The organism is Actinoplanes sp. NPDC023801 (genome assembly GCF_040639655.1).
GTDB lineage: Bacteria > Actinomycetota > Actinomycetes > Mycobacteriales > Micromonosporaceae > Actinoplanes.
Window position 1 is genome coordinate 55637 of the sequence record NZ_JBFAAI010000011.1, and the last position, 56236, is coordinate 111872.

Genomic DNA, 56236 nt, shown 5'->3' on the forward strand with positions numbered 1-56236 from the left:
CCGCTGCCCGACGACGCCACACACGCCGTCGACGAGCGCCTGCGGATGCGTGCCGCGCTGGACGGCCTGCCGACGCGGCAGCGCGCGGTGCTGGTGCTGCGGTTCCTGGAGGGGCTCAGTGTCCAGCAGACCGCGGAGGCGCTGCAGTGCCCGGAGGGCACTGTCAAGGTACACACGTCCCGTGGGCTCGACGCGATGCGCCAGATCCTGGGCCCGGAGCTGGAGGCTCATCATGAAGCCGCTGTCTGAGCTGCTGCAGGAGGCGAAGGCGGATGCGCCACCGCCTCGCTACGGCGTCGAGCAGGTGGTGGCGGCCGGGCGCCGGCGGCGGCGCCGCAGAAACACCGGGTGGACGATTGTGGCTGCGGCGGCCGTGGCTGCCGTAATCGGGGTGCCGCAATTCGTCACCCGGGCAGATGGGGGGCCGCCGGTGCTGCCGGCGGTCCCCTCGCCCGCCGTCTCAGGCCCGGCCTTCGCGTTCCGCGGCTACTCGGCGGGCGCCTACGAGGCGGCTGACGCGTCGTGGCTCTACCGCGACTACAGCGGCGCCCACGTATACCGGGCCGGAACCCGTGAGTCGGTGGCCCGGCTGGAGGTCTACCGTCCGGGTGTGGTGCCGGAGGACGGCGCCGAGCTGGGCTACCGGAAGGGCCGGCTCGATCGCGACGTCATGGTCTGGAAGTACACGGATGACGCCTACGCGGTTCTGACACCCGACGAGGGCAGTGGGCTCACCGAGGCGGACCTGCGCGCCCTGGCCGACCGGTTCCACCCGGGTGACGGGCGGGCGGTCCGGGTCGCCTACCGGGTCGGTCACGTACCGGCCGGCTATCGGATCATCGACGTCATCTCCCAGCCCGGCGCCGAAGTGAACGTGTCGAACGTGACCCTGCAGAATCCGGCGGGCGACGGCGTCGCCTTCCGGGTCGGTATGCAGCCCGGCCAGGCGATCGAGCCGGGTTGCGGCGAGAACAGCAACGGACTGGTGACCTACAACGAGGTGCCGGTACAGAACCCGATGTGTGTGATCCCGATGGCCGGCAACCGCTTCCTCCAGATCAACGGCGGCGGTCTGCCGCTGACCGAGGTACGCCGCATCTTCGAGTCCACCGTCGCGGACCGGGACCCGGCCGACGACGCCGCGTGGTACCCGGTGGATGAGGCGTTCCCCACCTCGGCGCGGTTCACCGTCGGCTAGCGGCACACTTGGTGTCATGCGCGAACCGTGGATCGTCGGCGTCTCCGGGGCCTCCGGGACCCCCTATGCCAAGGCGGTGCTGAGCGCCCTTCTGGACGCCGGTGAGTCCGTCGACCTGGTCGTTTCCCGTGCCGCCCGGCTCACGCTGCTGGACGAGACGGGCGCGACGGTACGGGACGCGCATTGGAAGGACGACGTGGCCGCCTGGCTGGGCCGGGATCTGGGCGATCTGGCCTACTGGCCCGCCGGGGACCTGGCCGCCGGCCCGAGCAGTGGCTCCTACCCGGCCCGCGGGATGGCCGTCGTGCCCGCGAGCACCGCGGCGTGCGCGGGGATCGCCATCGGGCTGTCGAAAGATCTCCTCCAGCGTTCGGCGGAGGTCAATCTCAAGGAACGGCGCCGGACAGTCGTCGTGCCCCGCGAGACGCCGGTCACCCGGAGTCACCTGGTGCACCTGATCGCCCTGCATGATGCCGGTGCGGTGGTACTGCCGGCCAGCCCCGGTTTCTATGGCTCCGGGGCCGGCGCGACAGCACAACAACTAGTCGATTTCGTGGCCGGAAAAGTACTGGACGCTTTGGGCGTACCGCACACACTTTTTCGCAGATGGACGGGCGAATTGGGTGAGAGGAACGCTTAACGCAGGCCGTTGGGCGGTCCGTAACCTTGCCCCGGGTTGGTGGGGCCGTTGTTACGGGGCTTGTTGGCGGCGTCGTCCTCGCGCATCTCCTCGATAACGCCATCGCCCTCTAGCAGCGCGCGAACTTCGGACTCACGGAATCGGCGGTGTCCACCGGGAGTACGGATACTGCCGATACGGCCGGCGGCGGCCCAGCGCGTGACCGTCTTAGGGTCGACGCGGAACAACGCGGCCACCTCGCCCGGTGTCAGCAGACGATCTCCAGTGTCCACAACCCCCTCCTCGGTTCGGTTTCTGGAGCGGCCGGTGGTCACGGTGAGTGTCGGCGTGCTCGATCGGGACGTAAAGTCATTAGAGCACCGCCCCTGAACCAAGTCCGTGAAATGCGGAAAAAGCCCCGATTGCGACAGTGGTCATTATCCTGCCCCCCATTCGCCGCTACCGGGCGTGAAGGTGGGAGCGCCACCCGATTAGGGTTTCAACCATGGACTCCATCGACCTCCGGCTGATCGACCTGCTACGGGAGAACGCACGCTCGTCGTACGCCGAACTGGCCCGCAAGGTCGGCCTCTCCGCCCCCGCCGTGCATGAGCGGGTGGGTAAGCTCGAGACCGCCGGAACCATCCGCGGGTACCGCGCCGACATCGACCACGAAGCGATCGGTCTGGGTGTGACGGCCCTGATCGGCATCATCGAGGACTCGGGCGCCGACACCGACGACGTCCTCGCCGCGGTCCGTGCCATGCCCGAGGTGGAGAGCTGCTATTTCATGGCCGGCGTCGAGTCTTATCAGCTCACCGTGCGCGTTGGCACGATCGCCGAACTGGAGCAGTTGATCGTGCGAATAAATCGGACACCGGGGGTCGCCTCGACCCGGACGGCGATCGCGCTCTCCACCAAGTGGGAGAACCGCCCGCAGCCCGGCCTGGGCTGAGGCCGCGGATGGACCTCACCAAGCTCGACCGCTCCGACAGCGTCTCCCGGGACTGGGCCCGCGAAGCGATCGCCCACGTGGAGGCGGACGCCAACCGCTCCGCCGACACCCACCTGCTGCCGTTCCCGCTGCCGGTCCCGTGGGGCATCGATCTGTACCTCAAGGACGAGTCGTCGCACCCCACCGGCTCGCTGAAGCACCGCCTGGCCCGGTCGCTGTTCCTGTACGCACTGTGCAACGGCTGGATCGGCCCGTCCACCACTGTCGTCGAGGCGTCGTCCGGCTCGACCGCGGTGAGCGAGGCCTACTTCGCGCGGATGCTGGGACTGCCGTTCATCGCCGTGATGCCGGCCGCCACCTCCCCGGAGAAGATCTCGCTGATCGAGTTCCAGGGTGGCCGATGTCACCTCGTGTCCGATCCGACCCAGGTGGTGCCGGAGGCCCGGAAACTCGCCGCCGACCTGGACGGGCACTTCATGGACCAGTTCACCTACGCCGAGCGGGCCACCGACTGGCGCGGCAACAACAACATCGCCGAGTCGATCCACAGCCAGCTGGCCCTGGAACGGCATCCGGTTCCGGCCTGGATCGTGATCGGGGCCGGCACCGGCGGCACCAGCGCCACCATCGGCCGCTATGCGCGCTACCGTCGCCTCGACACCAAGGTCTGCGTTGTCGATCCCGAGGGGTCAGCGTTCTGGCAGGCTTACCTCACCGGCGACTGGGCCACGGTCACCGGCCGTGGCTCGCGCATCGAAGGGATCGGCCGGCCACGCGTGGAACCGTCCTTCCTGCCCTCGGTCGTGGACCGCATGATCCAGGTGCCGGACGCGGCGTCGCTGGCGGCCATGCGGGCCGGCTCGGCCGTACTCGGCCGGCGGCTCGGCGGCTCGACCGGGACCAACCTGTGGGGCGCGTTCCGTCTGATCGCGGAGATGCGTGCGGCCGGGCGGACCGGATCGGTGGTGACGCTGATCTGTGACGGCGGCGAACGCTACGCCGACACGTACTACTCCGACGACTGGGTGGCCGCTCAGGGCCTGGAGATCGCCCCGTACGCGGGGGTGATTCGGCGATTCCTGGAAGGCGGGGATTGGCCGGGCTGACACACATCGACGTGCCGTGATTAGATCCGGCGCGTGGAGGAAGATCGACGATGGTCGGAATGGTGGGCGCGAGCGTTCGGCGCCCTCGGCGTCCTCCTGCTGGCACTGACCGCGGGACCGGTGTTCTGGCCGGACTCCGACCGGCCCGCGCCCGCGACCGCCGCCCCGGTCGAGGCGGCCGCCCCGGATCTGCCGACGCAGCTCGAACAGCGGGTCCGCGGCGTGCTCCAGGGTCAGATCGACGCCCTGCTGAACAGTGACGAGAAGGCATGGCTGGCCCCGGTCGACCCGAAGGTGCGCAGCCGTTACCGGGCCATCTACCGCAACCTGCGCGGCCTGGAGATCAGCCGGGCCGACTACGACGTGGAGGTCATGGCCCGCAGCACCGAGGCAACGGTGAGCACCAGAGTCACGCTCGGATACTGCCTCAGCGCCGCCCGGTGCCCCGCCTGGGACAGCCGCAGCGGGGCCGGCGCCCCGAAGGTCCTGTACGACCTGACGTTCACGCTTCGCCGCGGCGCCTACGTCGTCACGGCGATCGCCGACGTGAAGGACCGCAACTACCTGCAGCCGACCCCGTGGGAGAACACCGAGCTGCGTTTCGTCCGGGGCGACCGGGTGATCGTGGCCGGACCGCCCGGACAGGCCAAGAACCTGAACCGGGTGCTCACCGCCGCCGAGAAGGCCGCCACCGTGGTCGACCGGTTCACCACCGAACGGCCCGACCGCTACCGGATCTACCTGGCCGACGACAAGTCATGGAAACGCTGGTACGGCGGAAAGCTCTCGAAATGGGTCGTCGGCTATCACATCGCCCTCAACCAGACCGGCAGCGACATTATCCTGAAGGCCAGCGAGGTCCTCGACTCCAACCGCCAGCTCGGCCTCACCGTCCAGCACGAGATGGCGCACGCCGTCACCCTGGTGCCGTCCACCAACCAGGACCCGCAGAAGGACCTGTGGCTCATCGAGGGCATCGCCGAGTACATCGGGTCCACGGCCGAGCAGCCGCAACGCACCGAGAGCCGGTACGCCCTGCAGAACTGGACCCGCAAACACGGCGAGATCAAGTCGATCGTCCGCCCCGAGCTCACCGGTAAATCCGACGATCTGACGGTCGGCGCTCTTTACGCCACCGGCCACTACGCGGTCGGCTGCATGGCCGACCGGTACGGCCAGGCGCGGCTCCTCGACTTCGTCAAGCGAGTGCTCCAGCGTGGCGAGGAGCTCGACCCCGCCTCCCGCGCCGCCTTTGGCAAACCCTTCACCACCGTCGACAAGACCTGCGTCACCTGGATCAAGCAGCGGATCTGACCCGGCGCGCCAAACCCGGATAGTCCTCCACAAAACCGTCGGAGTCACAGGTCAGGTCCGTACTGAACGTCTCACTCGCGATCCGCACCCGGCTCTCGCCCAGCGGCGTGTAGATCTGATCCGCCTGCAGCACCTCGAGACTCGGCACCAGCACCCGGGCCACGCTCAGCCGGTGCGCGACGCCCGCCTCCGACGCGAGCAACCCCAGCCGCCGGACCGGCAGCGAGTTGAACAACGGAGACCTGCCCAGATCGGCGTCGAACGCCCCGTACAACAGATCAGGGTCGGCGCACCCGGGCAGGCCCGCACGCGCGTGGCCGGCCGCGACCAGAGCAGCATCCAGATCGCCCTGTTCCGAAGCGGTCACGCGCCAACGACCCGCCGCCAGCTCGAGCTGCACACCCCGGGCCCAGCCGGCACCCTCGGCCCGCACATTCAGCCGGGCCGTCACCCCGTCCGGCCCGGTCCCCACCTCGTACCGGCAGGCGAACGGAACCGGCGCGGCGGCCAAAACGGTCCCGCTCGCATACAGGCCGGCACGCTCCTCCAGCAGGACATGCTCGGCGCCGGGAGCGTCGGTACGTTCCCAGAACAGCACCTTGGGCAGCGGCATGTCGGTAACCTACCCGTTTCTGCCCGATCCCGCCGTTCCTGCCGGAAGATCAACCCCGGTGGGTCGGTCACCGCCGGCCTCGCCCGCCGTACCGGAGAAAGATTCCGGAAAGGGCTAAGCCCCGGCGCGCTCGATGCGGCCGGGGCTTCGATCAGTGGCTCAGTAGCTGCGAGCCGGGCGGGGTGTGCCGAAGCGGCCACCCGGACCCTCGCGGCGGTCGCTACGCGGGCCGTCGGCGCGGTGAGCGTCACGGCGAGGGCCGGCCGGCCGGTCGCCGAAACGGTCGCCGGCAGGACGGTCGCCTACCGGGCGGTCGCCTACCGGGCGGTCGCCGAAGGAGCGCTGCGGGCGGTCGCCGAACGAACGCTGCGGGCGGTCACCGCGGTCGCTGCCGTTCCGGTCACCGAACGAACGGTCACCGTACGGACGGTCGGAACGCTGACGGTCACCGGACGGCCGGTCACCGTACGAACGGTCCCCGGACGGCCGGTCGCCGAACGAACGCTGCGGGCGGTCGCCGTAGGAGCGGTCGCCGGACGGGCGGTCGCCGAACGAACGCTGCGGGCGGTCGCCGAATGTGCGCTCGTTGCGGTCACCGAAGGAGCGGTCGCCGGACGGGCGGTCGCCGAACGAACGCTGCGGCCGGTCGCCGTAGGAACGCTGCGGACGGTCACCGCGCGGGCGGTCACCGAAGCGACGGGAACCACCGGAACGCTCGCGACGGGCCTCCGGCTCCTCCACGACCGGGATACCACTGGGCTCGCGGGCACCGGTGATCTCGGCCAGCTTCTCGTCGCCCAGGCGGATGCGGGCCTCAGCCGGGAAGACCCCGGCCTTGGACAACATCGCCTGAGTGGTGCGGCGCTGCTTCGGCAGAACCAGCGTGACGACCGCGCCGGACTCGCCGGCCCGCGCCGTACGGCCGGCCCGGTGCAGGTAGTCCTTCGGGTCCTTCGGCGGGTCCACGTGCATGACCAGCGAGATGCCGTCGACGTGGATGCCACGCGCCGCCACGTCCGTGGCGACGAGGACGTTCGTCCGGCCTTCCTTGAACTCGGCGAGCGTACGGGTACGCACACGCTGAGTCTTGCCGCCGTGCAGGGCACCGGCCCGGACACCGACCGCCGCGAGCTGCTCGACCAGCCGGTCCACGCCCATCTGGGTGCGCGCGAACACGATGGTCTTGCCGTCCCGGTTCGCGATCCACGAGGTGATCGGGAACTTGTCCGGCGGCGGGATCAGCAGCATGTGGTGTTCCATGGTGGACACGCTGGCCTCGGCTGGAGCGGTCGAGTGCGTCACCGGGTCATGCATGAAGCGCTTGACCAGCGCGTCGACGTCACCGTCCAGAGTGGCCGAGAAGAGCAGGCGCTGCGCGTTCTCCGGCGTCTTGGCCAGCAGATCGGTGACCTCGGGCAGGAAGCCCATGTCGGCCATCTGGTCGGCCTCGTCGAGCACGGTGACCTCGACGTCGTCGAGCTTGCAGGCGCCACGCTCGATCAGGTCGGCGAGCCGGCCCGGAGTGGCGACGATCACCTCGACGCCGCGACGGAGCGCGTCCATCTGGCGGTCGTAGGGAACTCCGCCGACGGCGGTCTTCAGGAAGACGCCGACCGCACGGCCCACCGGCATGAGCGCGTCGGCGACCTGCATCGCCAGCTCACGGGTGGGAACCAGGATCAGGGCCTTCGGGTAGTGCGGGCGGGCCCGGCCACCCTGGGCGACGCGGGTGAGCACCGGCAGGCCGAAGGCGAGAGTCTTGCCCGAGCCGGTCTGGCCACGGCCCAGGACGTCCCGGCCGGCCAGCGCGTCCGGCACGGTCGCGGACTGGATCTCGAACGGGGTGTTGATGCCCTCGCGGCTCAGGACGCGGATGATCTCGGCCGGCAGACCGAGGTCGGCGAAGGTCTTCACCGGCGCGGCGGCGATCTCGGCCTCAGCCACGGCCTCCACCTCGACGACGGTGGTCTCGGGAGTTTCGTTTTCCGGGGTGTTGCTGTCGAAGACGGACGGGAACGTGCTGGACTCAGCGAAAGTGGTCAAGAGAACCTCTCTACGGGGGCGCATGCTCGCGAATGGCCCGCCGCGGTCTGTGACAACCGCTCGCTGAAATGCCCGCAAGAACGCCCGTGGCGTGCACCGGGTGGGCACGCCGCGTCAATAACTAACATCAGTGTACGGGTGAACATCGGAACCGCCGACCGCATTCCGGTCGGGTAGTGGGCCGGCTCACCCCAGTGCGCAACCGCGCAAGCTTAAAGGGTCGAGGCCCCGGTCGCCAAAACGCCGGAGCCGTGCCGCACTGTCGGACCTGCGTCAGTACGCCAGATCACACCTTCGACAGGCGTTGCCGAGCGCCCGCCGGTCAGCCCGTCAGGTTGCTCAGGAAGTCCGTGAAAGCGTCACCGGCTGTGAATACAAACACCAAACTCACCGTCACCAGCAGGCCCAGAACGACCAGCATCGCGATGACCACCTTGAGGTTGCTGCTTCGCTGGTCCACCGGGGCGTCATACCAGCCCTGGGCGAGGATGTGGCCGGTCAGCGAACCGGAGTTCTCCACCGGGTCCGAGACCGGCATCGTCATGTCGATCGCCGGATAACCGCCGGTGCTGTACACGGTGCCCTGGCCGCGTTGCTGCGGAACGCCGTCCGCGACCGGGCTGATCGGGGTGGTCGGTGGATTGCCGTACTGGGTCGGCTGCGGTGTTGCGGCAGAGACCGGCTGGGTCATCTCGATGTTCTCCGGCGACGACGGGTAACCCCGGTACGGCGTTCCACGAGGAGCGCTCTGCGGGGCCGGTGGCAGTCCTGCCGAGGCGGCACTGGGCGGCAGGGTGTAGCTGGGCAGACCGTTTCCGATCCTCGGGGACGGCGGAACAGGGCCGGGCGGCATGGGCCCGGGAACCGGACTCGGACTGGGACCTGGTGGAACCGGGCTGGGACCTGGACCCGGCGGTACTGGGCTGGGACCAGGGCCGGGCGGTACCGGGCTCGGCGGAACCGGCGTGGGCGGCACGGGGCCCGGCGGCACCGGAATCGGGCCCGGAGGGGCCGGGCTCGGGCTCGGACCCGGGGGCACGGGGTCCGGGCCGGGACCCGGGGGGACAGGCGTCGGGCCGGGGCCTGGCGGGACGGGGCTGGGGACCGGCTCCGGGGTGGGCGTCGGGATCGGCCTCGGCGGCAGGTCCGGTTCCGGCTCGGCCGGTTTCGGCGGAGTCGGGCGTGTCGGGATCGGCTGAGGCCTGGCCGGTTCGGGACCGTCAGGCGCCGGCGGGTCACCCGGCTCCGGTGCGCCGGGCTTCTTCGGACCGGCGGGCTCGGGCTTCCGAGGCTCCGGGTCGTCCGAGGCTGGCAGGTCCTTCTCGGCGGGCTTCGGTCCGCCGGGGGCCGGCTCGTCCGGCTTGGGTCCGGCGGGCTTCGGCTCGGTGGGCTTCGGGTCGGCGGATTGACCGGCCTTGGCGATGGAGTCGGAGCCACCGGCCTGGTCGGCCTTGGCGAGGGAATCGGGACCACCGGATTGGCCGGCCTCGGCGGCCGAGCCGGAGCTACCCGACTGACCGGCCTTGGCGATGGAGCCGGAGCTACCCGACTGATCGGCCTTGGCGACGGAGCCGGGACCGCCCGACTGCGCCGGGCCACCGTAAACGGTCGGCTGGGCAGCTGCACGGGCCGAGGCAGGTACCTCGTCGGCCGTGGGACGGACAGCACCGGGCACGGAGACTCGTGCAACCCCGGAGCTGGGAGCCGCCGAGACCGGCTTCGACGGTGAGCTGGGAACCTGACCACCAGAAACTTGAGCCGCCGGAACGCCGGACACGGGTGAGATCGCGGAGGAGCCGGACGCCGCGGAATCCGTCGAACTGCCCGAAGCAGACGCCGCAGACGCAGGAACCGCTGAGCCGGCCACCCCAGAGTCCGAAGCCGTGGAAACGGGCGTCGCGGGCGCGGCGGAGACCGGGGTCACCGATGCTGATGCCCGGACCGCAGGCGCGGCGGAGCCGCGGGCGGAAGATGTGGCGGATGCGGGGGCGGTTGATCCGGGCGGCGTCGGGGAGTGCGAGGAGTCTGAGACCGGCGTGGCGGAGATCGGGTTCACCGATGCTGAAGCCCGGACGGCCGGCGCGGCCGAGCTCGGGGCCTGAGATACCGGCGGGGCCGACACGGGGGCTACGGATGCGGCTGCCCGAGCGGTAGGTGCACCGGAATCCGGAGCGGAAGAGGCAGGGGCGGCCGATACCGGAGCCACTGAGGCGGATGCCCGGACCGTCGATGCCGCTGGGGCTGAACCGGATGCGCCGGCCGATGCGGGCACTGACGCCGACGCTTTCACGACAGGAGCATTAGGCGCATCGCTGCCTCGTGCGCCCGCACCGCTGGCAGAGGCCGCATCGGCCTCGGAAGGCGTGGCGGTTGCCGCAGAGTCCGTGTCTGAGGTCGGAGCGGCCGAGAGTTGCGGCTCGGACTGCTTGGCCGGCGAAGCGGCTGAAAGCTGCGGCTCGGAAGGCTCGGAAGGCTCGGAAGGCTCGGACGTCGAGGTGGCCGAGGGCTCCGGCTCAGAAGGTTCGGCCGGTGTGACGGCCGAGAGTTCCGGCTCAGAAGGTTCGGCCGGTGTGACGGCCGAGAGTTCTGGGCCGGAAGGTTCGGCTGGCGTGGTGGCCGGAGGCTCCAAATTGGAACGTTCAGATGGGGTGGTAACCGAAGGCCCGTCCTCCGTGGGCTTGGCGCTACCGGCAGGCGCCGCACCAGAGACAGCGGTGTCGGACGGGTCGACACCGGACGGGAGGGCCGCGGCAGGCTCAGCGTCCGAGGAGGCGTCGGCAGAAGGTGCGGAGGCGGCGGGAATCGCGGCGGTAGCGGGAATCGCAGCGCCAACGGCAGGTGCGGCGTCCGAGGGGCCGTCTGCCCCGGGCGCGGCGTCCAAGGGGCCGTCTGCCCTGGGCACGGCAGCCGAGGGGGTGGAAGCCGGCGACGCGGACACCGGAGCCGCCGAAGAGGTCCCGGAGGCGGGCGTCGTGGTGTCTCCGGAGGCCCACAGGGCGCCAGGGGCGGGCGGTGGCGGCGGAGCGTACCCCTCGGGTTCGTTCGCGGGCGGCCGTGCAGCGGACGGCGTCCCGATCTCGCCGTCCCTGGTCGCCTGCTGCTCGTCCATGGGTCCTCCCGACCACCGCTGCCGACGACGTTTCGGACGCCGGGCGCTGACCTTAACCGTGCCACATCAGCCGGTGTGAACACACCCGGCATCGGCGTCGTCCGCCCGGCTACGGCGGTCCGATGGCCGACCGGCTGTTCCGGTGCGACTCTCCGAGAGGCCTTGGTCTGCCTGCCGGACTATTTGTCACCGGACGAGGCGGACTTCGAAGCCGTTGCCGGCGACGAGGCCTTGCCGGAGGACGAGGCCGTTCCCGTCGAGGTGGTGGTCTCCGACGAGGTGGTTGTTCCCGCCGACTTGGTCGCGGAGGACGAGGTCGTTGTTTCCGCCGGCTTCGTCGCGGAGGACGAGGTGGAGGTCGCCGACTGCGTCTTCGACGTCGTCGTCTCGACGGGGGTGGCCGGGGTCTGCGACTGGCCGGTGGTCGGGTCGGGCGTGACGCTCGGCGCCGTGCTCGCGGACGGTGACGCCGACGTGCTCGGTGAGGACGAACCGGACGGGGACGTCGAGGTCGACGGCGACGTCGCCGGCGAGGAGGACGAGTTGCCCGGATTCGGCGACCCTCCGGCCGGAGGCTTCGTCGTCGTGCTCGGCGACGGGCCGCCCGGCGGCTTGGTCGTGGTCCTGCCCGGCGTCGGCGTCTTCGTGCTGACCGGCTCGTCGGGGTCGGGAGCTCCGAGGTCCGGCGTCTCGGTCTCGCCCTCGATCGACCCGAAGATCCGGGTGGCGGCGAACAGGCGCGTCCACCGGACGGGCGCGAGACGGACGTTGAGCCCGCTGCGCGGGGCCTCGACCATCATGCCCTCACCGGCGTACATGGCGACGTGGTGAATGCCCGTCCAGCTGCTGGAGGAGCTGAAGAACAGCAGGTCGCCGGGGAGCAGTGAGTAGCGGGAGACCTGGCGGTCGCGGGTCTGGTAGTACTGGTCGCGGGAGACCCTGACTAGCGGGTAGCCGACACCGCGGTAGGCCGCGAACATCAGGCCGGAGCAGTCGTACTGATCCGGGCCCTCCTCGGACCACACATACGGGTCGCCGCGCTGGGCCAGTGCGAACTCCACTGCCTTGACGGCCCGAGGGTCAGCGCCGCGCCCGGCGCCGTTGCCGGCCAGGTATTCGGCGCCGAGCTGCTGGTCGGCGGCGGTGGCGCGCGTCTCGGCGGCGGTGATCTCGGCTCGGTTGTCGGCCTCGAGCTTGGCCTGGGCGGCCTGCTTCTTGGTGAGGTTGGTGTTCAGGGTCGTCCACTGGGCAGCGATCGTCGTGTATCGGCTGTCCGCGGCGATGCGGTCGGTGACGGCGGTCCGGGCGGCCTCTTCGGCGGCGAGGAGGCGACGGGCCGCGGCCTCGTAGGAGCTGGCGTCACCGAGCTGCATGCGGGCGAGGGCGTCGAGCTCGGCCAGGCCGGAGTCGATCGCGCCGGGCGGCAGTGCGGCGGCCTGCTGGATGGTGTCGGACGCGGCGTCCTTGGCGGAGGCGCGGGCCTGGACGACCGCCTGCTCGGTGGCCGTGACCCGCTGCGTCGCGTTGGTGAGCTGGGTCTGGGCCAGGTCACGCTCCTGGCCCACGCGGATCAGCTGATCGCCGAGCGCGGCGATCTCGGCGCGGCCCTTCTCCACTTTCTGGATGATCGGGCTGGCGGCGACACCGGGGATGATCAGGGACGGCGTGGTGGGGCTCGGCGTGGAGACCGGCGCGCCGGGCAGGACCAGGGATCCGGTCGAAGTGGGGCGCGAGCCGGTGTCGGGCACCGAGGCGACACTGCCGGTCGTGCTGACCGGGTCCGCCATGGCGGGAACGGGCTGGAAGAGTGCCGCGATCGCTGCAGCGACGGCGGCCGAGAGAGCGAACGGACGGAGGCGCGGATGCACGAATCGCATGCTGTGCGGTCTTCCGTGCCGCGTTGGCTTGCTCATGAGCTCCCCGTCCGCAACGGCCGACCCGTCGCTTGTCGTCCCTAAAGGTTCATACCGCAAGCGCCGTACCGATGTCGATCGAATGAAGATGGGAGGACGCTGAGAATTATTCACCTCAATGGTGCCGCAGGCCAGTCGAGGGGCCCGTCGTACGCTCGTGCACATGGATGCTGGGTTGAAGCGCGAGCTGGAGGCGAAGGTCTACGCGGGTGAACGACTGACCCGGGACGACGGCATCGCACTCTACGCCTCGGACGATCTCGCTTGGCTCGGCCGATTGGCACATCACCGGCGCACGCTCCTGAACGGTGACCGGGTGATGTTCAACGTCAACCGGCACCTCAACCTCACCAACGTCTGCTCGGCCAGTTGCGCGTACTGCTCCTTCCAGCGCAAGCCGGGGGAGGCCGACGCCTACACGATGCGCATCGAGGAGGCCGTCAGCAAGGCCAGGGAGATGGAGGGCGAGCACCTCACCGAGTTGCACATAGTGAACGGTTTGCATCCGAACCTGCCCTGGCGGTACTACCCGAAGGTACTGCGCGAGCTGAAGGCCGCGCTGCCGAACGTGAAGCTCAAGTGCTTCACCGCGACCGAGGTGCAGTGGTTCGAGAAGATCAGCGGCCTGTCGGCGAGCGAGATCCTCGACGAGCTGATGGACGCCGGGCTGGAGTCGCTGACCGGCGGCGGCGCCGAGATCTTCGACTGGGAGGTCCGGCAGCACATCGTCGACCACGACTGCCACTGGGAGGACTGGTCGCGGATCCACCGGCTGGCCCATGAGAAGGGCATGAAAACCCCGTCGACCATGCTGTACGGCCACATCGAGGAGCACCGGCATCGCGTCGACCACGTGCTCCGGCTGCGCGAGCTGCAGGACGAGACGGGCGGTTTCGCGGTCTTCATCCCGCTGCGCTACCAGCACGACTTCCACGACTCGAAGGACGGCAAGGTCCGTAATCGGATTCAGGAACGCACCACGATGGCCGCGCCGGCCGAGTCGCTGAAGACCTTCGCGGTGTCCCGCCTGCTGTTCGACAACGTGCCGCACGTCAAGAATTTCTGGGTGATGCACGGCCTGTCGGTCGCCCAGCTGTCCCTGAACTTCGGTGTCGACGACCTGGACGGCTCGGTCGTGGAGTACAAGATCACCCACGACGCCGACTCGTACGGGACACCGCAGACCATGCACCGCGACGATCTTCTTCACCTGATCTGGGACGCGGGTTTCCAGCCCGTCGAGCGGGACACTCGTTATCAGGTGGTACGCGAGTACGAGAAGGCGCCGTCGCTTGCCGAGCGCCGCAGCGAGCCCCAGAAGATCTGGGCCTGACACGGGAGACGGTGGGCCGATGACCCAGCAGAAAGACGCCGGCGGTCGGCTGGCGACCATCAGCGACCTGCTGGGTTCGGCGTTCGCCGGGCTGGCCGTCGGTGCCGCGGTCCTGCTGGTCTTCGAGACGGTGATGGCACTGACCGGCCTCGGCCGGTTCGGCGAGTCGAACGGCTGGCTGGTGCTGATTCTGCCCGTCTGGCTGTTCGTCGAGGAGTTCCGCGCAGAAGGCTTCGGTGCGCACCGCATCATGGTGGGTGGTCTCGGCGCGGGTTTCGGCGCCGCGGCCGGGATGACGGTGGCCGGCCTGGTGGCCGAGGTCGCTCCGCCCTTGGTCAGCGGCGGCTCCGGCGCGGTCACCGGTACGGTCGTGTACTGCCTGGTCTGGTTCTACGGCCTCCGGTGGCTCAGCCATCGGTACGGCTGAGGGAGAGAACACATGAAGCCCGCCGTCAAGTACGCGCTCGGCCGTCTCAGTCTGTTTCTGATCGTGTTCGCCGTGCTGATCCCGACGACGCCGCTCAACATCCTGGTCAAGGCGATGGTCGCGCTCATCGCCGCGTCCGGTCTGTCGCTGATCCTGCTGCGCCGCTGGCGGGACGAGGCGGCGGAGCAGTTCGGCGAGATCGCCGCTCGCCGGGCGGCGGAGAAATCGCGTCTGCGCTCGGCGCTCGCCGGTGACGACGTCGCGGCGACCGAGGGGGACCGGGTCACCGCTGCGGACATCGTGGAACACGCCAAACGCGACGCCTAACCGACCGGCATCACATCGATGCCGGGCTCTTGACAGCACGTAAGTCGAGTTATGTAGAGTTTCGGCCATGCCGAGAACCCCGCATGCCTCCCCGCAGACCTTGCGGCTCTTCGAGGCGCTGATGAAAGACCCGACGGCCTGGCGTTACGGCTATGACCTGAGCCGGGAGACCGGCCTCGCGTCCGGAACGCTCTACCCCATCCTCATGCGCCTCACCGAGCAGTCGCTGCTGGAGGCCGGCTGGGAGCCCTCCGATCAGCCGGGCCGTCCGCCACGCCACACCTACCGGCTGACCGGTGACGGGGTCGCGCTGGCCAAGGTCCGGCTCGCCGCGGCAGCCGGGCCGGCGGCACGCCGGGCCGCGGGCGTGTCGATCGTGAGGCCGGCATGAAACGGGTGGCCTATCGGGTTCTGCGTTTCGCCGTCCGTGGGCGCCGGGAGCGGGGCGGTCCCTGGGGCGAAGCGGTCCTGGCCGAGTTCGATCACGTGACGAGCACCGGGGCGGCGCTGCGCTGGGCGTTCGGCGGCCTCCGGGTGGCCCTGCGGGAGAGATATTCGTCGCACCCGGCCCGCTATCGCCTGGCAGCCATGGCCCTGGCAACTCTGGCGGCGGTCCCGTTGCTCGTCACGGTCCACTATGTGCCGAGCCACGCGATGGAGCCGACAATCACCGTCACCAGCAGGCACATCGTCGACCAGGTCGCATTCCGGGTGACCGGCATCGATCACGGGGACATCGTGGCGTTCTCGCCGCCGGACGCGCCGTCGTCCTACCGGGCGTTGAGCCGCGTCATCGGCGTTGCCGGTGATCGCGTCGAGTGCCGTGAGGGAAAGGTGCTGCGCGACGGTGCGGCGCTTGACGAGCCATATCTGCCGCTCGACGCCCAGGTGGCCGGGACCGAGTGCACCACGGTGACGGTTCCGGAGGGGGCGATCTACGTCCTCGGTGACAATCGGGATGCCGCGCTGGATTCCCGGCACTGGGGTGTGATCAGGGCGGACGAAGTCACCGGTCGGGTCATCGTCTGAGGCGGCTGCGGCCTCCGGCACCGGCGTGGGTTAGCGTTTCAACGACCGCGCCGCAGCGAATCCGGTGAGAAGCCGGAGCTGTCCCGCAACTGTGATCCCTCCGTCGGAGGTCTAGCCAGGTCGCCTGGACGCGGTCGCGAATCAGCGCTCTCGGGAAGGGGCGCCTCGCGGGCGGCGGCCAGCGTGGTCCCTGTCGGCGAAGCACCACAAGCCCGGCCGACAGGAGGACCCATGAAACGCCTGTTCACCGCTGCGATAGCGGCCACCGCACTGTTCCTCACCGGATGTGGGGGCGAGGAGTCACAGCCCACCGTCACCGGCTCCGCGTCCAGCGCGGCCTCGGCGTACCCGGTGACGGTCGGGGCCGTGACCCTCACCGCACGGCCCGAGAAGATCGTCTCGCTGAGCCCGACCGCCACCGAGATGCTCTTCGCCATCGGGGCCGGACCGCAGGTCACCGCGGTCGACGACCAGTCGAACTTCCCGGCGGAGGCACCGAGGACCGACCTGTCCGGTTTCAAGCCGAACGTCGAGGCGATCGCGGCCAAGGATCCCGACCTGGTGGTGGTCTCGGCCGACACCGACGGCCTGGTCGCGCAGCTGGGCAAGCTGGCGATCCCGGTGTTCGTGTCGCCGGCCGCGCCGACCATCGACGAGACCTACAAGGAGATCACCGATCTCGGCGTGCTCACCGGCCGCCAGGCCGACGCGACGGCGCTGAACACGAGGATGGCGTCCGAGATCGACGCGATCGTCAAGGCGGTCCCGGCCCGGAGCAAGCCGCTGAGCTACTACTACGAGCTCAGCCCGGATCTCTACTCGGCGACGTCGAAGACGTTCATCGGCTCGGTCTTCGATCTCTTCGGCATGACCAACGTGGCGGACTCCGCCGACCCGGACGGCAAGCTCGGCGGTTACCCGCAGCTCTCGCAGGAGGCGCTGGTCAAGGCGAACCCCGACACGATCTTCCTGGCCGACGTGAAGTGCTGCCAGCAGTCCCCGGCGACGGTCAAGGCCCGAGCCGGCTGGTCGTCGGTCACCGCGGTCACGAAGAACCAGATCTACGCCCTCGACGACGACATCGCGTCGCGCTGGGGTCCCCGTACGGTCGATCTGGTGAAGTCCGTGGCCGACGCGGTGGTCAAGGTCCCCGCATGATCCGCCGCACCGGCCGGATGCCGGGGCCGGGAGAGCCCGCCTCCGGGTGCCTGGTGTGAGCCGGGGCCGGCCCGCCGGGCTGCGTCCGGCGTGGCTGGCCGCGGGTGTCGTCACGGTGCTGGCTGCCATGGTTCTCGGCCTTGCCTTCGGCACGGTCTCCCTGCCGCCGGGGGGCGTCGCTCTGGAGATGCTCAACCTTCTTCCCGGGGTACGGGTGGACAGCGGCCTCACCGAACGCGAGATCGCCATCCTCACCCAGCTCAGGCTGCCGCGGGTGGTGCTGGGGCTGCTGGTCGGCGGCATGCTGGCCCTGGCCGGGGCCGCCTACCAGGGCGCGTTCCGCAATCCGCTAGCCGATCCGCATCTGCTCGGGGTCGCCAGCGGCGCCGGGCTGGGCGTGACAGTGGCGATCGTCCTGGGTGCCGGCGCGGGGGACGGCATGACCAGCCTGCCGATCGGGACGCCGGCTGCCGCGTTCGCCGGTGCGGTCGGTGCGGTGGCACTGACCTGGCTGCTCGGGGCGGCCGGCGGCCGGGACCGCTCCCCGGCGACGCTGATCCTGGCCGGGGTGGCGGTGTCGGCGTTCCTGTCGGCGGCGCAGACGTTCCTGCTGCAGCGGCACGTCGAGTCGCTGCGCGAGGTCTATTCGTGGCTGCTGGGCCGGCTCTCCACCGCCGGTTGGCACGACGTGCTGGTGATCCTGCCGTACGCGGTGATCACCAGCGCGATCGTCCTGGCGCAGCGACGGGAGCTGGACGTCCTGACCGTCGGCGACGCCGAGGCGACCAGCCTGGGCCTCCACCCGCAGCGCAGCCGGTACCTGCTGATCATCGCGGCGTCGCTGGGCACGGCGGCAGCGGTCAGCGTCTCGGGGCTGATCGGTTTCGTCGGGATCATCGTGCCGCACACACTGCGTCTGCTTGCGGGACCCGGCAACCGGGCGTTGCTGCCGCTGTCGGTGCTGTTCGGGGCGGCTTTCCTGACCCTGACCGACCTGCTGGCCCGGACCGCCGGCGGAGACGCGGAAATCCCGATCGGGGTGGTCACCGCGTTCCTGGGCGCGCCGTTCTTCGTGCTGATCCTGCGCACCAGCAAGGCGGAGCCGACATGACCGGGCGAGCGGATCCCGCGCACCAGCAAGGCGGAGCCGACATGACCGGGCGAGCGGATCGAGGCGGGCCGGCGGGGTCCGCCGGAGCGGTAGGGGTGGACGGACCCGCTCGGGCGGCCGCGATCGAGGTCGCGGGACTCACCGTGCGGCTGGATCAGGCGCTCATCGTCGACGGTGTGGATCTGAGAGTGGCCGAGGGCGAGTGGGTCACGGTCATCGGGCCGAACGGGGCCGGCAAGTCCACGGCACTGCGGGCCATCGGCGGGCTGCTCCCGTTCGGCGGGACGGTCCGGTGGCACGGGCGAGCCGTCGATGAGCTGCCCCGGCGGGAGCGGGCGAAGGCGGTGGCCACGGTTCTGCAGTCCCCGGTGGTGCCGCCGGCCATGCGCGTCTTCGACTACGTGTTGCTGGGGCGTACCCCGTACATCCCGGCTCTGGGTCGTGAATCCGCCGCTGACCTGGCGGCGGCGGACGAAGCTCTCGCCGCGCTGGACCTCGTGCCGTTCTCCGGACGTCGTCTGGACACTCTCTCCGGAGGTGAGAAGCAGCGGGTCTTTCTTGCCCGGGCGCTCGCTCAGGGGGCGGGGATCGTGCTGCTGGACGAGCCGACCAGCGCCCTGGACATCGGCCACCAGCAGGAGGTGCTGGAACTGATCGACCGGCTGCGCGTCGAACGGGGCCTGACCGTGCTCGCCACCATGCACGACCTGACGACGGCGGGGGAGTACGCCGACCGGATGGTGCTGCTCGCCGGTGGCCGGGTGGTCGCCGCCGGCTCCCCGGCCGAGGTGCTGACCGAGGCCAACCTGGCCGAGCACTATCGGGTCAAGGTCCGGATCATCCCGGGCGATCACGGCCCGCTGGTGGTGGCGGTACGCCAGTGACCTGGGCGGCCCAGCGAGGACGTGCGGCCACGGGCAAGCCGACTTGAGAGAACCCGGGCCGCGAACCGAACGGCAACCGTGCCGCGACCGGTCTGCACTCCGGGGGTCCGCGGACGGCCCGAACTGATGGGCATGACGGACACGCTGGTTGTTGAGATCGCCCTGCAGGCCATGAACGTCGCCGCCAAGATGTCGGCTCCGGTGCTGCTCACCGCCCTCGCGGTCGGCTTCGCCATCTCCCTGTTCCAGTCGGTCACCCAGATCCAGGAGGCCACCCTCTCGTTCGTGCCGAAGGCGATCGCGATCGGCGCGGCGCTGCTGCTCACCGGCAACTGGATGCTCCGCGAGATGATGACCTTCACCACCGAGCTGTTCGAGAAGATCCCGAGCCTGCTCGCCTGACCTGTACGCAGCGCGATCACAAACCGTCGAAAAGGGCCGCCCCACTCGGGGCGGCCTTTTCGTCGTGAAGGGGGCGCCGCTAGCGGTGCTTGTGCAGGATCGAGAACGAGCCGCCCTGCGGATCGGTGAGGACCGCGTAACGGCCGCCGGGGATCGTCGTCGGCGGGTGAACGATCCGCCCACCGATCCGCGTCGCGTGTTCGGCGGCCGCGTCGCAGTTGCCGACCGCGAAATAGATCTGCCAGTGCGGCGGGAGATCGTCCGGCCAGCCGCTGCCGACCATCAGCTGGATGCCGGCGACCGGTACCCCGTCACGTTCGCAGATCGCGTAGGGCAGGCCGCCCACGAACGCCTGCCGGAACGTCCAGCCGAACACCGGTCCGTAGAACGCCATCGCGCCCGAAAGGTCCCGGGTGTTCAGCTCGTTCCAGGTCAGGGCGCCGGGGACGTCGTACACCTCGGCGCCTCGCATCGTGCCGGCCTCCCAGACGCTGAACGGCGCGCCGGCCGGGTCCAGGAACGCCGCCATCCGTCCCTGGTCCGCCACGTCGAACGCCGGCACCAGCACCTTGCCCTGAGCCGCGTCGACCCGGGCGGCGACCGCGTCGGCGTCGGTGGTCGCGATGTAGGTGCTCCACGCGGTCGGCTGGCCCTCGCCGAGGAGTGGCCCGGCCCCGGCCACCGGCAGGCCGTTCAGCTGGAATGTGGTGTAGCCGCCGAAGTCGTCGCCGGAGATCTCGGCGGTCCAGCCGAACAGCGCCGTGTAGAAACGGATCGCGTCATCGAGGTCGGCGGTGGCCAGATCGACCCAGGTGGGCACGCCGGGCGATGGAACGGTCATGCTTCGGATAGTGGCATTTCCATGCCTGCGCCCGTATGAAACTGTCGGTTAGCCGAAACGGCGTCCCTCGTCCCGGCGATACGCCCAGACCGCCAGAATTCCGAACAGGACGGTCCAGCCGAGCAACGCCAGCGTCGCCTTGAGGTCGAACGGGAAGTCGTCGACCGCCGCCCACCACATCAGGCGGGCCGCGCCGCCGGTCGGCAGGTACGGCGCCAGCGTCTCGATGAAGCCGGGCGCGCCACCGGGCGGTGTCAGCAGCCCGCCGCCGAACGCCAGCGGCAGGAACAGGATCTGGGCCACCACCAGCGCGGCCTTCTGCGGCAGGGAGTACCCGATCGACAGCCCCATCAGGATGAACGGCACCGAGATCAGGGCGCACACCGCGACGGCGGTCACGAAGGCGGCCGGGCTCACCGTGGCCTCGGTGAACAGGGCGGCGATCAGCACCACCGGAGTGAGCGAGAACACCATCATCAGCAGGCCGGTCAGGATCCGGCCGAGGAACCGTGGCGTCGCGCCGGCGGGCAGCGTACGGACGTAGGGGTCCCACGGCTGCGCGCGGTCCTCCGAGACGCCGATGCCGTACTGGAAGAGGTTGGTGTTCATCACCGCGAAGGTGATCATCGAGACCGTCGCGAAGGTGGAGGCCACCGGGTCGTCGCCGGCGAACGGGACCACGAACGCGAGCATCGTGGCGGCCGGCCAGAAGGCGCTGCCCACCACCGCGATCGGGATCCGGAAGAGCTCGAGGGTGGAGAACTTCGCGTGGGTCAGCGTGAGGGCCGTCATCACAGATCCTTTCCGGCCGGACCAGTCAGTGCGAGGAACGCCTCTTCCAGGGACGTGGGCCGGACCTCCAGGTCACGGAACGGCACGTCGCGGGCGACCAGCTCGCGAACCATGCGGTCCGCGTCGGGCGTGAGGAGATGCAGGCGGTCACCCGACTGCTCGACCGACACCAGACCTTCGAGATCAAAATCAGCCGGCTGTACGGGTGAAGTGATGCTGACCCGGCTCACCTTGATCAGCCCGCGCACCGCCGCCACGCTGTCGTCCGCCAGCACCCGGCCGTCCGCCAGCACCACCACCCGCTCGGCCAGCGCCTCGATCTCCTCCAGGTAATGGCTGGTCAGCACCACGGTTCCGCCCTCGGCGTGGAACGCGCGCACCGCCTCCCACAGGTCACGCCGCGCCTCCACGTCGAGGCCGGTCGTCGGCTCGTCCAGGAACACGATGCCAGGACGGCCGGCGAACGCGAGTGCCACCGCGAGGCGGCGCTTCTGACCGCCGGAGAGGCCGCCCGTCTGCCGCTGGACGAGGTCACCGAGCCCGAAGCGGTCCAGCAGCTCGGCACGGGACAGTGGGTCCGGGAAGTGGGAGCGTACGAAATCGACGACCTCGCCGACGCGGAGCGAGGCGGGCAGACCCGTCTCCTGCGGCGTGACGCCCAGCGTGCGCCGGTTGCGCGGGTCTCGCGGGTCCCCGCCGCACAGCTCCACCCGGCCCGCGGAGGGCCGGCGACCGCCGGTGAGCAGGGCGACCAGGGTGCTCTTGCCGGCGCCGTTCGGACCGAGCAGACCGACCAGTTCACCGGCCCGCACCTCCAGGTCGACCCGGTCGAGCGCGAGTTTCGAGCCGTACCGTTTCGTGGCGCCCTCGGCGCGTGCGTGGATCACGATGTCTCCTCTCCGGGATCGATCAGGGTGCGCAGCGCGCCGACGTACTCCTCGAAGGCGAATCGGCCGCGACGGGTCAGTTGCACGAGCGTGGCGGGGGTCCGGCCGCGATGGGTCTTGGTGACCTCGACATAGCCGGCCTCCTCGAGTTTCCGGAGGTGCACCGAGAGGTTGCCGGCGGTCATCCGCAGGATCTCCTGCAGTCGCGGGAAGGCGATCCGGTCACCTCCGCCCAGCTGGGAGAGGGCCGCCACCACCCGCAGGCGTGCCTGTGCGTGGATCACCGGGTCGAGTTCCGGCAGCTCGCCGTTCGTCGAAGTCATCGGCGGCGCAGCCAGCCGACGAGCCCGGCGACCAGGAGCCCGCCGCCGCCCGCGACCGCCAGCACCAGCGCGTGCCAGCCCGGTCCCCAGAGGACACCGATCACGTTGACCACGCTGATCCAGGCGCCGAGCACGAACATGTCGCGCTCGTCCCAGATCGCGCTGCCGGCCATGTAGAGGACACCGACCAGCGCGACCATGCCGCCACCCCAGAGCAGCCCGCGCGAGGTCTGCGGCACGAACTCGCTGACCCGTCCGAAGATGACCGCCAGGCTGGTGAAGCCGGCCGACCAGGAGATCCCGTACATCAAGCCCTGCCGGCTCGACGGGCCGGAGATGTCCCGGCCGGACCGTGCCCCGACGATGCCGGTGAAGATGCCGGCCGCGATCATCAGCCCGGTCAGGGCGAGGAGTGGGACCCACGTGGGCATGGCGACCAGGGTCCGGCCGCCGGGGCCGAAGCGCAGGAACGACAGGCCGAAACTGATCAGCCAAGTGAGGCCCCACGGCCAATACATGAGCCGGGGGTCCGGTATGACGTGCCGCATGGTGTTGCCCTGTTCGCGCTCGATCAGCCGCAGCACGGCACCGGGATCGTCGAGCGTCGATTCGTCGTCCTTCGATGTCATGCCTCGACTTTACGGCACAAAGTCAAAGAAGTTTGTGCCACAAAGTTGATGCTCGCCTCCGACCCGATCGCCGGGCCGTCGATACGGCACGTCATGGCCGCCCGAAGGCGGTGTGCGCCACGGCCGGCGGGATTCGGGTTTCTCTAGGGTGTCGCCATGGGCGAACTGATCCTGCGGGCGGCCGCGAGCACCGAACTCCCGGCAGTACTCGCGTTCTGGAAGGTGGCCGCAGAGAACGAGAGCCGTCCGGCGGACACCCCGGACGCCGTCGAGGCGCTGTTCCGGCGGGACCCGGAGGCACTGATCCTGGCCGTCGACGGCGACGACATCGTCGGGACGATCATCGCCGGATGGGACGGGTGGCGCTGTCACCTCTACCGGCTCGCGGTCGCGCCGTGGCGGCGCCGGGAGGGTATCGGCAGTCTCCTGATCGAGGCGGCCGAGGAACGGTTCCGCATTCTCGGCGGCACCCGGGTCGACGCCATGGTCCTGGACGAGAATCCGGCCGCCCACGCCGTCTGGGCCGCGCACGGCTACCGGCGCCAGCCCGACTGGTCCCGCTGGGTGAAGCCGCTCGGCCACGCCGGTGAGGGCACCCGATAGCCGGATAACGGCTTTACCCGCCGGGTTCGTTTCGAGGATCATGCGTCGGCATGGGAGCCCGCGAACTGCTGGAGGCTCTGGCGGCCAATCCGTCGCTTCCGGCCGCACTGCTCGACCGTCTGATCATGGCGGCCGACGACGATCTCGCGAGTGAGCTTGCCGGACGGTCCGATCTGGACAGGAGCCAGATTTCCGAGCTGGCCCGGCGCTCGGAGTGGGCCGCGGCCCGGCTGGTCCGGGACGGCCGGCTCAGCGCGGACCGGATCGACCCGGTCGATCGGCCTGACATCGCACTGGCCCTGCTCGACGAAGGACGCGGTCATGAGGACTGGGCCCCTCTCTTCGCGGCCGACCCCGACCCGGCACGGAGGGCAAAGCTCGCGGCCTGTCCCGGCCTGCCCGCCGAGGTGAACGCGCGGCTCGCCGCCGACCCGGACATGCGGGTGGTCGCCGAACTCGCGATCTTCACGACGGACCGTGACTTGCTCAGCGGCCTGGCACGCCATCCGCATGGCGAGGTGCGGGCCGGAGTGGCGGTGAATCCGGCCACGCCGCCCGAGGTGCTGGCCGCCCTGATCGCGGTCCACTGGCGCGGTACGGGCGGCCCGCTGCCGGAAACGTGCGATGTCTGTGAGCGCGAACCGATCCCGTTCCGGCACGACCCGGAATGCCCACGGCTCGACTGCTACCTTCCGCCCGGCGCCTCCTGCGACGGAACCCACGACTCGGTTATCCACAGCTTGCTCTACCGGGCTGTGGATAACCCCTCGACCCCGGCTTCGGCGGCTGTCGAGCTGGCCGGACATCCGTCCATGATCGTGCGCTGGACCCTCGCGGCCCGGCCCGACCTGCCCGCGGAAGTGGCCTCGGGACTCGCCGACGACCCGATCCCGGGGGTACGCGGAGAGCTGGCCGGCAACCCGTCGCTGCCGGAGCAACTGATCCGCCGGCTCGCCGAGGACCCGAGCCCGGACGTGCGGCGGCGACTCACCCACAATCCGAACGTCCCGCTCGGCCTGCTGACCCGGGCGTCCGGCGCGGCTCTGCTGCCCCGCATCGCCGCGGCGACCCCGGACGAGGTCCGCGAGTTGGCCGCGAGCCCGGAGCCGCAGCTCCGGGCACTGGTGGCGGAACGCCGCGACCTGCCGCCGGAGATCCGCGACCGGTTGGCCCGTGACCCGGACGCCAAGGTGGTCAAGGCCGTCGCGCCGCACCCGGGACTGTCCGAGGACCTGCTGCGGGAGATGGTGGCCGGGCACGGCGTCCGGGTGATCGCGAAAGTCGCCACCAACCCGGACGCCTCGCCCGGCCTGCTCCTCGACCTCGCCCGGCACGTGCGCGAGTGCAGAAGGTGTTCCGCGAGATCGCCCCCCGCGCGGACGCTCCCGCCGCGGCTCTCGAACTCTGCCTCGCCGACGCCCAGGCCCGGCGGATCGCCGCCGCCCACCCGGCGCTGCCGGTGGACCGGATCGTCGAGTTGCTCGACGACGAGGACGGCCTGGTGGCGGCGGCTGCCGCCACCAACCCGGCGCTACCCGTACTCGCGATGGAACGAATCAGCGACCCAGTGCCTTGAGTGCCGCGAGCGCCTGCCCCAGATGGTCGTCACCGAACGGCCGCAGGACCACCGTGCCGGCGCCGCTGTCCTCGAGGGCCCGCACCTTGCCCGGGACCTCCGATGCCGGCCCGATCAGCCCGAACACCTCGTCCACCGGCACGCCGAGGAACCCCGCCTGACCGGTCAGTGCCGTCGCCCGGATCTCCGCGGCCCGCGCCGGATCGTCCTCGACGTGCAGGAATGCGAACGTGATGACCTCGTGGTCGTCGCCCGCGCCACCCCGGCGGATGTGCCCGATCGAGTCCGCGATCTGCGCCGGCTGCAGGCCCTCCACCAGGATCGTTCCGTCGGCGACCCGGCCGGACAGCTCCAGCGAACGCTGCTTCACCACCCCGGTGACGATCGGCGGCACCACCGTCGGCGGGTGCACCAGCCTGATGCCCTCGAGTTGCACCTCGCGGCCGTCGAGATCGACCGTCGCCCCGTTGAACAGGTCACGCATCGCCACGATGCTCTCCTCCAGCAGCGCCAGCGGAGACTTCGGCGCATTGCCGATCCGGCGCATCCAGTCGCCGACGCCATGACCGATTCCCGCCACGATCCGGCCGGGGTGGACCCGGGCCAGCGTGGCGATCTCCATGGCGTAGACGGCGGGACTGCGGAACGGGGCGGGGGCGATACCGATGCCGACCCGCAGGTGGGTGGTGGCGGCCAGGGCGAGCGCGGCGGCACTGACGCCACCGTTCCATCCGAGGTCCTCCACCACCCACAGGTCGTCGGCGCCGGCCGCCTCCAGGGCGGCGGCGAACTCCGGGAGCTCCTCGGGTGCGCGGTTACAGTCGAACATGACTCCGATTCGCGACATCACGAGAGACTAAGCGCCTCCGGCAACGGCTTCGAGTGCAATACCGAAAGCCGGGTCACCGCACGGGTGAGCACCACGTAGAGGCGGTTCAGGCCCTTCGGCTCGGCGGCCACGATGTCGGCCGGCTCGTGCACGACGACGTGGTCGTACTCCAGGCCCTTGACCAGCGTCGCCGGGACCACGCTGACCCGTGCCGGATCGTCCACCTCGTCCGGCGCCGAATGCTCGACACCGGCCGTGTCCAGCTGGGCGCGCAGCCGGTCGACCGCCGCGTCCGCCGCGATCACCGCGACCGAGCCCTCGTGCGCCAGCGCGGCGGTCACCTCGGCCAGTGTCCGCGCGTCCAGGTCGGCGGGCTCCGCCACGGCGATCACGGCGAGGTCGCCGTCACGACGCAACGACACGGCCTCCGGCACGTTCACCCCGAGTGCCGGCAGCAGGCGGTTCGCCAGGGCCACCACCGCCTCCGGTACGCGGAAACCGACGGTCAGCGGCACGACGGCGGCGTCCGGTTTGCCGAGATGCGCGAGGATGTCCCGCCAGTCGGTCGTCGCCCACGGAGCGGTGCCCTGCGCCAGGTCACCGAGCAGCGTGATCGACCCGTGCTCGCTGCGCCGGGCGATCGCGCGGGCCTGCATGGGGGACAGATCCTGCGCCTCGTCCACCACCACGTGACCGAAACTGGTCTCCCGCTCCAGCAGTCCCGCGGCCTCGTCGAGCAGCAGCAGGTCGGCCACGCTGAACCGGGCCGACTTCACCGTCTTCGGCGGCTTCACCCAGCGGATCGCCTCCCGCTCCTCCTCGGTGAAGACGTCACCGGCCAGTTCCGGTTCCGTCAGCAGCGCTACGACCAGGGACTCCGGGGTGACCGCCGGCCAGGCCGCCTCCAGGAACCCGGTCACCTGCGAGATCCTGCTCATCCGCCGCAGCCAGGACTCGTTCGGTGAGTTGCCGGTCCGGTATTCCGACTGGCGCTGCAGCAGGCCGACCACCCGGGCGCGGACCCGCTCCCGGCCCACCGAGTACGGCAGACCTTCGCGCCGGGCCTCGTCGACGATCCGCCGCAACGGCTCCACGTCGATCCGCCACCGGTACGAGCCGTCCGACACCATGATCGGTTCGGTGGGCTTGCCGATCCGGTTCCACAGTGTGCGGTGGAGTGCCTCGGCCATCCGTACGTCATGTTTGAGGCCGGTGGCCGCGGGCGGATCGGCTGCCCTGACCGGTGCCCGGCCGACCAGCTCGTCCACCGTGGACTGCAGCACCTCGACCTCGCCGAGGGTCGGCAGCACCGCCGAGATGTAGGAGAGGAACGCGGTGTTGGGGCCGACGATCAGCACCTTCGACTTCCGCAGCCGTTCCCGGTGCAGATAGAGCAGGTAGGCGGCCCGGTGCAGGCCCACCGCGGTCTTACCGGTGCCGGGCGCGCCCTGCACGCAGATCGAGTCGGCCAGATCGGCGCGGACCAGCTCGTCCTGTTCCGGCTGGATCGTCGCGACGATGTCGCGCATCGGGCCGACACGCGGCCGCTCGATCTCGGCGGTCAGGATCCGGCTGCTGGTGCCCAGCTCCTCACCGCGGTCCAGGTGCTCGTCCTCGAAGCTCGTCAGCTCCCCCTTGACGAACCCGAACCGGCGGCGCGTCGAGATGCCCTGCGGATCGCGCACACTGGCCCGGTAGAACGACCGGGACAGCGGTGCCCGCCAGTCCAGCACCATCGGCTCGCCGGCGTCGTCGGTCACGTGCCGGCGGCCGATGTGGAAATTCTCCGCCTCGATGTCGAGGCGCCCGAAGAAGAGTGGGGTGTCCGGGTCGTCGGCCAGCTCCTTGACCCGGCGGGCCATGTGCCGGCCCAGCTGCTCGGCGGTGTAGGAGTCACCGGCGACCTTGTCACCGGTGGAGAAGAGTGCCTGGGCGCGGTCGCGCATCCGGCGCAGCGCGGCCCGTGAGCTCTCCAGGTGGTCGCGTTCGCCGGCGAGTTCGGTGTCCAGATCGATGGTGGCCACAGATCGTCCTCGAGGATTGAACGAGCTGCTCGCGTATCCGGAGGGCGGGTCGGCCGCCCTGCGGCGCGGGGACGCCCGCTGCGGTGCATGCTCACCACGGCCGTCAAGCGGCCCTCCACGCTACGGATGAAGTGTCGCCCTCGCCACCGATTTATGACGCCGCCCGCCACCGGAAGACTCGCCACCTTTCATCACTCCGCCCGCCACCGGAAAGAATGGCCGGATGGCGGAGCAGGGAAGTGGGGCGGCGAACGCGCGGATCACGGACGCGCGGACGCTGCGGGCGCTGGCACATCCGGCGCGGATCGAGATCGTCGATCATCTGTCCACGACCGGGGCGTCGGTGACCGCGACCGAGTGCGCCGAACTGGTCGGCCTGTCGCCGAGTGCCACCAGCTATCACCTCCGGGAGCTGGCGCCGACCGGGTGCGACCGGAGGCGCACGGCCGGGCCTTCTCCCTTTTCGGGGCCTCGGTGCAGGCGGCCGGCATCCTCGGGTTCCTCGTCGCCGGGCCGCTCACCGAGGCGTTCGAGCCGCGCGTCCTGGTGGCCGGCGCCGGAGCGGCCGGCCTGCTGGCCGCGCTCGCCTGCGTGCCGCTGGTGCGATTTCAGCCACGGCCCGCCTCGCCGACCAGCATGCGGGACGAGATCGAGGATAACGTCGCAGCATGAGCGACAGCGTCCGTCGGCCCCGGGTCGGGCACATCCAGTTCCTCAACTGTCTGCCGATCTACTGGGGGCTGATGCGCTCGGGGGCTCTGCTCGACGTCGACCTGCACAAGGACACCCCGGAACTGCTCAGCGCCAAGCTCGTCGCCGGTGACCTGGACATCGGGCCGATCACGCTCGTCGAATACCTGCGACACGCCGACGAACTGCTCCTGCTGCCCGATCTGGCGGTCGGCAGCGACGGCCCGGTCCTCTCGGTCAATCTGATCTCCACCCGGCCCCCGGCCGAACTGGACGGCCGGCCGGTGGCACTCGGCTCCACCTCGCGGACCGGCGTCATGCTGGCGCAGATGCTGCTCTCCGAGCGGTACGGCGCGGAGCCGGAGTATTTCCGCTGCCCGCCCGACCTGTCCCAGATGCTGATGGAGGCGGACGCGGGTGTGCTGATCGGCGACCCGGCGCTCCGCGCGATGTATGAGGCCCCCGGCCACGGCCTGCAGGTCATCGACCTGGCCGAGGCGTGGAAGGAGTGGACCGGGCTGCCGATGGTCTTCGCGGTGTGGGCGGTCCGTAAGGATTTCGCGGCCGCGCACCCCGGGCTGGTCAAGGACGTGCACGAAGCGTTCCAGCGGTCCCGTGACCTTTGTCTCGGTGAGCTCGACGAGGTCGCCGAGTCGGCGGCTCGCTGGGAGCCGTTCGACGCGGCGACGCTTGCCAACTACTTCCGCGCGCTCGACTTCTCCCTGGGCGAGCGGCAGATCGCCGGGGTCCGCGAGTTCGCCCGGCGCGCGGCGAACCGGGGTGAGGTGCCGCCACTGCCCGCCGGCGGTCCGGTCTTCGCCGACGTTTGATCTTCAAGGTGACCTGGCCTTAAGATCCGCGGACTCGCCGGCCGATACCCTCGCCGGCCCACCCGAGTCCGAAACCGGTGACCATGCGTCTGCGCGCTCTGATCAGCCGCCTCGTCCTGCCCGCCGCGGTTTCCGCGCTGGCGGTCGGTGGCCTCGCCCTGCCCGCTCAGGCCGAACCTGAGCTGGGGGGCTTCGCCTACATCGGCATCCTCAGCCCGGAGACGGTGACCGTGATCAACGGTCAGTCGAAGACGGTCAAGTTCGACCTCTACAACCTCAGCGAGGTGGCAGCCGAGGACGTCGTGCTGAACTTCGGCAGCACCAGCGAGCCGATCAGCGAGGATCTCGGATTCGTCGCGCCCGCCGGCTGTACCGGGAACGCCTGCGTCATCGGGGACTTCAAGCCGGGGCAGCGGCGCAGCGTCAAGTTCACGGTCAAGCCCGCCGCCTCCGGCGCCGCCGACCCGGCCAGTAGCATCACGCTCACCACCTCGATCGGGGGTCAGCTCAGCGATGAGACCTCGATCACCGTGGTGCGGACCGACAAGGGTGGCGCCGACATCGAGGTGGACGACATCGCCGATCTGAAGCTGAGCCCGGGCGGCTCGGCCGAGGTGCCGGTCACGGTCCGCAACAGCGGCAACAAGGACGTCACAGCCCTCGGCCTGGTGGTGGCCGCCCCGGTCGGGGTGACGCCGGCGCTGAACTACAGCAACTGCGAGAAGGACACCGATCTCGGCGGCTTCGTCTGCGTCTTCAACGACACGCTCGCCGCCGGTGGGATCTTCACCCTGCCGGACAACATGCCGCTGCGGATCAAGGTGCCGGCCGGTGCCGCCGGGCCGTACGACTACCCGGTCCTGGTCGCAGCGATCGGCCTCACCGAGAAGTACGTCTTCGACTTCGCGAAGCGGACCGCCGGCGCGTCCGGCCGGGAGCTGACGCTCGAGCCGGTCGCCTCCGTCTCGGCCAGGGAGCCCGAGCCCGCCGACGACCTCAACGAGGACGACAACTTCACCCAGTTCTCGGTGACCGTGCCGAAGACTGCCGCGGACAGCGCGGCGATCGGTGGCGTCTTCGAGGGCGAGGCCGGCGACGACCGCTCGGTCAAGGTGGGCCTGCACAACCTCGGGCCGTCCGCGATCATCCCGCCCGGCATGGCCTGGATCCAGTACGTGCACGTCAAGATGCCGACCGGGGTGCTGCTGACCCGGGCCGACGACCGGTGCCTGCCGGGTACCTCGCTCATCGACATCGACGAGACCGTCACCGACCTGTCCGAGGTCACCGACCTGGTCTGCCTGGTCCTGGAGAGCGTGCCGGACAACGGCCGCCACCTGTTCACCCTCTCCGCCGAGATACAGGACGCCGAGCACGAGGCGGGTGCGGTCACCGTCGACGGCGGTGTGCAGGACTCGAGGAGCGGCAACGACACGGCAGCCCTCACGGTCAAGACCACCGGCGGTACGGGCGGCGGCCTCCCGATCACCGGCGCGCCGGCCGGTCTGGTCGCCGGTGGTGGCGCCGCGCTGCTCGTGGCGGGTGCTCTCGCGTACCGGATGGCCCGTCGCCGCCGGATCGTCACGGTCGCCGAATGATGTGCGGGAGCCGGGCGGACGCCCGGCTCCCTCGATCTGTCAGCCGTTGAGGAGCGTGTCCAGGGCGGCCAGGTCGGCCGCGCTGAGCTGCCAGGCCCCGGCCGCGGCGTTCGCCTGGACCTGCTCGGCCGTGGTCGCACCGGCGATCACGCTGGTCACCCCGGGTTGCGCGGCGAGCCCGGCGACGGCCACGTCGAGCACACTGTGGCCGCGCTCGGCACCGAAGGCGGTCAGCGCCTCGATGGTGTCCCAGTCGGCACGGGCGAGCCACGAGGCGTACCGTTCGTTCGCCATCCGGGTGCCGGCCGGCGCCTTCTCGCCGCGCCGGTACTTGCCGGTGAGCAGGCCGGACTCGAGCGGGAAGAACGGCAGCAGCCCGAGCCCGAACCTCTCGCAAGCCGGGACGACCTCGGCCTCGACCTTGCGTTCGACGAGGCTGTACTGATTCTGGGCACTGACGAACCGGGCCAGGTTGCCGGTACGGGCGGTCCAGTCGGCGTCCGCGATCTGCCAGCCGGAGAAGTTCGAGTTGCCCAGGTAGCGGACCTTGCCGGAGCGGACCAGGTCGTCGAGGGCGGAGAGGGTCTCCTCGATCGGGGTGGCCGGGTCGGGCTCGTGCATCTGGTACAGGTCGATGTGGTCGGTCTCGAGCCGGCGCAGGGAGGCCTCGACCGCCCGGACGATGTAGCGGCGCGACCCGCGGGCCCCGAAGTCACGCCCGTTGAGGCCTTCCATGTCCATGCCGAACTTGGTGGCCAGCACCACCTCGTCGCGGCGGCCCTTGAGGGCCGCGCCGAGCAGCTGCTCGGACGATCCGTGCGGGGTGCCGTAGATGTCGGCGGTGTCGAACAGGTTGATACCGGCGTCCAGGGCGGCGTCGACGACCTCGCGGGTGCCGTCGGCGTCGAGCTTGCGGCCGAAGTTGTTGCAGCCGATCCCGACCACGGAAACGACCAGACCCGAGTCGCCCAGGCGGCGATAGGTCATCTCGGTCATGAACCACTCCAAGTAGCTAGTTGTCGATGAACACGCCTGGTAGCGTGACGTAACGCTGCGTCCATCGTGGACTTACCCACGATCGGTTCACGATGGGCGTGGCTTCACAGTGGACGCAGCTTCAGTCGTCCTTCGGCGGCAGTGCCAGATCACGGTAATGCGGCCGCAGCACGTCGGTCAGCGGCACGTGCCTGACCTTCACCGGCGGGGCGTCGAGCGCACGCAGCAGCAACTCGGGTGGAGCCATCCGCGACGGCCGCTCGCGCAGCCGGCCCAGACTGATGGCCGGCGACCAGAAATCGGCCAGCCGGGCGTCCAGCGGCTCGTCCTCGATCGCCAGGGGGTCGACGGTCTCCTCCGGGGCGGGCGTGCCGCGCAATGCTTCGAGCAGCCGTTCCCGGTCCCGGCCCCGCCAGGCCAGCACCAGGAACGGGTCGTCGTCGAACGCTTCGGCCAGGACGTACAGTGCCGCCGAGCCGTGCTTGCAGGGCACTCCCCAGTCGGGGCAGGAGCAGTCGATGTCCAGCCGGTCCGGGAAGAGTGGCAGGCCCAGTTCGGTGAAGAGGTCGACGATCTCGTGGGGCATCTCGCCGGCGAGCAACGCGGCCCGGTACAGCGCCCGGGCGCCGAGCTGCTCGGTGATCTCCGCCCACCCGGCGTCGTCGAAATGGCTGATCGTGACGGTGACCCGATAGGGCGTCGGCCGGGAGCCCTGCACTCGTGCCTGAACCCGTCCGGGCGTCAGGACGAAGTCGATGACCTGCCCTTTCCGGGCATAGGCGCGGCCGCGTGCGAGCCGGCCCGCGTCACAGACCTCCTCCAGGACGTCCACGAACCGGCGGGACCACCATTGCTCGCCGATCTTGCCGCGTTTCGAGCGCACGGCCAGGCCGCCGTCGACCTTGATCGGGGCTGCGTGATCGAAGAAGGCCATCTCAGCGCACCGCCGCCGGGTCGAGGGCGAACAGTTCCCGCAGCTGGTCGGTGCTCAGATCGGTGATCCACTCCTCGCCGGTGCCGACGACCGAGGAGGCCAGGGCCTTCTTCCGCTCGATCATCGCGTCGATCTTCTCCTCAAGCGTCCCGGTGCAGATGAACTTACGCACCTGTACGTCCCGGGACTGCCCGATCCGGAACGCCCGGTCGGTGGCCTGGTCCTCGACCGCCGGATTCCACCACCGGTCGAAGTGGACGACGTGATTGGCGGCGGTCAGGTTGAGACCGGTGCCGGCGGCCTTGAGCGAGAGCAGGAACAGCATCGGCTCGGCGGCGGTCTGGAATCGTTCGACCAGTTCGTCACGCCGGGCCTTGCTCAGGCCGCCGTGCAGCCAGAGCACCGGGCGGTCGGTGTGCGCGGCGAGGTACGGCTGCAGGATCGTGCCCCACTCGGCGTACTGTGTGAAGATCAGCGCCTTGTCGCCGTCCTCGACGATCTCGTCGGCGAGCTCCTCGAGGCGGGCCAGTTTGCCGGACCGGCCGGGCAGCCGGGAGCCATCCTTGAGCAGGTGCGCCGGGTGGTTGCAGACCTGCTTGAGCTTCATCATCGCGGCCAGCACGTTGCCGCGGCGCTGGATGCCCTCGGTGCTCTCGATCTCGGCCATCATGTCCTCGACGACGGCCTGGTAGAGGGTGGCCTGCTCGGGGGTGAGCGAGCACCACACCTTCATCTCGTTCTTCTCCGGCAGGTCCGAGATGATCGTCTTGTCGGTCTTGAGGCGGCGCAGCACGAACGGCCCGGTCGCCCGTTTCAGTGCGGCGGTGGCGTCCTCGTCCTGCCGGCTCTCGATCGGCTCCTGGAAGCGGCGCCGGAACCGTTTCGCCGGTCCGAGCAGCCCGGGATTGCAGAAATCCATGATCGACCACAGCTCGGCCAGGTGGTTCTCCACCGGGGTGCCGGTCAGGGCCAGTCTGGTACGGGCCGGGATGGCGCGGACCGCTTGCGACTGCCGGGTCCCGCTGTTCTTGATCGCCTGGGCCTCGTCGCAGACCACCCGGCTCCATCGCACCTCACGCAGCGCCTCCAGGTCGCGCAGCGCCGTGCCGTACGTGGTGATCACCAGGTCGGCGTCGGCCACCGCCTGGTCGAACTCACTCCCGCGTTGCCGGGTGCCGCCGTGATGCACGTACACCCGCAGGCCCGGCGCGAACCGGGCCGCCTCCTTGAACCAGTTGCTGACCAGCGACATCGGGCAGATCAGCAGGGTCTTCGATCCCTCGTCGGTGAGCAGCAGCGACAACGTCTGCGCCGTCTTGCCGAGACCCATGTCGTCAGCGAGGATGCCGCCCAGCCCGAGACGTCCCAAGAAGTTCAACCACGACAGACCCCTCTCCTGGTACGGCCGGAGCGCGCCCTGGAATCCGGGCGGCGTCGGCATCGGGCTCAGCCGCTCGGAGGCCTGCCCGGACAGCAGGTCGCCGAGGTCCCCGTCGGCGTCGACCTCGACCAGCGGCAGGTCCTCCTCGCCGCCCTCGACCACCTGTTGCAGCAGTTCACCGGCGGTGAGTTCGCCCTCGCGCCGGCTGCCGACCGCCTTGAGCGCGGCCTTGAGCTGCCGGTCGTCGAGTTCCACCCACTGCCCGCGGACGCGCACCATCGGGACCTTGAGCCGGGCCAGCTCGGCCAGCTCCGCCGCGCTCACCACGCTGTCGCCGATCACCAGGTCGAGCCGGAAGTCGACCAGTTGCTCCAGCCCGAACCCGGAGTCCGTGGCGGCCCGCGACGAGGCACCCGACTTCGACTTCGTCCGGGTGGTCATCTTGAGGCCCACCGCCTTGCGCCCGGCCCACGCCGGCAACTGCACACCGAACCCGGCCGCCTGGAGCAGCGGCGCGGCCTGCCGGAGGAACTCGTAGGCCTCGGCGGTCGTCAGCGACATCGCGGCCGGCCGCTGCTCGAGCAGGGCCACGTGCAGCAGCGGGAAGAGGCGGACCGCCCGGCCCAGTCCGGCGAGCAGGGCCTCGTCCGGTCGCTGGGGCAGCCCGGGAAAGCGCCCACCCGCCCAGACGTCCTCGGCGGGCAGGTAGAGCGCCGGATCCTCGGCGGACTGGAGCGCGAACTCCAGCCACCACTCGTCGGTGTCCTCGCCGGGCTCGATCAGCCGGAAACTGACCCGGACCGGGCCGTTCGCCTCGTTCGCGGCGCGCATCCAGTCGTCGAGCGCCCGGCGCAGGTCGCGCACGTCGGCGTCGGCGGCTCCGGGCAGCGCCGGATCGGCGGTGAGGGCGGCCAGCCAACGGTCGGGCAGTGCGGCTTTCGGGCCGGGCCGCTGGCCGACCATGAGCCGGTCCGGGAGGACGTTCCGGGCCGCGCTGTCGAGCAGCGCGTCGAGAGCGTCACGCAGCGTACGTCCGAGTGGTTGACTCTCCGCGACGGCTCGTACCACCGGGGGCATGCCTGCCGCGAAGTCACGGAAGGCGGCCGTGTCGGCGCCGGTCAGAACCGGTCGCCAGCGGGCCGCCGGTACCCCGCTCTCGATCACCAGCTGGGGCAGCATCCGGCCGCGCCGGGCCAGGTCGCAGGCGTATCCGGCAAGCAGGCTGAGATAACGCAGTGACGCCCCGGGGATCCACGAGCCGTCCGGATCGGGCTCGGCGAGCTCGCCGAGAACCGCGAAAGCCTCGTCGCCGGGCACCGTCAGCGCCGGGACCGTCCAGTCGCCGAGCTTGACACCGCGGGCCGTGCTGTCGAGGCCGGTCTCCGGGGACGGCAGCGGTCCCCGTCCGGTTCCGGGAAGGGTGAGGCGCACCGGCCCGGCGACCGCCGCGGGGATGTCGGGAAGGCCGGACGTGGCGAACGGGTGCGGGCGGGACCGTGACCTGGATGTCGTGGTGAGCGGCAGACCAGGGTCCTCGGCCCAGATGATCAGCCCACGTCCGGGCACCCAGCCACCGTGCACGACGAGCACATCCACCCCCTGAGCGACCCGTCGAGACTATCCGCCACCGGGGATCCGCCCGGTGACCCTCGCCGCTGACGGTTGGCGCCCGCTGGACGTACGCTTCAGATCGTGACCGCGAACCCGGAGATCGAAAGCATCCTGCAGCGCGGAGCCGACGGCGGCCGCATCACGCCCGAGGAGGCGTTGCTGCTCTATACGGAGGCCCCGTTCCACGCGCTGGGCGAGGCGGCCGACGCGGTGCGGCGCCGGCGCTACCCGGACGGCATCGTCACGTACCTGATCGACCGGAACATCAACTACACGAACGTCTGTGTGACGGCGTGCAAGTTCTGTGCGTTCTTCCGGGCCCCCAAGCACTCCGAGGGCTGGTCGCACCCGATCGAGGAGATCCTGCGCCGGGCCGGCGAGGCGGTCGAGCTGGGCGCCACCCAGGTGATGCTCCAGGGCGGCCACCACCCCGACTACGGGGTGGCGTACTACGAGGACCTCTTCTCCTCGGTCAAGCAGGCCTACCCGCAGCTGGCGATCCACTCGATCGGTCCGAGCGAGATCCTGCACATGGCCAAGGTCGACGGCGTCTCCATCGAGGACGCGGTGATCCGGATCAAGGCGGCGGGTCTCGACTCGATCGCCGGCGCGGGTGCCGAGATGCTGCCGGACCGGCCGCGCAAGGCCATCGCCCCGCTCAAGGAGAGCGGCGCCCGGTGGCTCGAGGTGATGGCGATCGCGCACCGGCACGGCCTCTCCTCGACCGCGACCATGATGATGGGTACGGGTGAGACGAACGCCGAGCGCATCGAGCACATCCGGATGATCCGTGACGTGCAGGACCTGGCGGTGGCCAACGGCTATCAGGACGTCCCGGTGGAGCAGTCGCACGAGGTCGGTGGCTTCCGTGCGTTCATCCCGTGGACGTACCAGCCGGAGAACAACCACCTCAAGGGCCGCACCCAGGCCACCACGTTGGAGTATCTGCGGTTCATCGCGGTGTCCCGGCTCTTCTTCGACAACGTGGCACACCTGCAGGCGTCCTGGCTCACCACCGGCAAGGACATCGGTCAGCTGTCGCTGCACATGGGTGTCGACGACCTGGGTTCGATCATGCTGGAGGAGAACGTGATCTCCTCGGCCGGTGCCAAGCACCGGTCGAACCTGCAGGAGCTGATCTCGATGATCCGCACCGCGGACCGCATCCCGGCGTGGCGTGATACCTGGTACAAGCACCTCGCCGTGCACTGGACGCCGGCCGACGACCCGACCGACGACCGGGTGGTCTCGCACTTCTCGTCGATCGCCCTGCCGGGTGGTGGCGTCCGCAAACAGCTCCCGCTGGTCGAAGCGTCCTGACTTGAACCAGTCCGTTCGGGGGGTGGCGGTCGTCCGTTCGGCCAGGTTCGGGTCGTCGGACCGGTGAGGCCGGGTTGCTCCTTCGTAACGAGCCCGCCGGTTGGCTGTACCAGGTCCTTTCCGCTGGTTACGTTGCCTGTGTACGGCACCGGAACAACTCATACGTCGCCTGCCGCGGTCAGCGTCGGTGACGAGCAGTCGGACCCGACCGATGGCGGTCGTATATATAACGCACAAGGCGCGGGCGGGATGGGTGACCATCCCGCCCGTTCTGTTGTCTGGCAGGCTTGCCTGGTGACGCGCGCAGATCTGGACAAGCAGCCGCATGAGGTCGCCGAGATGTTCGACGGCGTGGCGAGCAGGTATGACCTGACCAACACCGTGATTTCGTTCGGGCAGGATCGTGGCTGGCGGCGGGCCACCCGGGCGGCTCTCGGCCTCCGGCCCGGTGAGCGGGTCCTGGACGTGGGTGCGGGCACCGGCGTCTCCACCGAGGAACTCAGCCGGTCCGGCGCGTTCGCGGTGGGTGCTGACATCTCGGTGGGCATGCTGCGGGCTGGCCGCCGGGTGCGGGCCGAGGTGCCGCTGCTGGCCGGGGACGCGCTGCGTCTGCCGTTCGCGGACGGCGTCTTCGACGCGGTCACGATCTCCTTCGCGTTGCGTAACGTCGTGGACACCACGGCTGCGCTGCGTGAGTTCGCGCGGGTGACCCGGCCGGGTGGCCGCCTCGTGGTGTGCGAGTTCAGCCACCCGACGAACGGCCCGTTCCGGACGGCCTACCTCCAGTACCTGATGCGGTCGCTGCCGGCGGTGGCACGTACGGTCGCGAGCAACCCGGAGGCGTACGTCTATCTCGCCGAGTCGATCCGGGCGTGGCCGGACCAGCGGGGTCTGGCGTCGCGGATCGCGGCCGCCGGGCCGTGGGATCGGGTGGGCTGGCGCAACCTGACCGGCGGCATCGTGGCGCTGCACCGCGCTACCCGGGTGTAAAAACGGCATTCGCCCAACAAAGCGGAAAAGCGCTGTTTAGCTCGATTCATGACTGATATCGGACAACTGGACGACACGGACATCGACCTGGCGATCGACGAGGGTGACGCCGGCGAGCGCCGCGCCACCGAGCTGGCCACCCGGCTGCGGATGGTCGCGGCGCAGGACCCCGATCTTGCTCAGGACCTGGTCGAGGAACTGATCACAGCGCTGGACCGGGCGATGGGCGGGACCATCCGTCAGCACCTCGACGGTCCGGCGCTCGGCGTGGCGGACCGGGTCCTGCCGGCCCCTGAGCAGGGACGTTAGGGTCGAATGAACAGTTAGGCGGACCTAAGCGCAAAGATCTTCGATAGTCGGCCTAGACTCCGATCGAGGCATGCTTGTGAACTAATTCACGAGCGTCGCGCGAGGGAGGTTGGCCATGAGCGACCGCGGAACGATGGGGATCGTCGCCGACGAGGCGGACGTGATCGTGGTCGGCGCGGGCCCCGGTGGTTCAGCAGCCGCTTACCACCTCGCGCGCCACGGCGTGCGCGTTCTACTCCTCGAGAAGACCGAGTTCCCGCGCGAGAAGGTGTGCGGCGACGGCCTCACCCCCCGCGCGGTCCGCCAGCTCATCCGGATGGGCATCGACACCTCCGAGAAAGCCGGCTGGCTGCAGAACCGCGGCCTGCGAGTGATCGGCGGCGGTGTCCGGCTCGAGCTGGACTGGCCCGAGCTGGCCAGCTTCCCGAACTACGGCCTGGTCCGGACCCGGATGGACTTCGACGACATGCTGGCCCGGCGCGCCGTCGAGGCAGGTGCCCTGCTGAAGACCGGGGTCAACGTCGTCGGCCCGGTGCAGAACGACGACGGATATGTGATCGGCGTCGAGGCCAGGGTCGGCCCGGACAAGGAGCCGGTCCAGTTCCGCGCGCCGCTGGTGATCACCGCGGACGGCGTCTCCGGCAAGTTCCCGCTCGCTCTCGGCCTGGCAAAACGCGACGACCGGCCCCTCGGTGTCGCGGTCCGGCGCTACTACCACTCGGCCGTGAAGGCCGACGACGACTACCTGGAGTCGTGGCTCGAGCTGCGCAGCGCGCAGGACCCGGCCCGGCTCCTGCCCGGGTACGGCTGGATCTTCGGCCTGGGTGACGGCCGGGTCAACGTGGGGCTCGGCATCCTCAACTCCTCCGACGCCTTCGGCAAGACGAACTACCGTCACCTGCTGACCGACTGGCTGGGCAGCACCCCCGAGGAGTGGGGCCTGCGCGACGAGGCCAACGCGGACGGCCCGACCCTGGGTGCCGCGCTCCCGATGGGCTTCAACCGGGTGCCGCACTACACCCGCGGCGTGATGCTGGTCGGCGACTCCGGCGGCATGGTCAATCCGATGAACGGCGAGGGCATCGCGTACGCGATGGAGTCCGGCGAGATGGCGGCCGAGGTGGCGGTGCAGGCCCTGGCCCGCCCGTTCGGCCCCGAACGCGAACGGGCCCTTCAGGCGTACCCCGCCGAGTTGAGCGTTCGATTCGGTGGGTATTACCGGATCGGAGGGATCTTCGTGAAGCTGATCGGCAACCCGCAGATCATGCGGTTGGCAACGAAGTACGGCATGCCGCAGCCGCTGCTCATGAAGTTCGTTCTCAAGCTCCTGGCCAACCTCACCGACCCGCGGGGTGGCGACGCCATGGATCGCATCATCAACGGCCTGACCAAGGTGGCGCCCTCCGTCTGACGGCGATCTGACTTTATCGGACACAGGGGGCACCCCGACCAAAGGACTACAGAAGCTCAGTAACTAGTGTTAAGCGGCTAACAGTCGTACGGGAGTAGAAATGACGATCAACCCTTACGTCCCGATCGTCGGGTTGCTGATCCTCGGCGCCCTTTTCGCGTTGTTCTCGGTGTCCATCGCACCCATCGTCGGGCCCAAGCGCTTCAACCGCGCGAAACTCGACGCCTACGAGTGCGGTATCGAGCCGGCGCCACAACCGATCGGTGGCGGGCGGTTCCCGGTGAAGTTCTACCTGACCGCGATGCTCTTCATCATCTTCGACATCGAGACCATCTTCCTGTACCCCTGGGCCGTGTCGTTCGACGCGCTCGGCCTGTTCGGGTTCGTGGAGATGGTCCTGTTCATCCTCACCGTCTTCATCGCCTACGCGTACGTGTGGCGGCGTGGCGGCCTCAACTGGGACTGATGCGTCATGGGAATCGAAGAGAAACTCCCGTCGGGCATCCTGCTGACGAGCGTGGAGAAACTGTCAAACTGGGCCCGTAAGTCGTCGTTCTGGGGCGCCACCTTCGGTCTCGCCTGTTGCGCCATCGAGATGATGGCCTCCGGCGGGCCGCATTACGACCTCGGCCGGTGGGGCATGGAGGTCTTCCGCGCCTCGCCCCGGCAGGCCGACCTGATGATCGTGGCCGGTCGCGTCAGCCAGAAGATGGCCCCCGTGGTGCGGCAGATCTACGACCAGATGCCCGAGCCCCGTTCGGTGATCTCGATGGGGGTCTGCGCGTCGTCCGGCGGCATGTTCAACAACTACGCCATCGTGCAGGGTGTCGACCACATCATCCCGGTGGACATCTACCTGCCGGGTTGCCCGCCGCGGCCGGAGATGCTGATCGACGCGATCCTCAAGATGCGCGAGAAGGTGATGGCTCAGCCGCTCGGCCCCAACGGTCGCAAGATGCTCGAAGCTCGGCAGGCCGAGGGCCGAGTTCCGATCGTCGCGCCCGGTGCGATGCCGTCGTCCTACCGCGTGGACAAGGTCCGTCGTGAGGAATGGACCAAGGCCGTTAAAGAGGGACGCGAAGAGCAATTGCGGATCGAGAACTGGATGAAGCTCCAGCCGCATTTGCGGGAGGTTCACAAATGAGTATTCAGCCCGGAACTGAGGGTAGCGCTCCGGTGGGTGCTGAATTGGGTGCTCCGGCGCAGACGCCGCCCAGCCCGGATAAGGGCATGTTCGGTGTCCAAGGGACCGGAGACGTCTCCGGCTTCGGTCGCCTTGCCCGCTCCCGACCAGCTGTTTTTGACAGCCCACGGCCGTACGGCGGTTATTTCGACGACGTCTATGACGCGTTGGAAGAAGCTTATCCGGCCCTCTCGGAAGCAATCGAGAAGGTGGTCGTGGATAGGGCGGAGCTCACACTTCACGTACGCGCCGAGCACATCGTCGACGTGTGTCAGGTAATGCGTGATGACGCCTCGCTGCGGTTCGAACTTTGTTCCTCGGTCGACGCCGTGGACTATCTCGGCTCCGATGAGCGCCGTTTTCACGTCGCTTATCAATTGACTTCGATGACCTATCGCCGCCGGGTGCGCCTGGAGGTCGCGGTGGCCGACGGTGTCACCGTCCCGAGCGTCACGCGCGTCTACCCGACCGCCGATTGGCAGGAGCGGGAGATCTACGACATGTTCGGCGTCGTCTTCGCCGGGCACCCGAACCTCACCCGGATCCTCATGCCGGACGACTGGGAGGGCCACCCCCAGCGCAAGGACTATCCGCTCGGCGGCGTTCCCGTCGAGTACAAGGGCGCCGAGATTCCGCCTCCCGACCAGCGGAGGGTCTACCAGTGACCACATCTGAGTACGCGAGCGAGCGCGAGACCACCGAGGGCCGGGTCTTCACGGTCACCGGCGGCGACTGGGAGAGCATCACCTCCACCATCGATCCGCTCAGCAACGAGAAGATCGTCGTCAACATGGGTCCGCAGCACCCGTCCACGCACGGCGTGCTCCGGCTGGTGCTCGAACTGGAGGGCGAGACGGTCACCGAGTGCCGTCCGGTCGTCGGTTACCTGCACACCGGGATCGAGAAGAACCTCGAGTACCGCAACTGGACCCAGGGCGTCACCTTCGTGACGCGCATGGACTACCTCTCGAACATGTCCAACGAGGTGGCGTACTGCCTCGCGGTGGAGAAGCTGCTCGGCATCACCGATCAGATCACCGAGCGGACGAACACGATCCGTGTCATGTTCATGGAGCTGCAGCGGATCGCCTCGCACCTGGTCTGGCTCGCCACCACCGGCATGGAGCTGGGTGCGATCTCGATGATGCTGTACGGCTTCCGCGAGCGGGAGTACATCCTCGACATCTTCGAGGAGACCTCCGGCCTGCGGATGAACAACGGCTACATCCGTCCGGGCGGTCTGGCCCAGGACCTTCCGGAGTCTGCGGTCCGCAAGATCCGCGACTTCCTGAAGTACCTGCCGAAGAAGCTCAAGGAGTACGAGGCCATGCTGTCCGGCCAGATCATCTGGCAGCAACGGACGCAGGGCGTCGCCGTGCTCGACGTGACCGGGTGTCTCGCTCTGGGGATCACCGGCCCGGTGCTGCGCTCGGCCGGCCTCCCGTGGGACCTGCGCAAGACCATGCCGTACTGCGGGTACGAGAACTACGAGTTCGACGTGCCCACCGCGACGACCGCTGACGTCTGGGGCCGGTACCTGGTCCGGGTGGCGGAGATCCGGGAGTCGCTCAAGATCGTCGAGCAGGCTCTGGACCGCCTCAAGCCCGGCCCGATCTGGATCGAGGACAAGAAGATCGCGTGGCCGGCGCAGCTCGCGCTCGGCCTGGACGGGCTCGGCAACTCGCTGGAGCACGTCGCCAAGATCATGGGTCAGTCGATGGAGTCGCTCATCCACCACTTCAAGCTCGTGACCGAGGGCTTCCGGGTCCCGCCCGGCCAGGTCTACATCGCGATCGAGCACCCGCGTGGCGAACTCGGCGTGCACGCGGTCTCCGACGGTGGCACCCACCCGTACCGGGTGCACTACCGCGAGCCGAGCTTCGTGAACCTCCAGGCCATCCCCGCGATGGCCGAGGGCGCTCTGCTGGCCGACGTCATCGCCGGCGGCGCCTCGCTGGATCCCGTGATGGGTGGGTGTGACCGATGACAACGGTGGAATTCTCGCCGGCCGCCGAGCCGCTGGCGGCGAAGCTCCTCGAACCGGCGCTGGAGATCCTGGCCCGGTACCCGGCCGGCCGCGAGCGCTCGGCGCTGCTGCCGCTGCTGCACCTGGTGCAGACCGAGGAGGGCCACGTCAGCCCGAACGGGGTGGCGTTCTGCGCCGACATCCTGGGCATCAACAAGGCCCAGGTCGGCGCGGTCGCGACGTTCTACACCATGTACAAGCGCCGGCCCACCGGCGAGTACCTGGTCAGCGTCTGCACCAACACCCTGTGCAACGTGATGGGCGGCCAGGAGGTCTACGACGGGCTGGTCGAGCACCTCGGTGTCGGCCACGACGAGACCACGGCCGACGGCAAGATTACGCTGGAGCACGCCGAGTGCCTGGCGGCCTGTGACTACGCGCCGGTGGTGACGGTCAACTACGACTTCACCATCGACCAGGCGACCCCGGAGAGCGCGGTCGAGCTGGTCGAGAAGCTGCGCCAGGACGAGCGGCCGACCCCCTCCCGTGGCGCCCGGATCTGCTCGCTGCGTGAGATGCAGTACCAGCTGGCCGGTTTCGCCGACCCGCGTGAGGGCGCGGTCGGTGACGGGGTGGCCGGTGCGCCGACCCTGCGCGGGGTGCGTCTCGCCCAGGAGCACGGTGTCGCGGTGGCCGGGTTCGACCCGGACACCCCGATCACGAAGACCAAGCCGGCCCGGGACGAGAGCGCGCTCCCGCCCCGCACCGACGAGGCGGCCAAGCCGATCGAGGCCAAACCCGAGGGCAAGGTCGCCTCGGTGGTCAAGAAGGCGGCGACAGCGGTCAAGAGCGCTGCCGGGGCGGTCGCCGACAAGGTGGGGGAGCACCGGCACGCCGGTCGTACCACCGACACCGGCGACGTCAAGGACCCGGAGGTACGCGCGGCGGAGTCGCGCAACCCCACCGGCGACACCCCGGGCGATCCGGCGGCGACCTCGCCGGCGCCGAGCAATCCCGCCGAGCGGGCCGGCGTGGCGAGCAACCAGCCGGCCGGCGACGGCAAGCCGGCCGGCGACACCGAGCGGGGCGAAAGCATCGTCACCGAGCGCAACGCCGAGCAGAAGCAGGCCACCGTCGACCCGAATCCCGGGTGGCAGAACGTCCCGCGTGGCACCGAGGAGGAGAAGTGACCCAGCCCCGGCCGGAGGTCCTTCAGAAGCTCACCCCCGTACTCACCAAGCGCTGGCTGTCGCCGGACGCCTGGCAGATCGGGGTCTACGAACGGCTCGACGGCTACCTCGCGCTGCGCAAGGCGCTCGACGTGCACCCGGACGACCTGATCCAGCTGGTCAAGGACTCCGGACTGCGCGGCCGCGGTGGCGCCGGCTTCCCGACCGGGCTCAAGTGGGGCTTCATCCCCCAGGGCGACGGCAAGCCGCACTACCTGGTGATCAACGCGGACGAGGGCGAGCCGGGCACCTGCAAGGACCTGCCGCTGATGACGTACGACCCGCACTCGCTGGTCGAGGGCGCGATCATCGCCTCCTACGCGATCCGGGCCAACCGGGCGTTCATCTACATCCGTGGTGAGGCGGTGCACGCCGCCCGGCGGCTGCGCAACGCGGTCCAGGAGGCGTACGCCAAGGGGTACCTCGGCAAGAACATCCTGGGCTCGGGATTCGACCTCGACCTGGTCGTCCACAGCGGCGCCGGCGCGTACATCTGCGGTGAGGAGACCGCCCTGCTGGACTCGCTGGAGGGCTTCCGCGGGCAGCCTCGCCTGCGCCCGCCGTTCCCGGCGATCGCCGGCCTCTACGCCAGCCCGACCGTGGTCAACAACGTCGGCACCATCGCGAGCGTGCCGTACATCGTGCTGGGCGGCGCGGACTGGTGGAAGAGCATGGGCACCGAGAAGTCGTCGGGCCCGATGATCTACTCGCTGTCCGGCCGGGTGGTCAATCCGGGCCAGTACGAATGCGGCCTCGGCATCACCCTGCGCGAGCTGATCGAGCTGGCCGGCGGCATGCAGCCCGGCCACAACCTGAAGTTCTGGACGCCGGGCGGCTCGTCGACACCGCTCCTCACCGCCGAGCACATGGACACCCCGATGGACTTCGAGGGTGTCGCGGCGGCGGGGTCGATCCTCGGCACCACGGCGATGCAGATCTTCTCGGACCAGGACTGCCCGGTCTACAACACGTGGCGGTGGCTGGAGTTCTACCACCACGAGTCGTGCGGCAAGTGCACCCCGTGCCGCGAGGGCAACTACTGGATGGTCCGCACCTACCGGCGGATCCTCGCCGGGCACGGCACCGTCGCCGACCTGGACACCCTCCAGGACACCGCGGACAACATCTTCGGCCGGTCCTTCTGCGGCCTCGGCGACGGCGCGGCCACGCCGGTCGTGTCGACGCTCAAGTGGTTCCGGGACGACTACCTCGGCTACATCGAGGGCCGCACCGCGCCGCGGCTCTCCGAGAAGTCCCTTGTAGGAGCACACTGATGACCGACGTTCAGAAGAGGGCCGACACCGTAACCCTCACCATCGACGGGGTCGAGGTCACGGCAGAGAAGGGCGAGCTGGTCATCCGGGTCGCCGAGCGGATGGGTGTGGCCATCCCGCGGTTCTGCGACCACCCGTTGCTCGCCCCCGCCGGCGCCTGCCGGCAGTGCCTCGTCGAGGTGGAGGGCCAGCGCAAGCCGGTCGCCTCCTGCACCCAGACGGTGGCCGAGGGCATGGTCGTGAAGACCCAGCTCAGCTCGCCGGTCGCGGCCAAGGCGCAGGCCGGCGTGATGGAACTGCTGCTGATCAACCACCCGCTCGACTGCCCCACCTGTGACAAGGGTGGCGAGTGCCCGCTGCAGAACCAGGCGATGAGCACCGGCCGGGCGGACTCCCGCTTCAAGGAGGAGAAGCGGGAGTACCAGAAGCCGATCCACATCTCCAGCCAGGTACTGCTCGACCGGGAGCGCTGCGTGCTCTGCCAGCGCTGCACCCGGTTCTCCGAGGAGATCGCCGGCGACAAGTTCATCGACCTGATGGACCGCTCGTCCGGTGAGCAGATCAACGTGTACCGGGACGACTTCTTCGGCGGCGACGGCACCGGTGACGGTGAGGTCGGTGACGGCGAGGGCGACGTTCCGTTCAACTCGTACTTCTCCGGCAACACCATCCAGATCTGCCCGGTCGGGGCGCTCACCGGCGAGCAGTACCGGTTCCGGGCCCGCCCGTTCGACCTGGTCTCCTCGCCGAGCGCCTGCGAGCACTGTGCCTCCGGCTGCGCCCAGCGCACCGACCACCGTCGCGGCAAGGTGCTGCGCCGGCTGGCCGGCGACGACGCGGCGGTCAACGAGGAGTGGAACTGCGACAAGGGCCGCTGGGGTTTCCGCTACGCCACGGCCACCGACCGCATCACCACCCCGCTGATCCGGGACGCCAAGACCGGCGAGCTGCGCGAGGCCGCCTGGAGCGAGGCGCTCCTCGCGGCGGCGGAAGGGCTCAGGGCCGCGCAGGCGCGCGGTGTCGGGGTACTTCCGGGTGGCCGGCTCACGGTCGAGGACGCGTACGCCTACGCGAAGTTCGCCCGGTCCGTCCTCGGCACCAACGACGTCGACTTCCGGGCCCGGCCGATCCGGGCCACCGGCTCGGCGATCGCCGCGACCGAGGAGGCCGACTTCCTGGCCGCCGCCGTCGCCGGGGTCACCGACGTCACCTACGAGCAGGTCGAGCACGCCCCGTCGGTGGTGCTGGCCGGGCTCGAGCCGGAGGAGGAGTCACCGATCCTCTTCCTGCGCCTGCGCAAGGGCCACGTCAAGGGGAAGCTGCGGGTGACGGCTGTTTCGCCGTACCTGAGCCGGGGTCTGGAGAAGCTCGGCGCCGCGCTCGTCGCGGCAGTCCCCGGTGACGAGGCGCGCATCCTCGCGTCCGACTCCGTGGTGGCGGGAGCGCTCAGCGCGCCCGGTTCCCTGCTGATCGTGGGCGAGCGCCTGGCCACCGTGCCGGGTGCGCTCAGCGCGGCCGCGGCCCTGGCCGCCCGCACCGGCGCGAAGCTCGCGTGGGTGCCCCGCCGGGCCGGTGACCGCGGCGCGATCGACGCCGGCTGCCTGCCGAACCTGCTGCCCGGCGGCCGTCCGGTCACCGACACCGCGGCCCGTGCCGAACTGTCGCTGGCCTGGAAGGTCGGGCCGGGTGTGCTGTCCGGCGCGCCCGGACGGGACACCGACCAGATCATCGCGGCAGCCGCGGACGGCACCCTCGGTGGCCTGCTGGTCGGCGGCGTGGACCCGGCCGACCTGGCCGACCCCAAGCTGGCCGACGAGGCGCTCGACGCCGTTCCGTTCCTGGTCAGCCTGGAGATCCGGCAGAGCGCCGTGACCCGCCGGGCCGACGTGGTGCTGCCGATCGCACCGGCTGTCGAGAAGGCCGGCACGTTCATGGACTGGGAGGGCCGGCTCCGGTCGTTCGACGCGGTGCTGAAGAGCCCCGCGATGACCGACGGCCGTGTGCTCGAGGCGATCGCCGCCCTGCTGGACGTCACCCTGAACACCGGGGACGTCATGGCGATCCGCCGCGAGCTGGGTGGTCTGCCCGGCAGCACGGTGGCCCGCCCGGCTGTGCCCGCCGCCGACGCCACAGGCGTGGCCCTGCCCGGTGAGCACGAGGCGGTCCTGGCCACCTGGCACCAGCTGATCGACCTGGGTTCGCTGCTCGACGGTGACGAGGTGCTGGCCGGCACGGCCCGGCCGCCGGTCGCGCGGATCGGCAAGGGCCTGGCCGAGTCGCTGAAGGTCGCCGACGGTGACCTGGTCACGGTCAGCACGATCCGTGGCTCGGTCACGCTGCCGGCCGCGATCACCGACCTGCCGCCGCGGGTGGTGTGGCTGCCGACGAACTCGCCGGGCTCGACGGTCCGGCGCAGCCTCGGGGTCACCGCCGGCGCGGTCGTCAAGCTGACGGCCGGCGTTCCCGGCCCGATTCTCGCCGAGGGGGCGGCCCGATGAATGAGTTCGTTCTGGCGGCGACCGCCGTCGACCCGACGCTGGAGACGTTCGAGAACGACATCTGGTGGATCTCGCTGATCAAGCTGGTCGGCCTGTTCGTCGTACTCCTCGTCCTGACGCTCTTCACGATCAACTTCGAGCGCAAGGTCGTTGCCCGGATGGCGGTCCGGCCGGGCCCCAACCAGGTGGGCTGGCGCGGATACCTCACCTCGCTGAGCGACGGCATGAAGCTGCCGTTCAAGGAGGAGATCATCCCGAAGACCGCCGACAAGGTGGTCTACTTCATCGCCCCGGTCATCTCGGCGACGGTCGCGTTCACGGCCTTCGCGGTGATTCCGTTCGGCGGCGTGGTCAACATGTTCGGCCAGCAGACCGCGTTGCAGCTCGCCGACGTGCCGGTCTCGGTGCTGGTGCTGCTCGCCTGCTCGTCGATGGCCGTCTACGGTGTGGTGCTGGCCGGCTGGGCGTCCGGCTCGACCTACCCGCTGCTCGGCGGCCTGCGGTCGAGCGCGCAGATGATCTCGTACGAGGTCGCGATGGGTCTGTCGATCGTCGCGGTGTTCATGACCGCCGGCACGATGAGCACCTCGCAGATCGTCAAGGCGCAGGCCTCCGGCACCCCGGTGGAGCTGTTCGGTTTCGAGGTCACCGCGCCCGGCTGGTACGCGGTGCAGCTGCTGCCGAGTTTCATCATCTACCTGATCGCGGCGGTCGGTGAGACCAACCGGGCCCCGTTCGACCTGCCCGAGGCGGAGTCCGAGCTGGTCGGCGGCTTCCACACGGAGTACTCGTCGTTCAAGTTCGCGCTCTTCTTCCTCGCCGAGTACATCAACATGATCACCGTCTCGGCGTTCGCGACCACGCTGTTCCTGGGCGGATGGCGGGCTCCGGCTCCCATCACCACGTTCTGGGAGGGCGCCAACTCCGGCTACTGGCCTCTGCTCTGGTTCTTCGGCAAGGTGTTCATCCTGCTCTTCGGCTTCGTCTGGCTCCGCGCCACGCTGCCTCGGATGCGTTACGACCAGTTCATGCGCTTCGGGTGGAAGGTGCTGATCCCGGTCAACCTGATCTGGATCCTGATCCTGGCCTTCTTCAAGGTCGCCCGCAGTGGGGCGATCTCCGACCAGGCCCGATGGATCACGACCGGTGTGGTCGCGGTGCTGGTTCTGGCGATCGCCTGGGGCTGGCCGTCGCCGAAGAAACCGAAGCAGCTTTCCATCGAGGAGGAACTGCATCAGCGGCCGCCGGGAAGTTTCCCGGTCCCACCGATGGATCTCCAGGTACCGCCGAGCCCCCGCGCCCGCCGAGCCGTGGCCGATCGCGCCCCGGCCACCGTCCCCGCATCCGTGGACGGCGAGCCCGAAACGAAGGAGGTGTGACGTGGGCACGTTCACCGGCTCCTTCAAGGGTTTCGGCGTGACCTTCGCGCACATGTTCCGCAAGGTCATCACGACCGACTATCCGTTCTCACCGCCGAAGCCGGCGCCGCGCTACCACGGGCGGCACATTCTCAACCGGCACCCGGACGGCTTGGAGAAGTGCATCGGCTGCGAGCTGTGCGCCTGGGCCTGCCCGGCCGACGCGATCTACGTCGAGGGCGGCGACAACACCGACGAGCAGCGGTTCTCGCCGGGCGAGCGGTACGCGAAGATCTACCAGATCAACTACGCGCGCTGCATCTTCTGCGGTCTGTGCATCGAGGCCTGCCCGACCCGGTCGCTGACCATGAGCAACGAGTACGAGCTGGCCCGCGACAACCGGCAGGACCTGATCTTCACCAAGAAGGAACTGCTGGCCCCGCTGCTGGAGGGCATGGAGCAGCCGCCGCACCCGATGCGGCTGGGCGAGACCGACAAGGACTACTACATCGGTGCGCTCACCAACCCGGGCACCTCGATCGGCGCGGAGCGGGCGCCGTGGGCCGATTCGGCCACGCACGACGCCTCCGAGCCCGAGGAGCACGCGGCCCGGCCGGAGACGGCGGGCACGGTTCGCCGGGAGGGTGCGGCATGACCGCGGTATCCACCGGCGAGCAGGTCGCCTTCTGGATCCTCGGATCCCTCGCGGTGATCGGCGCGCTCGGCATGGTGCTGGCCCGTAACGCGGTGCACTCCGCGCTGTGGCTGGTCGTCACGATGCTGAACCTCGGGTTCTTCTACGTGATCAACTCGGCGCCGTTCCTCGGCTTCGTGCAGATCATCGTCTACACCGGCGCGATCATGATGCTGTTCCTGTTCGTGCTGATGCTTGTCGGCCGGGACGCGTCCGACTCGCTGATCGAGACACTGCGGGGCCAGCGGATCGCCGCGATCGTGCTCGGCGTCGCCTTCGCGGCCCTGATCGGAACCGGTCTGGCCCGGTCGCTCGGGAGCAGTGAGACGGCCGGCCTGGACGCGGCCAACCAGTACGGCAACGTGCAGGGCCTCGCCTCGCTGCTGTTCACCCGGTACGTCTTCGCCTTCGAGGTGACCTCGGCGCTGCTGATCACCGCCGCGGTCGGCGCCATGATCATGGCGCACGTCGAGAAGGCCAAGGAAGACGCCCGCGACCAGGTGACCCGGATGAAGGAGCGCTTCCGTCCGGGCAACTACCCCGGTCCGAAGCCCGGCCCCGGCATCTACGCGAACACCATGTCGGTCGCCGCGCCGGCCCGCCTGCCGGACGGCAACGGCGCTGAGCGGAGCATCTCGCCGATCCTTCCGGTTCGCGAGTTGACGGCTGACGAGGCCGCGCCGAAGGGAACCGAGAAGTGACTCCTGATTACTACCTGGTGCTCTCGGTGATCCTGTTCACCATCGGCGCCGCCGGTGTGCTGGTCCGCCGCAACGCGATCGTCCTGTTCATGTGCATCGAGCTGATGCTCAACGCGGCGAACCTGGCGCTGATCACCTTCAGCCGGATCAACGGCGGCCTCGACGGCCAGATCATCTCGTTCTTCGTGATGGTCGTCGCGGCTGCCGAGGTCGTGGTGGGCCTCGCCATCATCATGTCGATCTTCCGTACGCGACGCTCCGCGAGTGTCGACGACGCCAACCTCCTCAAGTACTGAAAGGGGCACTCACGTGGAACTGGAGTTCGCCCCCGCGGAGGGGGTGCTGAGCAACATCTGGTTGCTCGTGGCCATCCCGCTGGCCAGCGCGGCGATCCTGCTGCTGCTGGGCAAGCGGGCCGACAGGTGGGGACACTGGCTCGGCGTCGCCTCGGTGGCCGCGTCGTTCGTACTCGGCCTCGTCTTCTTCTTCGCTCTGTCCGGTCTGGACGCCGCGAGGCGTTCGGCCGAGCTGAGTCTCTGGGACTTCATCGTCGTCGGGGATCTCAAGGTCGACTTCGGCCTGCTCTTCGACCCGCTGGCCGGTGTCTTCGTCCTGCTGATCACCGGTGTCGGGTCGCTGATCCACCTGTACGCGGTCGGGTACATGGAGCACGACCCGGGCCGGCGCAGGTTCTTCGCCTACTTCAACCTGTTCGTCTCGGCGATGTTGCTGCTGGTCCTGGGCAACAACTACGTGATGCTCTACTTCGGCTGGGAGGGCGTCGGTCTGGCGTCGTACCTGCTGATCTCGTTCTGGTACACCAGGCCGTCGGCGGCGACCGCCGGCAAGAAGGCGTTCCTGATGAACCGGGTCGGCGACGCCGGCCTGGCGATCGGCATCTTCCTGATGTTCACCGAGCTGGGCAGCACGCAGTACGACGACGTCTTCAACGGCGTCGACTCGCTGGCCGCGAGCACGATCCTGATCATGGGCATCCTGCTGCTGCTCGGTGCCTGCGGTAAGTCCGGCCAGTTCCCGCTGCAGGCCTGGCTCCCGGACGCCATGGAGGGCCCGACCCCGGTCTCCGCCCTCATCCACGCGGCGACCATGGTCACCGCCGGTGTCTACCTGATCGCCCGGTCCAACCCGATCTTCTCGGCGAACACCACGCTGCAGCTGATCGTGGTCAGCATCGGCGCGATCACCCTGCTGATGGGCTGTCTCATCGGCGCGGCCAAGGACGACATCAAGCGGGTGCTGGCCTGGTCGACGGTCTCCCAGATCGGCTACATGTTCCTCGGCGTCGGGCTCGGCGGCGGGGCGTACGCGCTGGCGATCGTCCACCTGCTGGCACACGGCTTCTTCAAGGCCAACATGTTCCTCGGGGCCGGCTCGGTCATGCACGGCATGCACGACCAGGTCGACATCCGGCGGTTCGGCGGCCTGTCGAAGCACATGAAGATCACCTGGCTGACCTTCGGTACGGGCTGGCTCGCGATCATCGGCATCCCGCCGCTCTCCGGCTACTTCTCGAAGGAGCCGATCATCGCGGCCGCCTTCGAGCGTGACGTGGCCTGGGAGTCGTGGGTCTTCGGGATGGCCGCCCTGATCGGCGCCGGTCTGACCGCGTTCTACATGACCCGTCTGTTCGTGCTGACGTTCCACGGCCCGGCCCGCTGGACCGAGGACAACCAGCACCCGCACGAGTCTCCGGCGATCATGACGATCCCGCTGATCCTGCTGGCGATCGGTTCGGTGGGGGCGGGCGCGCTCATGGCCAGCACCGTGCCGGACTGGCTGACGCCGGTCCTCGGCGGAAGCGAGGGCGAAGCGCACGGCGTGCTGTCGCACACCGTCATCACGATCCTGTCGCTTCTGGTAACCGTGCTCGGCGCGGGCCTGGCCTGGGCGCTGTTCCGTAAGGGGACGGCGCTCGAGCCGGAGCCGGCCGGGGTCCTGGTCACCGCGGCGCGGCGCAACCTCTACACCGACGCCTTCAACGAGGCGGTCTTCGAGCGGCCCGGCATCTACCTCACGCGGGCGCTCGTCTTCCTCGACAACCGTGGGATCGACGGCCTGGTCAACGGCATCGCGGCCGGCGTCGGCGGTGGTTCCGGCAGGCTGCGCCGGCTGCAGACCGGCTTCGTCCGCTCGTACGCCACGTCGATTCTCACCGGCGCCATGCTCGTGGTCGGCGCCTTCATCGCGATCCAACTGGGGTGGTTGGCGTGAAAGACTTCCCGTTCCTTTCGATCCTCACTCTGTTGCCCCTGGTGGGTGCGGGTGTGGTCGCCTTCATCCCGCGCAAGAAGGCCGAACTGGCCAAGCTGGTCGCACTGATCTGGTCGCTGCTCGTCCTGGTGCTCAGCGTCTTCATGTGGGTCGCCTGGACCGTCAAGGACGGCGAGCGGTTCCAGTTCCGTGAGTCGTACACCTGGATCCCGGCCTGGGGCGCGAACTTCACCTTCGCGGCCGACGGCATCGCACTCGTCATGCTGATGCTGATCGCGATCCTGTTCCCGGTCGTCATCCTGGCGTCCTGGAACGACGTCGACCAGAGCACCCGGTCGGCGCCGGCCTACTTCGCGCTGCTGCTGTCCTTCGAGTTCACGATGATCGGGGTGTTCGCCGCGGCGGACATCTTCCTGTTCTACGTGTTCTTCGAAATCATGCTGATCCCGATGTACTTCATCATCGGGTCGTTCGGCACCGGCCAGAAGCAGTACGCGGCGGTCAAGTTCTTCCTCTACAGCCTGGTCGGCGGCCTGTTCATGCTGGCCTCCGTGATCGGGCTGTGGGTGCTCGGCGGCAAGACGTTCGACTTCGTCGAACTGATGAAGGCGACCGGCTCGATCGACACCGACACCGCGCGGTGGCTGTTCCTCGGCTTCTTCGTGGCGTTCGCGATCAAGGCGCCGTTCTTCCCGTTCCACACCTGGCTGCCGGATTCCGGTGGTGCCGCTCCGGCGGGTGCTGCCGCGCTGCTGGTCGGCGTGATGGACAAGGTCGGAACGTTCGGCATCCTGCGCTACTGCCTCTCGCTCTTCCCGGAGGCGTCGAAGTGGTTCGCTCCGGCGGCCATGGTCCTCGCGGTGATCGGCATCATCTACGCGGCCCTGCTGGCGGTCGGCCAGAACGACCTGAAGCGCCTGGTGTCGTACACGTCGATCGCGCACTTCGGCTTCATCGGCATCGGCATCTTCGCCTTCACGACGCAGGCGGGCACCGGCGCGGTGCTCTACATGGTCAACCACGGGCTGGCCACCGGCCTGCTGTTCATCGTGGTCGGCATGTTCGTGGCCCGGCGTGGATCGTCGCTGGTCAGTGACTTCGGCGGGGCCGGCAAGCTGGTCCCGGTGCTGGCCGGCGTGCTGTTCTTCGCCGGTCTCGCCTCGCTGGCGCTGCCCGGCACCGCCCCGTTCGTCAGTGAGTTCCTGGTGCTGATCGGCACGTTCAGCACCAACCCGGGCTACGCCGTGGTGGCGACGCTCGGCATCGTGCTGGCCGCGGCGTACGTGCTGTGGATGATCCAGCGGACCACCCAGGGCACGCTGAACCCGGCGCTGGCCGAGGTGCCGGCCATGTCGAAGGACATCACCCTGCGCGAGAAGGCGGTCGTGGCACCGCTGATCGCGCTCCTGCTGGTGCTCGGCTTCTACCCGAAGCCGGTCACCGACGTCATCAACCCCGCGGTGGAGGCGACGATGCAGGACGTCGGCAAGGAAGACCCGGCCCCCACCGTGGTGGCTGACGGAAAGGCAGGCGGCTGACCATGGATCCCCTGAAACTGCCCCCGATCGACTACGGGGCACTGCTGCCGATGCTGATCCTGTTCGGTGCGGCCTGCCTCGGCGTTCTCGTCGAGGTGGCGGTCCCGCGCCGGGCGCGCAACGTGGTCCAGCTGTCGCTGGCACTGCTCGCCGTCGTCGCGGCACTGGTCGCGGTGGTCATGGAGCGTGGCACCCGGACCGTCACGATCGGCGGCGCCGTCGCCGTGGACGGCCCGACCCTGTTCCTGCAGGGCTCGATCCTGGTGCTCGGCGGGGTGTCGCTGCTGCTGATCGGGGACCGTTCGATCGAGCGGGGTGGCGCGTTCGTCTCCCAGGCGGCGGTCACCGTCGGATCGCAGAAGGACATGAAGCAGGCCGGCGGCCAGCCCGGTGCCACCGAGGTGTACCCGCTGAGTGTCTTCGCGCTCGGCGGCATGCTCCTCTTCGTGGCGGCGAACGACCTGCTGACCATGTTCGTGGCGCTGGAGGTCTTCTCGCTGCCGCTGTACCTGCTGTGCGCGCTGGCCCGTCGCCGGCGGCTGCTCAGCCAGGAAGCCGCGCTCAAGTACTTCCTGCTCGGCTCGTACGCCTCGGCGTTCTTCCTGTTCGGGGTGGCCTTCATCTACGGCTACGCGGGCGGGATCCAGCTGAGCGTGGTGCACGAGGCGGTCTCCAACCCGCAGCGCAGCTCGGTGCTGCTCTACGCGGGCCTGGGCCTGGTCTCGATCGGTCTGCTCTTCAAGGCCGCGCTGGCCCCCTTCCACGTGTGGACGCCGGACGTCTACCAGGGCGCGCCGACACCGATCACCGCGTTCATGGCGGCCTGCACCAAGGTCGCCGCGTTCGGGGCGTTGCTGCGGGTCCTCTACGTGGCGTTCGAAGGCGTGCGCTGGGACTTCCAGCCGATCCTCGGCGGCATCGCGGCGCTCACCATGTTCGTCGGCGCGGTCCTGGCGGTCACCCAGACCGACCTGAAGCGCCTGCTGGCCTACTCGTCGATCGCGAACGCCGGCTACCTGATGGTCGGTGTGCTCGCGCTCAACCCGGAGGGTCTGAGCAGCACGATGTTCTACCTGGTGGCGTACGGGTTCTCGGTGCTCGCCGCGTTTGCGATCATCAGCCTGGTGCGCGACTCGGAGGGCGAGGCCACCCACCTGTCCCGGTGGGCCGGCATCGGCCGGAAGAGCCCACTGCTCGCGGGCGTCTTCACCTTCATCCTGCTCGCCTTCGCCGGTATCCCGCTGACCAGTGGCTTCACCAGCAAGTTCGCGGTCTTCGGAGCGGCGATCGAGGGTGGGCAGACCTGGCTCGTGATCTTCGGCGTGATCACCAGCATGCTACTGGCGTTCCCGTACCTGCGGGTCGTCGTGCTGATGTGGCTGTCCGAACCGGGCGAGACGACCCCGGCCGTCTCCATCCCGGGGTTCCTCACCTCGGCGGTGCTCGGT

Annotated in this window: 55 protein-coding genes, 1 pseudogene and 1 riboswitch (2 of these 57 cut by a window edge); of the genes and pseudogenes, 40 read left to right on the top strand and 16 right to left on the bottom strand. The window is 69.6% G+C overall.

Translation table 11 applies throughout. The features are described 5' to 3' along the window. The 3 genes in view from AB0G04_RS20750 to AB0G04_RS20760 are tightly spaced (at most 16 nt apart) and all read left to right on the top strand, a layout consistent with a single transcriptional unit that may run on beyond the window. Nucleotides 1-249, top strand: the 3' end of a protein-coding gene (locus tag AB0G04_RS20750) for a SigE family RNA polymerase sigma factor (protein ID WP_360984824.1). The gene continues 264 nt to the left of window position 1, outside the view; 249 of the gene's 513 nt are visible here — the last part of the coding sequence; the start codon falls outside the window, past its left edge; it ends in the stop codon at nt 247-249. Beyond that, nucleotides 233-1198 (top strand): hypothetical protein, encoded by a 966-nt coding sequence (locus AB0G04_RS20755; RefSeq protein WP_360984827.1) that lies wholly within the window; start codon nt 233-235, stop codon nt 1196-1198. Before AB0G04_RS20750 ends, AB0G04_RS20755 begins: the two co-directional genes overlap by 17 nt. Nucleotides 1199-1214: 16 nt before the next feature. Next, a complete protein-coding gene (locus AB0G04_RS20760; RefSeq protein ID WP_360984830.1) occupies nt 1215-1838 on the top strand; it encodes a UbiX family flavin prenyltransferase in 624 nt (207 codons plus the stop codon). Here AB0G04_RS20760 and AB0G04_RS20765 read toward each other — a convergent pair. Beyond that, complete coding sequence (locus AB0G04_RS20765) at nt 1835-2110, bottom strand: BldC family transcriptional regulator (RefSeq protein ID WP_360984833.1); 276 nt, start codon at nt 2108-2110, stop codon at nt 1835-1837. The two genes, AB0G04_RS20760 and AB0G04_RS20765, sit on opposite strands and share 4 nt — an antisense overlap. 212 nt (nt 2111-2322) lie before the next feature. Here AB0G04_RS20765 and AB0G04_RS20770 point away from each other — a divergent pair, with 212 nt between their 5' ends. Genes AB0G04_RS20770 through AB0G04_RS20780 form a run of 3 tightly spaced genes read left to right on the top strand, consistent with a single transcriptional unit; the run spans nt 2323 to nt 5192 of the window. Further along, complete coding sequence (locus AB0G04_RS20770) at nt 2323-2772, top strand: Lrp/AsnC family transcriptional regulator (protein WP_106329284.1); 450 nt, start codon at nt 2323-2325, stop codon at nt 2770-2772. Between the two features lie 8 nt (nt 2773-2780). Beyond that, on the top strand, nt 2781-3878 hold the full coding sequence (locus AB0G04_RS20775) for a PLP-dependent cysteine synthase family protein (protein ID WP_360984836.1): 1098 nt from the start codon (nt 2781-2783) through the stop codon (nt 3876-3878). Between the two features lie 33 nt (nt 3879-3911). Continuing rightward, complete coding sequence (locus tag AB0G04_RS20780; RefSeq protein ID WP_360984839.1) at nt 3912-5192, top strand: hypothetical protein; 1281 nt, start codon at nt 3912-3914, stop codon at nt 5190-5192. Here AB0G04_RS20780 and AB0G04_RS20785 read toward each other — a convergent pair. From AB0G04_RS20785 to AB0G04_RS20795, 3 genes are all read right to left on the bottom strand, one after another. Beyond that, entirely contained in the window at nt 5176-5805 is a 630-nt protein-coding gene (locus tag AB0G04_RS20785; protein WP_360984842.1) for a putative glycolipid-binding domain-containing protein, read from the bottom strand. The genes AB0G04_RS20780 and AB0G04_RS20785 overlap by 17 nt on opposite strands. Nucleotides 5806-5964: 159 nt before the next feature. Beyond that, entirely contained in the window at nt 5965-7848 is a 1884-nt protein-coding gene (locus AB0G04_RS20790; protein ID WP_360984845.1) for a DEAD/DEAH box helicase, read from the bottom strand. Between the two features lie 322 nt (nt 7849-8170). Next, a complete protein-coding gene (locus tag AB0G04_RS20795) occupies nt 8171-8539 on the bottom strand; it encodes a hypothetical protein (RefSeq protein WP_360984848.1) in 369 nt (122 codons plus the stop codon). A 1192-nt stretch (nt 8540-9731) separates the two neighbouring features. Here AB0G04_RS20795 and AB0G04_RS20800 point away from each other — a divergent pair. Further along, nucleotides 9732-9950, top strand: coding sequence for a hypothetical protein (locus AB0G04_RS20800; RefSeq protein ID WP_360984851.1), 219 nt, complete (start codon nt 9732-9734; stop codon nt 9948-9950). A gap of 1186 nt (nt 9951-11136) precedes the next feature. Here AB0G04_RS20800 and AB0G04_RS20805 read toward each other — a convergent pair. Next, nucleotides 11137-12834 carry an NlpC/P60 family protein gene (locus AB0G04_RS20805; protein ID WP_360984854.1) on the bottom strand — a complete coding sequence of 566 codons (1698 nt, stop codon included), beginning with the start codon at nt 12832-12834 and terminating at the stop codon, nt 11137-11139. Between the two features lie 199 nt (nt 12835-13033). Here AB0G04_RS20805 and mqnE point away from each other — a divergent pair, with 199 nt between their 5' ends. The 9 genes from mqnE to fliQ all read left to right on the top strand — a co-directional run bounded on the left by mqnE (nt 13034) and on the right by fliQ (nt 19541). Then, complete coding sequence (gene mqnE, locus AB0G04_RS20810; protein ID WP_360984857.1) at nt 13034-14203, top strand: aminofutalosine synthase MqnE; 1170 nt, start codon at nt 13034-13036, stop codon at nt 14201-14203. A gap of 19 nt (nt 14204-14222) precedes the next feature. Next, nucleotides 14223-14630 (top strand): hypothetical protein, encoded by a 408-nt coding sequence (locus AB0G04_RS20815; protein WP_360984860.1) that lies wholly within the window; start codon nt 14223-14225, stop codon nt 14628-14630. Between the two features lie 12 nt (nt 14631-14642). Beyond that, complete coding sequence (locus AB0G04_RS20820; protein WP_360984863.1) at nt 14643-14957, top strand: DUF4229 domain-containing protein; 315 nt, start codon at nt 14643-14645, stop codon at nt 14955-14957. Nucleotides 14958-15024: 67 nt separating this feature from the next. Further along, nucleotides 15025-15348: a PadR family transcriptional regulator gene (locus tag AB0G04_RS20825; protein ID WP_360984866.1), complete on the top strand. Its 324-nt coding sequence runs from the start codon at nt 15025-15027 to the stop codon at nt 15346-15348. After that, entirely contained in the window at nt 15345-15986 is a 642-nt protein-coding gene (lepB, locus tag AB0G04_RS20830; protein WP_360984869.1) for a signal peptidase I, read from the top strand. Before AB0G04_RS20825 ends, lepB begins: the two co-directional genes overlap by 4 nt. A gap of 10 nt (nt 15987-15996) precedes the next feature. Continuing rightward, nucleotides 15997-16129: riboswitch (cobalamin riboswitch) on the top strand. Nucleotides 16130-16217: 88 nt separating this feature from the next. Continuing rightward, nucleotides 16218-17144 carry an ABC transporter substrate-binding protein gene (locus AB0G04_RS20835; RefSeq protein ID WP_360984872.1) on the top strand — a complete coding sequence of 309 codons (927 nt, stop codon included), beginning with the start codon at nt 16218-16220 and terminating at the stop codon, nt 17142-17144. A gap of 55 nt (nt 17145-17199) precedes the next feature. Then, a complete protein-coding gene (locus tag AB0G04_RS20840; RefSeq protein WP_360984875.1) occupies nt 17200-18255 on the top strand; it encodes an iron ABC transporter permease in 1056 nt (351 codons plus the stop codon). Nucleotides 18256-18377: 122 nt separating this feature from the next. Then, nucleotides 18378-19139: an ABC transporter ATP-binding protein gene (locus AB0G04_RS20845; protein WP_360985399.1), complete on the top strand. Its 762-nt coding sequence runs from the start codon at nt 18378-18380 to the stop codon at nt 19137-19139. 132 nt (nt 19140-19271) lie between these two features. Further along, complete coding sequence (gene fliQ, locus AB0G04_RS20850; protein WP_360984878.1) at nt 19272-19541, top strand: flagellar biosynthesis protein FliQ; 270 nt, start codon at nt 19272-19274, stop codon at nt 19539-19541. 79 nt (nt 19542-19620) lie between these two features. Here the strand turns inward: fliQ and AB0G04_RS20855 are convergent, their stop codons facing one another. From AB0G04_RS20855 to AB0G04_RS20875, 5 genes are read right to left on the bottom strand one after another with little or no spacing between them, the layout of a single operon-like run. Beyond that, nucleotides 19621-20382, bottom strand: a complete 762-nt coding sequence (locus tag AB0G04_RS20855; protein WP_360984881.1) for a VOC family protein — start codon at nt 20380-20382, stop codon at nt 19621-19623. A 48-nt stretch (nt 20383-20430) separates the two neighbouring features. Next, entirely contained in the window at nt 20431-21174 is a 744-nt protein-coding gene (locus AB0G04_RS20860) for an ABC transporter permease (RefSeq protein WP_360984884.1), read from the bottom strand. Further along, nucleotides 21174-22061: an ABC transporter ATP-binding protein gene (locus AB0G04_RS20865; RefSeq protein ID WP_360984887.1), complete on the bottom strand. Its 888-nt coding sequence runs from the start codon at nt 22059-22061 to the stop codon at nt 21174-21176. The genes AB0G04_RS20860 and AB0G04_RS20865 overlap by 1 nt, the downstream gene beginning before the upstream one ends. Further along, on the bottom strand, nt 22058-22384 hold the full coding sequence (locus tag AB0G04_RS20870; protein ID WP_360984890.1) for a transcriptional regulator: 327 nt from the start codon (nt 22382-22384) through the stop codon (nt 22058-22060). The genes AB0G04_RS20865 and AB0G04_RS20870 overlap by 4 nt, the downstream gene beginning before the upstream one ends. Further along, nucleotides 22381-23013 carry a transporter gene (locus AB0G04_RS20875; protein WP_360984892.1) on the bottom strand — a complete coding sequence of 211 codons (633 nt, stop codon included), beginning with the start codon at nt 23011-23013 and terminating at the stop codon, nt 22381-22383. Before AB0G04_RS20875 ends, AB0G04_RS20870 begins: the two co-directional genes overlap by 4 nt. A 156-nt stretch (nt 23014-23169) precedes the next feature. On the opposite strand from AB0G04_RS20875, the gene AB0G04_RS20880 reads away from it, so the two are divergent. After that, entirely contained in the window at nt 23170-23616 is a 447-nt protein-coding gene (locus AB0G04_RS20880) for a GNAT family N-acetyltransferase (protein WP_360984895.1), read from the top strand. Nucleotides 23617-23654: 38 nt separating this feature from the next. On the opposite strand, the gene AB0G04_RS20885 is transcribed toward AB0G04_RS20880, so the two are convergent. Continuing rightward, on the bottom strand, nt 23655-23939 hold the full coding sequence (locus tag AB0G04_RS20885; protein ID WP_360984898.1) for a hypothetical protein: 285 nt from the start codon (nt 23937-23939) through the stop codon (nt 23655-23657). Between the two features lie 1019 nt (nt 23940-24958). Between AB0G04_RS20885 and AB0G04_RS20890 the strand changes: the two genes are divergently transcribed. After that, nucleotides 24959-25192 carry a hypothetical protein gene (locus AB0G04_RS20890; RefSeq protein WP_360984901.1) on the top strand — a complete coding sequence of 78 codons (234 nt, stop codon included), beginning with the start codon at nt 24959-24961 and terminating at the stop codon, nt 25190-25192. Here AB0G04_RS20890 and AB0G04_RS20895 read toward each other — a convergent pair. Together AB0G04_RS20895 and AB0G04_RS20900 are read right to left on the bottom strand one after the other, a co-directional pair. Continuing rightward, nucleotides 25173-26039, bottom strand: coding sequence for an LLM class flavin-dependent oxidoreductase (locus AB0G04_RS20895; protein WP_360984904.1), 867 nt, complete (start codon nt 26037-26039; stop codon nt 25173-25175). The two genes, AB0G04_RS20890 and AB0G04_RS20895, sit on opposite strands and share 20 nt — an antisense overlap. After that, complete coding sequence (locus AB0G04_RS20900; RefSeq protein ID WP_360984907.1) at nt 26039-28045, bottom strand: AAA family ATPase; 2007 nt, start codon at nt 28043-28045, stop codon at nt 26039-26041. The genes AB0G04_RS20895 and AB0G04_RS20900 overlap by 1 nt, the downstream gene beginning before the upstream one ends. Before the next feature lie 223 nt (nt 28046-28268). Here AB0G04_RS20900 and AB0G04_RS20905 point away from each other — a divergent pair. The 4 genes and pseudogenes from AB0G04_RS20905 to AB0G04_RS20920 all read left to right on the top strand — a co-directional run. Then, nucleotides 28269-28463 (top strand): annotated as a pseudogene (locus tag AB0G04_RS20905) (helix-turn-helix domain-containing protein); the annotation flags it as partial. A gap of 8 nt (nt 28464-28471) precedes the next feature. Continuing rightward, nucleotides 28472-28717, top strand: a complete 246-nt coding sequence (locus AB0G04_RS20910; protein WP_360985444.1) for a hypothetical protein — start codon at nt 28472-28474, stop codon at nt 28715-28717. After that, the gene (locus AB0G04_RS20915) at nt 28714-29565 is read left to right on the top strand and encodes a menaquinone biosynthesis protein (RefSeq protein WP_360984910.1); all 852 of its coding nucleotides are present in this window, start codon (nt 28714-28716) and stop codon (nt 29563-29565) included. Before AB0G04_RS20910 ends, AB0G04_RS20915 begins: the two co-directional genes overlap by 4 nt. Nucleotides 29566-29648: 83 nt before the next feature. Continuing rightward, nucleotides 29649-31163, top strand: coding sequence for a hypothetical protein (locus AB0G04_RS20920; protein WP_360984913.1), 1515 nt, complete (start codon nt 29649-29651; stop codon nt 31161-31163). Between the two features lie 39 nt (nt 31164-31202). Here the strand turns inward: AB0G04_RS20920 and AB0G04_RS20925 are convergent, their stop codons facing one another. The 3 genes from AB0G04_RS20925 to AB0G04_RS20935 all read right to left on the bottom strand — a co-directional run bounded on the left by AB0G04_RS20925 (nt 31203) and on the right by AB0G04_RS20935 (nt 36064). Then, entirely contained in the window at nt 31203-32159 is a 957-nt protein-coding gene (locus AB0G04_RS20925; RefSeq protein ID WP_360984916.1) for an aldo/keto reductase, read from the bottom strand. Nucleotides 32160-32280: 121 nt separating this feature from the next. After that, nucleotides 32281-33093, bottom strand: coding sequence for an SWIM zinc finger family protein (locus AB0G04_RS20930; protein ID WP_360984919.1), 813 nt, complete (start codon nt 33091-33093; stop codon nt 32281-32283). A gap of 1 nt (nt 33094) precedes the next feature. Further along, entirely contained in the window at nt 33095-36064 is a 2970-nt protein-coding gene (locus AB0G04_RS20935; RefSeq protein WP_360985402.1) for a DEAD/DEAH box helicase, read from the bottom strand. Between the two features lie 102 nt (nt 36065-36166). Between AB0G04_RS20935 and mqnC the strand changes: the two genes are divergently transcribed. The 18 genes from mqnC to nuoN all read left to right on the top strand — a co-directional run. Then, nucleotides 36167-37405 (top strand): cyclic dehypoxanthinyl futalosine synthase, encoded by a 1239-nt coding sequence (gene mqnC / locus AB0G04_RS20940; RefSeq protein ID WP_360984922.1) that lies wholly within the window; start codon nt 36167-36169, stop codon nt 37403-37405. A 249-nt stretch (nt 37406-37654) separates the two neighbouring features. Next, on the top strand, nt 37655-38395 hold the full coding sequence (locus AB0G04_RS20945) for a demethylmenaquinone methyltransferase (protein ID WP_360984925.1): 741 nt from the start codon (nt 37655-37657) through the stop codon (nt 38393-38395). A gap of 48 nt (nt 38396-38443) precedes the next feature. Then, nucleotides 38444-38704, top strand: a complete 261-nt coding sequence (locus AB0G04_RS20950) for a hypothetical protein (RefSeq protein ID WP_360984928.1) — start codon at nt 38444-38446, stop codon at nt 38702-38704. Between the two features lie 133 nt (nt 38705-38837). Next, complete coding sequence (locus tag AB0G04_RS20955; RefSeq protein ID WP_360985405.1) at nt 38838-40115, top strand: geranylgeranyl reductase family protein; 1278 nt, start codon at nt 38838-38840, stop codon at nt 40113-40115. Between the two features lie 106 nt (nt 40116-40221). Beyond that, entirely contained in the window at nt 40222-40581 is a 360-nt protein-coding gene (locus AB0G04_RS20960; protein WP_092557921.1) for an NADH-quinone oxidoreductase subunit A, read from the top strand. A 6-nt stretch (nt 40582-40587) separates the two neighbouring features. After that, nucleotides 40588-41259, top strand: coding sequence for an NADH-quinone oxidoreductase subunit B family protein (locus tag AB0G04_RS20965; protein WP_360984931.1), 672 nt, complete (start codon nt 40588-40590; stop codon nt 41257-41259). Then, nucleotides 41256-41963 carry an NADH-quinone oxidoreductase subunit C gene (locus AB0G04_RS20970; RefSeq protein WP_360984933.1) on the top strand — a complete coding sequence of 236 codons (708 nt, stop codon included), beginning with the start codon at nt 41256-41258 and terminating at the stop codon, nt 41961-41963. The genes AB0G04_RS20965 and AB0G04_RS20970 overlap by 4 nt, the downstream gene beginning before the upstream one ends. Then, complete coding sequence (locus AB0G04_RS20975; protein ID WP_360984936.1) at nt 41960-43285, top strand: NADH-quinone oxidoreductase subunit D; 1326 nt, start codon at nt 41960-41962, stop codon at nt 43283-43285. Before AB0G04_RS20970 ends, AB0G04_RS20975 begins: the two co-directional genes overlap by 4 nt. Next, nucleotides 43282-44454: an NADH-quinone oxidoreductase subunit NuoE gene (gene nuoE / locus AB0G04_RS20980; protein ID WP_360984939.1), complete on the top strand. Its 1173-nt coding sequence runs from the start codon at nt 43282-43284 to the stop codon at nt 44452-44454. Before AB0G04_RS20975 ends, nuoE begins: the two co-directional genes overlap by 4 nt. After that, entirely contained in the window at nt 44451-45767 is a 1317-nt protein-coding gene (gene nuoF / locus AB0G04_RS20985; protein ID WP_360984942.1) for an NADH-quinone oxidoreductase subunit NuoF, read from the top strand. The genes nuoE and nuoF overlap by 4 nt, the downstream gene beginning before the upstream one ends. Further along, on the top strand, nt 45767-48265 hold the full coding sequence (locus AB0G04_RS20990; protein WP_360984945.1) for an NADH-quinone oxidoreductase subunit G: 2499 nt from the start codon (nt 45767-45769) through the stop codon (nt 48263-48265). Before nuoF ends, AB0G04_RS20990 begins: the two co-directional genes overlap by 1 nt. An 11-nt stretch (nt 48266-48276) precedes the next feature. Next, nucleotides 48277-49644, top strand: a complete 1368-nt coding sequence (gene nuoH / locus AB0G04_RS20995) for an NADH-quinone oxidoreductase subunit NuoH (RefSeq protein ID WP_360985408.1) — start codon at nt 48277-48279, stop codon at nt 49642-49644. A 1-nt stretch (nt 49645) separates the two neighbouring features. Continuing rightward, the gene (gene nuoI / locus AB0G04_RS21000) at nt 49646-50278 is read left to right on the top strand and encodes an NADH-quinone oxidoreductase subunit NuoI (protein ID WP_360984949.1); all 633 of its coding nucleotides are present in this window, start codon (nt 49646-49648) and stop codon (nt 50276-50278) included. Beyond that, complete coding sequence (locus AB0G04_RS21005) at nt 50275-51018, top strand: NADH-quinone oxidoreductase subunit J (protein WP_360984952.1); 744 nt, start codon at nt 50275-50277, stop codon at nt 51016-51018. The genes nuoI and AB0G04_RS21005 overlap by 4 nt, the downstream gene beginning before the upstream one ends. Further along, entirely contained in the window at nt 51015-51314 is a 300-nt protein-coding gene (gene nuoK, locus AB0G04_RS21010) for an NADH-quinone oxidoreductase subunit NuoK (RefSeq protein WP_360984955.1), read from the top strand. Before AB0G04_RS21005 ends, nuoK begins: the two co-directional genes overlap by 4 nt. Before the next feature lie 13 nt (nt 51315-51327). After that, complete coding sequence (gene nuoL / locus AB0G04_RS21015; protein ID WP_360984958.1) at nt 51328-53250, top strand: NADH-quinone oxidoreductase subunit L; 1923 nt, start codon at nt 51328-51330, stop codon at nt 53248-53250. Continuing rightward, nucleotides 53247-54788 carry an NADH-quinone oxidoreductase subunit M gene (locus tag AB0G04_RS21020; RefSeq protein WP_360984960.1) on the top strand — a complete coding sequence of 514 codons (1542 nt, stop codon included), beginning with the start codon at nt 53247-53249 and terminating at the stop codon, nt 54786-54788. Before nuoL ends, AB0G04_RS21020 begins: the two co-directional genes overlap by 4 nt. A 2-nt stretch (nt 54789-54790) precedes the next feature. Further along, nucleotides 54791-56236: the 5' portion of an NADH-quinone oxidoreductase subunit NuoN gene (nuoN, locus tag AB0G04_RS21025; RefSeq protein WP_360984963.1), read on the top strand. It continues 87 nt past the right edge of the window; 1446 of the gene's 1533 nt are visible here — the first part of the coding sequence; its start codon is at nt 54791-54793; its stop codon lies off the right edge, out of view.

Excerpts from the sequence above, each read along its gene's own strand:
- AB0G04_RS20815 (WP_360984860.1), top strand. The coding sequence starts at position 14,223 with ATGACCCAGCAGAAAGACGCCGGCGGTCGGCTGGCGACCATCAGCGAC.
- AB0G04_RS20795 (WP_360984848.1), bottom strand. The coding sequence starts at position 8,539 with ATGACCCAGCCGGTCTCTGCCGCAACACCGCAGCCGACCCAGTACGGC.
- AB0G04_RS20875 (WP_360984892.1), bottom strand. The coding sequence starts at position 23,013 with ATGACATCGAAGGACGACGAATCGACGCTCGACGATCCCGGTGCCGTG.
- AB0G04_RS20820 (WP_360984863.1), top strand. The coding sequence starts at position 14,643 with ATGAAGCCCGCCGTCAAGTACGCGCTCGGCCGTCTCAGTCTGTTTCTG.
- AB0G04_RS20855 (WP_360984881.1), bottom strand. The coding sequence starts at position 20,382 with ATGACCGTTCCATCGCCCGGCGTGCCCACCTGGGTCGATCTGGCCACC.
- AB0G04_RS20915 (WP_360984910.1), top strand. The coding sequence starts at position 28,714 with ATGAGCGACAGCGTCCGTCGGCCCCGGGTCGGGCACATCCAGTTCCTC.
- AB0G04_RS20835 (WP_360984872.1), top strand. The coding sequence starts at position 16,218 with ATGAAACGCCTGTTCACCGCTGCGATAGCGGCCACCGCACTGTTCCTC.
- mqnE (WP_360984857.1), top strand. The coding sequence starts at position 13,034 with ATGGATGCTGGGTTGAAGCGCGAGCTGGAGGCGAAGGTCTACGCGGGT.
- AB0G04_RS20860 (WP_360984884.1), bottom strand. The coding sequence starts at position 21,174 with ATGACGGCCCTCACGCTGACCCACGCGAAGTTCTCCACCCTCGAGCTC.
- AB0G04_RS20895 (WP_360984904.1), bottom strand. The coding sequence starts at position 26,039 with ATGTCGCGAATCGGAGTCATGTTCGACTGTAACCGCGCACCCGAGGAG.
- AB0G04_RS20930 (WP_360984919.1), bottom strand. The coding sequence starts at position 33,093 with ATGGCCTTCTTCGATCACGCAGCCCCGATCAAGGTCGACGGCGGCCTG.
- AB0G04_RS20870 (WP_360984890.1), bottom strand. The coding sequence starts at position 22,384 with ATGACTTCGACGAACGGCGAGCTGCCGGAACTCGACCCGGTGATCCAC.
- nuoE (WP_360984939.1), top strand. The coding sequence starts at position 43,282 with ATGACAACGGTGGAATTCTCGCCGGCCGCCGAGCCGCTGGCGGCGAAG.
- AB0G04_RS20880 (WP_360984895.1), top strand. The coding sequence starts at position 23,170 with ATGGGCGAACTGATCCTGCGGGCGGCCGCGAGCACCGAACTCCCGGCA.
- AB0G04_RS20970 (WP_360984933.1), top strand. The coding sequence starts at position 41,256 with ATGAGTATTCAGCCCGGAACTGAGGGTAGCGCTCCGGTGGGTGCTGAA.
- lepB (WP_360984869.1), top strand. The coding sequence starts at position 15,345 with ATGAAACGGGTGGCCTATCGGGTTCTGCGTTTCGCCGTCCGTGGGCGC.
- fliQ (WP_360984878.1), top strand. The coding sequence starts at position 19,272 with ATGACGGACACGCTGGTTGTTGAGATCGCCCTGCAGGCCATGAACGTC.
- AB0G04_RS20755 (WP_360984827.1), top strand. The coding sequence starts at position 233 with ATGAAGCCGCTGTCTGAGCTGCTGCAGGAGGCGAAGGCGGATGCGCCA.
- AB0G04_RS20825 (WP_360984866.1), top strand. The coding sequence starts at position 15,025 with ATGCCGAGAACCCCGCATGCCTCCCCGCAGACCTTGCGGCTCTTCGAG.
- AB0G04_RS20955 (WP_360985405.1), top strand. The coding sequence starts at position 38,838 with ATGGGGATCGTCGCCGACGAGGCGGACGTGATCGTGGTCGGCGCGGGC.
- AB0G04_RS20805 (WP_360984854.1), bottom strand. The coding sequence starts at position 12,834 with ATGCGATTCGTGCATCCGCGCCTCCGTCCGTTCGCTCTCTCGGCCGCC.
- AB0G04_RS20885 (WP_360984898.1), bottom strand. The coding sequence starts at position 23,939 with ATGACCGCGTCCTTCGTCGAGCAGGGCCAGTGCGATGTCAGGCCGATC.
- AB0G04_RS20920 (WP_360984913.1), top strand. The coding sequence starts at position 29,649 with ATGCGTCTGCGCGCTCTGATCAGCCGCCTCGTCCTGCCCGCCGCGGTT.
- AB0G04_RS20760 (WP_360984830.1), top strand. The coding sequence starts at position 1,215 with ATGCGCGAACCGTGGATCGTCGGCGTCTCCGGGGCCTCCGGGACCCCC.
- AB0G04_RS21005 (WP_360984952.1), top strand. The coding sequence starts at position 50,275 with ATGACCGCGGTATCCACCGGCGAGCAGGTCGCCTTCTGGATCCTCGGA.
- AB0G04_RS20785 (WP_360984842.1), bottom strand. The coding sequence starts at position 5,805 with ATGCCGCTGCCCAAGGTGCTGTTCTGGGAACGTACCGACGCTCCCGGC.
- AB0G04_RS20775 (WP_360984836.1), top strand. The coding sequence starts at position 2,781 with ATGGACCTCACCAAGCTCGACCGCTCCGACAGCGTCTCCCGGGACTGG.
- AB0G04_RS20945 (WP_360984925.1), top strand. The coding sequence starts at position 37,655 with ATGGGTGACCATCCCGCCCGTTCTGTTGTCTGGCAGGCTTGCCTGGTG.
- AB0G04_RS20925 (WP_360984916.1), bottom strand. The coding sequence starts at position 32,159 with ATGACCGAGATGACCTATCGCCGCCTGGGCGACTCGGGTCTGGTCGTT.
- AB0G04_RS20990 (WP_360984945.1), top strand. The coding sequence starts at position 45,767 with ATGACCGACGTTCAGAAGAGGGCCGACACCGTAACCCTCACCATCGAC.
- AB0G04_RS20770 (WP_106329284.1), top strand. The coding sequence starts at position 2,323 with ATGGACTCCATCGACCTCCGGCTGATCGACCTGCTACGGGAGAACGCA.
- AB0G04_RS20950 (WP_360984928.1), top strand. The coding sequence starts at position 38,444 with ATGACTGATATCGGACAACTGGACGACACGGACATCGACCTGGCGATC.
- AB0G04_RS20965 (WP_360984931.1), top strand. The coding sequence starts at position 40,588 with ATGGGAATCGAAGAGAAACTCCCGTCGGGCATCCTGCTGACGAGCGTG.